At 45.9% G+C, this 57,671-nt stretch carries 42 protein-coding genes (2 of these 42 running past the window's edge); 19 read left to right on the plus strand and 23 right to left on the minus strand.

Annotation, left to right across the window (positions count from 1 at the left end):
- Window positions 1-334, plus strand: the 3' portion of a protein-coding gene (locus tag R7M72_RS14370; protein WP_005375519.1) for a GNAT family N-acetyltransferase. The gene continues 89 nt to the left of window position 1, outside the view; the window shows 334 of its 423 coding nt (coding positions 90-423); its start codon lies off the left edge, out of view; its stop codon occupies window positions 332-334.
- A 98-nt stretch (window positions 335-432) separates the two neighbouring features.
- Here R7M72_RS14370 and R7M72_RS14375 read toward each other — a convergent pair whose 3' ends face one another.
- The gene (locus tag R7M72_RS14375) at window positions 433-2,127 is read right to left on the minus strand and encodes a phospho-sugar mutase (protein ID WP_017635860.1); all 1,695 of its coding nucleotides are present in this window, start codon (window positions 2,125-2,127) and stop codon (window positions 433-435) included.
- 330 nt (window positions 2,128-2,457) lie between these two features.
- Between R7M72_RS14375 and coxB the strand changes: the two genes are divergently transcribed.
- Genes coxB through R7M72_RS14395 form a run of 4 tightly spaced genes read left to right on the plus strand, consistent with a single transcriptional unit; the run spans window position 2,458 to window position 6,745 of the window.
- Window positions 2,458-3,621 (plus strand): cytochrome c oxidase subunit II, encoded by a 1,164-nt coding sequence (gene coxB / locus R7M72_RS14380; RefSeq protein WP_005385208.1) that lies wholly within the window; start codon window positions 2,458-2,460, stop codon window positions 3,619-3,621.
- The gene (ctaD, locus tag R7M72_RS14385) at window positions 3,618-5,249 is read left to right on the plus strand and encodes a cytochrome c oxidase subunit I (RefSeq protein ID WP_017635862.1); all 1,632 of its coding nucleotides are present in this window, start codon (window positions 3,618-3,620) and stop codon (window positions 5,247-5,249) included. The genes coxB and ctaD overlap by 4 nt, the downstream gene beginning before the upstream one ends.
- 20 nt (window positions 5,250-5,269) lie before the next feature.
- Window positions 5,270-5,809: a cytochrome c oxidase assembly protein gene (locus R7M72_RS14390; RefSeq protein ID WP_017821600.1), complete on the plus strand. Its 540-nt coding sequence runs from the start codon at window positions 5,270-5,272 to the stop codon at window positions 5,807-5,809.
- A 51-nt stretch (window positions 5,810-5,860) separates the two neighbouring features.
- Complete coding sequence (locus R7M72_RS14395) at window positions 5,861-6,745, plus strand: cytochrome c oxidase subunit 3 (RefSeq protein ID WP_005385214.1); 885 nt, start codon at window positions 5,861-5,863, stop codon at window positions 6,743-6,745.
- A gap of 24 nt (window positions 6,746-6,769) precedes the next feature.
- On the opposite strand, the gene R7M72_RS14400 is transcribed toward R7M72_RS14395, so the two are convergent.
- Window positions 6,770-7,006: a DUF2909 domain-containing protein gene (locus R7M72_RS14400; RefSeq protein WP_005375504.1), complete on the minus strand. Its 237-nt coding sequence runs from the start codon at window positions 7,004-7,006 to the stop codon at window positions 6,770-6,772.
- Here R7M72_RS14400 and R7M72_RS14405 point away from each other — a divergent pair.
- Genes R7M72_RS14405 through cyoE form a run of 4 tightly spaced genes read left to right on the plus strand, consistent with a single transcriptional unit; the run spans window position 7,005 to window position 10,245 of the window.
- Window positions 7,005-7,796, plus strand: a complete 792-nt coding sequence (locus tag R7M72_RS14405; RefSeq protein ID WP_031777208.1) for an SURF1 family protein — start codon at window positions 7,005-7,007, stop codon at window positions 7,794-7,796. The genes R7M72_RS14400 and R7M72_RS14405 overlap by 2 nt on opposite strands.
- The gene (locus tag R7M72_RS14410) at window positions 7,786-8,322 is read left to right on the plus strand and encodes a hypothetical protein (protein ID WP_017635864.1); all 537 of its coding nucleotides are present in this window, start codon (window positions 7,786-7,788) and stop codon (window positions 8,320-8,322) included. Before R7M72_RS14405 ends, R7M72_RS14410 begins: the two co-directional genes overlap by 11 nt.
- Window positions 8,323-8,333: 11 nt before the next feature.
- A complete protein-coding gene (locus tag R7M72_RS14415) occupies window positions 8,334-9,353 on the plus strand; it encodes a COX15/CtaA family protein (RefSeq protein ID WP_033906821.1) in 1,020 nt (339 codons plus the stop codon).
- Window positions 9,346-10,245, plus strand: a complete 900-nt coding sequence (gene cyoE / locus R7M72_RS14420) for a heme o synthase (RefSeq protein WP_005385222.1) — start codon at window positions 9,346-9,348, stop codon at window positions 10,243-10,245. The genes R7M72_RS14415 and cyoE overlap by 8 nt, the downstream gene beginning before the upstream one ends.
- An 82-nt stretch (window positions 10,246-10,327) precedes the next feature.
- On the opposite strand, the gene R7M72_RS14425 is transcribed toward cyoE, so the two are convergent.
- Both R7M72_RS14425 and R7M72_RS14430 read right to left on the minus strand, forming a co-directional pair.
- Window positions 10,328-10,801: an FKBP-type peptidyl-prolyl cis-trans isomerase gene (locus tag R7M72_RS14425; protein WP_005375638.1), complete on the minus strand. Its 474-nt coding sequence runs from the start codon at window positions 10,799-10,801 to the stop codon at window positions 10,328-10,330.
- A gap of 13 nt (window positions 10,802-10,814) precedes the next feature.
- Complete coding sequence (locus tag R7M72_RS14430) at window positions 10,815-11,447, minus strand: thiol:disulfide interchange protein DsbA/DsbL (protein ID WP_042521488.1); 633 nt, start codon at window positions 11,445-11,447, stop codon at window positions 10,815-10,817.
- A gap of 282 nt (window positions 11,448-11,729) precedes the next feature.
- On the opposite strand from R7M72_RS14430, the gene R7M72_RS14435 reads away from it, so the two are divergent.
- Window positions 11,730-12,356 carry an OmpA family protein gene (locus tag R7M72_RS14435; RefSeq protein ID WP_053308082.1) on the plus strand — a complete coding sequence of 209 codons (627 nt, stop codon included), beginning with the start codon at window positions 11,730-11,732 and terminating at the stop codon, window positions 12,354-12,356.
- Between the two features lie 191 nt (window positions 12,357-12,547).
- Here the strand turns inward: R7M72_RS14435 and R7M72_RS14440 are convergent, their stop codons facing one another.
- The 4 genes from R7M72_RS14440 to R7M72_RS14455 form a co-directional block, all read right to left on the minus strand.
- Entirely contained in the window at window positions 12,548-12,907 is a 360-nt protein-coding gene (locus tag R7M72_RS14440; RefSeq protein WP_042521486.1) for a glutaredoxin family protein, read from the minus strand.
- A 111-nt stretch (window positions 12,908-13,018) separates the two neighbouring features.
- A complete protein-coding gene (locus R7M72_RS14445) occupies window positions 13,019-13,561 on the minus strand; it encodes a hypothetical protein (protein ID WP_042521484.1) in 543 nt (180 codons plus the stop codon).
- Window positions 13,548-14,093: a YaeQ family protein gene (locus R7M72_RS14450; protein ID WP_005375627.1), complete on the minus strand. Its 546-nt coding sequence runs from the start codon at window positions 14,091-14,093 to the stop codon at window positions 13,548-13,550. The genes R7M72_RS14445 and R7M72_RS14450 overlap by 14 nt, the downstream gene beginning before the upstream one ends.
- An 89-nt stretch (window positions 14,094-14,182) precedes the next feature.
- On the minus strand, window positions 14,183-14,392 hold the full coding sequence (locus R7M72_RS14455) for a cold-shock protein (protein WP_005375625.1): 210 nt from the start codon (window positions 14,390-14,392) through the stop codon (window positions 14,183-14,185).
- 365 nt (window positions 14,393-14,757) lie between these two features.
- On the opposite strand from R7M72_RS14455, the gene R7M72_RS14460 reads away from it, so the two are divergent.
- The 3 genes from R7M72_RS14460 (at window position 14,758) to R7M72_RS14470 (ending at window position 17,951) form a co-directional block, all read left to right on the plus strand.
- Window positions 14,758-15,045 (plus strand): alternative ribosome-rescue factor A, encoded by a 288-nt coding sequence (locus R7M72_RS14460; RefSeq protein ID WP_031781276.1) that lies wholly within the window; start codon window positions 14,758-14,760, stop codon window positions 15,043-15,045.
- Between the two features lie 239 nt (window positions 15,046-15,284).
- Entirely contained in the window at window positions 15,285-16,727 is a 1,443-nt protein-coding gene (locus R7M72_RS14465; RefSeq protein ID WP_053307838.1) for a diguanylate cyclase domain-containing protein, read from the plus strand.
- Between the two features lie 333 nt (window positions 16,728-17,060).
- Window positions 17,061-17,951 carry an RNA polymerase sigma factor RpoD/SigA gene (locus R7M72_RS14470; protein WP_017635872.1) on the plus strand — a complete coding sequence of 297 codons (891 nt, stop codon included), beginning with the start codon at window positions 17,061-17,063 and terminating at the stop codon, window positions 17,949-17,951.
- Between the two features lie 26 nt (window positions 17,952-17,977).
- Here R7M72_RS14470 and R7M72_RS14475 read toward each other — a convergent pair whose 3' ends face one another.
- The 7 genes from R7M72_RS14475 to R7M72_RS14505 form a co-directional block, all read right to left on the minus strand.
- Entirely contained in the window at window positions 17,978-18,352 is a 375-nt protein-coding gene (locus R7M72_RS14475; RefSeq protein ID WP_025768457.1) for a hypothetical protein, read from the minus strand.
- 105 nt (window positions 18,353-18,457) lie between these two features.
- Entirely contained in the window at window positions 18,458-20,596 is a 2,139-nt protein-coding gene (locus R7M72_RS14480) for an ATP-binding cassette domain-containing protein (protein ID WP_053307837.1), read from the minus strand.
- Window positions 20,593-22,179, minus strand: a complete 1,587-nt coding sequence (locus tag R7M72_RS14485) for an ATP-binding cassette domain-containing protein (RefSeq protein ID WP_053307836.1) — start codon at window positions 22,177-22,179, stop codon at window positions 20,593-20,595. Before R7M72_RS14485 ends, R7M72_RS14480 begins: the two co-directional genes overlap by 4 nt.
- Window positions 22,169-23,593, minus strand: a complete 1,425-nt coding sequence (locus R7M72_RS14490) for a TolC family protein (RefSeq protein ID WP_053307835.1) — start codon at window positions 23,591-23,593, stop codon at window positions 22,169-22,171. Before R7M72_RS14490 ends, R7M72_RS14485 begins: the two co-directional genes overlap by 11 nt.
- The gene (locus tag R7M72_RS14495) at window positions 23,568-25,799 is read right to left on the minus strand and encodes a response regulator (protein WP_053307834.1); all 2,232 of its coding nucleotides are present in this window, start codon (window positions 25,797-25,799) and stop codon (window positions 23,568-23,570) included. Before R7M72_RS14495 ends, R7M72_RS14490 begins: the two co-directional genes overlap by 26 nt.
- Window positions 25,800-25,802: 3 nt before the next feature.
- Window positions 25,803-27,152 (minus strand): HlyD family type I secretion periplasmic adaptor subunit, encoded by a 1,350-nt coding sequence (locus tag R7M72_RS14500; protein WP_318056232.1) that lies wholly within the window; start codon window positions 27,150-27,152, stop codon window positions 25,803-25,805.
- 9 nt (window positions 27,153-27,161) lie between these two features.
- Window positions 27,162-27,530 carry a hypothetical protein gene (locus tag R7M72_RS14505; protein WP_025998718.1) on the minus strand — a complete coding sequence of 123 codons (369 nt, stop codon included), beginning with the start codon at window positions 27,528-27,530 and terminating at the stop codon, window positions 27,162-27,164.
- A 182-nt stretch (window positions 27,531-27,712) separates the two neighbouring features.
- On the opposite strand from R7M72_RS14505, the gene R7M72_RS14510 reads away from it, so the two are divergent.
- The 4 genes from R7M72_RS14510 (at window position 27,713) to R7M72_RS14525 (ending at window position 48,088) form a co-directional block, all read left to right on the plus strand.
- The gene (locus R7M72_RS14510; protein WP_318056233.1) at window positions 27,713-44,665 is read left to right on the plus strand and encodes a tandem-95 repeat protein; all 16,953 of its coding nucleotides are present in this window, start codon (window positions 27,713-27,715) and stop codon (window positions 44,663-44,665) included.
- A 167-nt stretch (window positions 44,666-44,832) separates the two neighbouring features.
- Window positions 44,833-45,186 carry a hypothetical protein gene (locus R7M72_RS14515; RefSeq protein ID WP_005375589.1) on the plus strand — a complete coding sequence of 118 codons (354 nt, stop codon included), beginning with the start codon at window positions 44,833-44,835 and terminating at the stop codon, window positions 45,184-45,186.
- A gap of 121 nt (window positions 45,187-45,307) precedes the next feature.
- Entirely contained in the window at window positions 45,308-47,308 is a 2,001-nt protein-coding gene (locus tag R7M72_RS14520; protein ID WP_318056234.1) for a methyl-accepting chemotaxis protein, read from the plus strand.
- A 300-nt stretch (window positions 47,309-47,608) separates the two neighbouring features.
- Window positions 47,609-48,088 (plus strand): Dps family protein, encoded by a 480-nt coding sequence (locus tag R7M72_RS14525; RefSeq protein ID WP_005388254.1) that lies wholly within the window; start codon window positions 47,609-47,611, stop codon window positions 48,086-48,088.
- 108 nt (window positions 48,089-48,196) lie between these two features.
- Here R7M72_RS14525 and R7M72_RS14530 read toward each other — a convergent pair whose 3' ends face one another.
- From R7M72_RS14530 to R7M72_RS14550, 5 genes are all read right to left on the minus strand, one after another.
- Window positions 48,197-48,811 (minus strand): HAD family hydrolase, encoded by a 615-nt coding sequence (locus tag R7M72_RS14530; protein ID WP_005388252.1) that lies wholly within the window; start codon window positions 48,809-48,811, stop codon window positions 48,197-48,199.
- 142 nt (window positions 48,812-48,953) lie between these two features.
- Window positions 48,954-50,030, minus strand: coding sequence for a PQQ-dependent sugar dehydrogenase (locus R7M72_RS14535; protein WP_017634377.1), 1,077 nt, complete (start codon window positions 50,028-50,030; stop codon window positions 48,954-48,956).
- A 149-nt stretch (window positions 50,031-50,179) separates the two neighbouring features.
- Entirely contained in the window at window positions 50,180-51,328 is a 1,149-nt protein-coding gene (yiaY, locus tag R7M72_RS14540; protein WP_315957219.1) for an L-threonine dehydrogenase, read from the minus strand.
- 333 nt (window positions 51,329-51,661) lie between these two features.
- Window positions 51,662-52,312: an isoprenoid biosynthesis glyoxalase ElbB gene (gene elbB, locus R7M72_RS14545; RefSeq protein WP_017634378.1), complete on the minus strand. Its 651-nt coding sequence runs from the start codon at window positions 52,310-52,312 to the stop codon at window positions 51,662-51,664.
- Between the two features lie 12 nt (window positions 52,313-52,324).
- Window positions 52,325-52,474 (minus strand): hypothetical protein, encoded by a 150-nt coding sequence (locus tag R7M72_RS14550; RefSeq protein ID WP_017634379.1) that lies wholly within the window; start codon window positions 52,472-52,474, stop codon window positions 52,325-52,327.
- Between the two features lie 120 nt (window positions 52,475-52,594).
- Between R7M72_RS14550 and yddG the strand changes: the two genes are divergently transcribed.
- A complete protein-coding gene (gene yddG / locus R7M72_RS14555; protein ID WP_005389394.1) occupies window positions 52,595-53,497 on the plus strand; it encodes an aromatic amino acid DMT transporter YddG in 903 nt (300 codons plus the stop codon).
- A 151-nt stretch (window positions 53,498-53,648) separates the two neighbouring features.
- Here the strand turns inward: yddG and R7M72_RS14560 are convergent, their stop codons facing one another.
- Both R7M72_RS14560 and R7M72_RS14565 read right to left on the minus strand, forming a co-directional pair.
- Window positions 53,649-54,542 (minus strand): cation diffusion facilitator family transporter, encoded by an 894-nt coding sequence (locus R7M72_RS14560; protein WP_054577127.1) that lies wholly within the window; start codon window positions 54,540-54,542, stop codon window positions 53,649-53,651.
- 176 nt (window positions 54,543-54,718) lie between these two features.
- Entirely contained in the window at window positions 54,719-55,597 is an 879-nt protein-coding gene (locus tag R7M72_RS14565) for a LysR family transcriptional regulator (RefSeq protein ID WP_005375568.1), read from the minus strand.
- Window positions 55,598-55,768: 171 nt separating this feature from the next.
- Between R7M72_RS14565 and R7M72_RS14570 the strand changes: the two genes are divergently transcribed.
- Entirely contained in the window at window positions 55,769-56,344 is a 576-nt protein-coding gene (locus R7M72_RS14570) for a class I SAM-dependent methyltransferase (RefSeq protein ID WP_315957217.1), read from the plus strand.
- A gap of 148 nt (window positions 56,345-56,492) precedes the next feature.
- Here R7M72_RS14570 and R7M72_RS14575 read toward each other — a convergent pair whose 3' ends face one another.
- Window positions 56,493-57,671, minus strand: the 3' portion of a protein-coding gene (locus tag R7M72_RS14575) for an acetoacetate--CoA ligase (protein WP_270007140.1). The gene runs 795 nt beyond the window's last position; only the last 1,179 of its 1,974 coding nucleotides appear in the window; its start codon lies beyond the right edge, outside the window; its stop codon occupies window positions 56,493-56,495.

The following is a 57,671-nucleotide window of genomic DNA, read 5'->3' on the forward strand; positions in this document are numbered from 1 at the left end:
TGAAGGGGAAGTGCATGCTGTAGGCTGTTTCGCAAAAGATGAGAATGGCAAGATCATGGGTGGCTTGACTGGCGAAATGTTTAAAAATACGGTGTTTGTTGAGTTTTTGTGGGTAGACGCTGAAAGTCGAACCTCTGGTCTCGGTAGCCAATTAATGTCGATGCTAGAACAAAAAGTAAAGCCTCATGGGGTTACCCATGTTTATTTGGATACCTACAGCTTTCAAGCTCTTGAGTTCTATCTCAAATTGGGTTTTGAGAAAGTGGGGCAGTACTCAGGCTATCCTGCAGAGGGCATCCACAAGTACTTTCTACAAAAGGAAATTGTAGGCTAGGGAAAGCACGGGTTAGCTTGACTTGTTCTAGTGAAAATCAAAAAAGAGGCGCGAATTTGCGCCTCTTGTTGTATCAAATATCTATGTTTCTCTTTGACTTACAAACTTTGCTGGTGCGCGTCGATAAGTTCGTTCATCTTCGCTTCTGCTGCTTGCTGTGCTTGTTCATAGCTCATATCCGCAGGGAAGAGGTTGATGACTTCGTAGTAACATTTTAGTTTTGGCTCAGTACCAGAAGGACGAACAATCACGCGTGATTGATCTTCTAGGTGATAAATCAATACGTCACTTGCTGGTAAGTCAATGGATTCTTCAGAGCCGTCGTCAAACATGCGAACCGATGTTTTAAGATCTTCGGTTACTGCAACTTTTTTACCAGCAATCTCTGTTGGTGGATTGGCTCGGAGTTTGTCGCCGATTGGTGGAGAGTTCGGGTCGAGAGCGATGCTGCGTTGTGCGTTGAAGTAGAAACCGTGCTCGCGGTACAGCTCTTCCAGTTTATCCCACAGTGTTTTGCCTTGCGCTTTAAGCTTGCCTGTTAGCTGTGAAAACGCGACGATTGCAGATAAACCATCTTTATCCCACACCTTGTTACCCACGGTATAACCGAGCGCTTCCTCATAAGCAAACAAGAATGGGTTGGTTTCTGTCTCTTGTTCCATGGCAACGTTAGTAAGCCATTTAAAGCCAGTTAATGTTTGATAGTATTGTGCGCCATGTGCCTTAGCGATGCTGCTCAGCATTCTTGAGGATACGATGGTGTTGCCAACCAAAGCGTTAGGTTGCTGTTCCAGCAAGTAATCGCCAAACAGTGAACCCACTTGGTCGCCGGTTAACATCTGATACTCGCCATCTGGGCGTTTAACTGCCACGGCAAAACGGTCTGCATCTGGATCGTTCGCGCAAGCGATATCGGCATCTACGGACTTACCTAACGCCATCACCATATCCATTGCACCGGCTTCTTCAGGGTTTGGGAAGTTGACGGTTGGGAAGCTTCCATCAGGTTCGCGCTGTTCCTTAACACTTGCCACTTTTTGGAAGCCTGCGTCGGCAAGTAGCGTTTCCGCCATATTCGCGCCAACGCCATGCATTGCGGTGTAAGCAATAGATATATCGGTATTGTTGTCAGGAGTAAGCAGCGCGTTTTCATTCATTGTCTTACGGTAAGTTTGGTAGTAGTCGTCTTCCAACCAAACTAACAAACCGTGCTGTTTTGCATCATCGAGAGACATTAAAGGTAATGGCTTCGTTGTTGCGTCATCAATTTTCGCTGCGATTCCAGAGTCGTGCGGAGGAATAATCTGTGCGCCATTCTCCCAATATACTTTAAAGCCATTGTATTCTGGTGGATTGTGACTGGCAGTAACAACAACAGCGGCCGCTGCATTCAATGTACGGACACCAAACGCGACAATTGGGGTTGCTGCAACGTCATACGTTAGGTAAACCTTGATACCAAGGGCCGTCAGTACGGATGCGGTATCATGCGCGAATTGTTTTGAATCGGGACGACCGTCGTAGCCAATAACGACACCACGACTCGCGGCATCTTTGACTTTCTCAAGCAAATAGTTCCCTAAACCAGTGGCGGTCTCTTGAATCACCAAGCGGTTCATTCGGTTTGGACCTGCGCCCACTTTGCCACGTAAGCCTGCAGTACCAAAGGCAAGGCGTGAGCCAAAGCGATCAGTAAGTTCTTGTTCATTGTTCGTATCGACGAGGTGTTGTAGCTCTTCACGAGTCTTAGGATCAGGGTCTCGTTCTAGCCATTGCGTAATTAGTGCTGTCATATCAGTCATTCCTTAGTAGGGGGAGCCTACTTTCTTGGACACTTCGTTTGGTAAGTATCTCAATGTTTTCTTTTAAATCAATGTAAATGGTTCTCAATTACATTTCAAAGAGGGCAATCGATAAACCGAATTAATTTTTCTTATCCGAACAAAATTTAATCATATTTAATTTCTTGAAGAACCTTGGAACTATAACTAGCCTTTTAACATAAATATAACAAACCGTGTCGAAATCGTAGTTTTTGTGATTTTTCGTAAAGTTGTTCGATATTTGCATCGGGACGCAAGGAAGCTCGCGTAGGCGTAGCGGCTGAGCAGAGGAGAGATCTTTTGAAAAGATTAACGACTACTCTAGCCTTATCACTGAATGTGATTTTAATCACATTTTCCTCTTTTGGTTGGTCAAAGGAAAATGACTACAACATGACAAAAGGGGTCACAGAGATAAGTGGGCAAGTGTATGAATTACATATGCTGATTTTCTATATCTGCTGTGTAATTGCTTTGATTGTTTTTGGTGTGATGTTCTATTCCATCTTCCGTCATCGCAAGTCAAAAGGAGCAGTTGCCGCACATTTCCATGAAAGCACAAAAGTGGAAATTATTTGGACGGTCATACCCATCATCATTCTTGTCGCTATGGCGATTCCCGCAACAAAAACTCTAGTAGCAATGGAAGACACAAGCCAATCGGATATCACGGTCAAGATCACAGGCTCGCAATGGAAATGGCATTACAGCTATTTTGGCGAAGATGTTGAGTTTTTTAGTTTGCTTGCCACCAGCCAAAAACAAATTGATGGAATCGAAGCTAAAGGCGCACATTACTTACTGGAAGTAGACAACCCTTTGGTGTTGCCTGTGAATCGCAAAGTGCGTTTTTTGATGACTTCTGATGATGTCATTCACTCTTGGTGGGTACCGGACTTTGCCGTCAAGAAAGACACCATTCCAGGTTTTATTAATGAAGCATGGACAAGAATTGATGAGCCAGGCGTATATCGCGGTCAGTGTGCGGAGCTATGTGGTCGTGCACACGGATTTATGCCAGTGGTGGTGCATGCGATGGAAGAAGAGAAGTTCGATGAATGGCTAGCGAGTAAGAAGGAAGAACTCGCACTTCAAAAAGCGGCGGCACAAGAAGCGCTCTCTCAAGACTTATCTATGGATGAATTGATGTCGCAAGGCGAGTCTATATACACGGCGCGCTGCGCTGTCTGTCATCAGGCAAATGGTGAGGGGATTCCGGGTGCATTTCCCGCGATTAAAGGCAGTCCTATTGCAACCGGAGATGTTACAGAGCACATAGATATTATTGTCAACGGTCGCCCGGGCACCGCAATGCAGGCTTTTTCTAATCAGTTAAGTGACAAAGAAATTGGCGCGGTTATCACATATCAACGAAATGCATGGGGCAACGATACTGGCGATACAGTGCAAGCATCCGATGTGAATGCCTTTAAGGCACAAGGCAGTGCTAAGGAGGAAATATGAGTAAGCCAATAGATAAGGCAGTGAAGTCTGTGCCAGCAGAAGCCAGTGCGAACAGTACCATTGCGATTGATGATGGTCACGAGCATCATGCCCCCCAGGGCATCACTCGTTGGTTGTATTCTACAAGTCATAAAGACATAGGCACCCTCTACCTTTGGTTTAGCTTTGCGATGTTTCTAACAGGTGGTGCGATGGCTATGATCATTCGTGCCGAACTGTTCCAGCCAGGGCTACAGCTAGTCGATCCGCAGTTTTTTAATCAAATGACCACGGTACACGGTTTAGTAATGGTATTTGGTGCGGTGATGCCAGCATTTACGGGTCTTGCTAACTGGATGATCCCGATGATGATCGGCGCTCCAGATATGGCGCTACCGCGCATGAACAACTTGAGCTTTTGGATCTTACCTTTTGCATTTCTCATCTTGTTGAGCTCGTTGTTTTTACCTGGCGGCGGTCCTGATTTTGGTTGGACGTTTTATGCTCCGCTGTCCACGACTTATGGCCCGGATAGCACTGCGCTGTTTGTATTCTCTGTTCATATCATGGGTATCAGCTCCATTATGGGCGCGATCAACGTTATCGTGACGATCGTAAATATGCGAGCTCCGGGAATGACTTGGTTCAAGTTACCAATGTTTGTTTGGACTTGGTTAATTACCGCTTTCTTGTTGATCGCGGTTATGCCGGTATTAGCGGGTGCGGTGACCATGGTTCTTACTGACAAATATTTCGGGACTAGCTTCTTTGACGCAGCTGGTGGTGGTGACCCGGTAATGTTCCAACACATCTTTTGGTTCTTTGGTCACCCAGAAGTGTACATCATGATTTTACCGTCGTTTGGAATCATCTCCGCCATTCTGCCTGCTTTCAGTGGTAAGAAGCTGTTTGGTTATCATTCGATGGTTTACGCGACGTGCAGCATTGCATTGTTATCTTTCCTTGTGTGGGCGCACCACATGTTTACCACGGGGATGCCAGTTTTTGCTGAGCTCTTCTTCATGTATTGCACTATGCTGATTGCGGTACCAACGGGGGTTAAAGTCTTTAACTGGGTTGCCACCATGTGGCGTGGAGCCCTGACATTTGAAACGCCAATGTTGTTTGCCATTGCCTTTATTGTGCTGTTTACCATTGGTGGCTTCTCGGGACTGATGTTGGCGATTGTGCCGGCGGATTTCCAATATCATGACACTTACTTCGTGGTTGCCCATTTCCATTATGTGTTGGTATCTGGTGCGGTATTCTCGATCATGGCAGCGGCATACTACTGGCTACCTAAGTGGACGGGCAATATGTACGACCACAAGCTGAGTTTATGGCATTTCTGGTGCTCAATTATTTCCGTCAATGTCCTGTTTTTCCCAATGCACTTCCTAGGCTTAGCAGGCATGCCAAGGCGCATACCGGATTACGCCATTCAGTTTGCTGATGTTAATCAAATAGTATCAATTGGTGGGTTTGCATTTGGGTTGTCACAACTGATCTTCTTATGGTTGGTGATCAAGTGTATTCGTGGCGGGGAAAAGGCTTCTGCAAAACCGTGGGAACGTGCGGAGGGCTTAGAGTGGACAGTGCCAAGCCCTGCGCCACATCATACGTTTACTACACCGCCTAAGATTGACTAGCAAAGAGTGGGGTGAGTGACATGAAACCGAATCCATCAAACAAGAAGCTCACAGTGAAGTTGCTTTTGGCGACCCTGTTAATGTTTGGCTTCGGCTATGCACTGGTCCCACTTTATGACGTGATGTGCGACGCATTGGGAATCAATGGAAAGACAAGTGAAGTGGCCGCTATTCAACCGACAGGTATGCAGCCGGACATGAGCCGAACTATTCGCGTGGAGTTTATGGCGCATGTAAGCCCAGATATGCCTTGGGAGTTTAGACCCAAAGTGATTTCGATGGATGTTCACCCAGGTGAAGTTGTGCAAACTGAATACCTTGCATTTAATGAAAGCGGGCAGAAGTTGGTGGGGCAAGCCGTTCCTTCTGTTTCTCCCGGGACTGGAGCTGCTTACTTCAATAAGATTGAGTGTTTTTGTTTTAACCAGCAGCCTCTGGATGGTAAACAGCAAGCTCAAATGCCGTTGATTTTTTATATCGAACCGGACTTGCCTGAGTCTATACACACGTTAACGCTGTCTTACACACTCTATAAACTTCCCCCTCCTACAGGCTCTTAGCCACTCAGGGAGAGAGATACAGACCAAGGTTGGTCAGTAAGGAGAGAAATTATGAGTAACAAGCCAGGAACATATTATGTTCCCGCTCAAAGTAGCTGGCCGATCATCGGTGCATTTGCTCTGTTTTTGGTTGCTGTTGGCGCGGGCATGACCGTCCAGGGGACACAAAGTGACGGTGCAGTGGGAACCATTGGTGGCATTGTGCTAGCGGTGGGCTTCTTGTTCTTGCTTTACATGTTGGCTGGTTGGTTTAGTAATGTGATTACTGAATCACTGAGTGGAAAATACAGCTCGCAAATTACTCGTTCTTTTCGCCAAGGAATGAGCTGGTTTATCTTTTCTGAAGTGATGTTTTTTGGTGCCTTTTTTGGTGCCTTGTTCTACGCCAGAATGATTTCTGTGCCTTGGTTAGGTGGGGCAGATAATAACTTCATGACTAACGAAGTCCTGTGGCCAACCTTCGAAGCGATGTGGCCACTCACACTGACACCGGGAGGAGAAACAACACAAGCTATGCCGTGGCAGGGCATACCCCTTACCAATACTATCTTGCTGCTATTGTCGTCTATTACGCTACATATGGCGCATATAAGCCTTGAACAAGACAAAAGAACGGCACTGATTGTTTGGTTAGAGATAACCATCGTACTTGCTGGCTTTTTTCTATATTACCAAGCGGTTGAGTATGTTCATGCTTATCAAGACATAGGGCTCACGTTGCAGTCCGGTATTTACGGTAACACGTTCTTCATGTTGACGGGGTTCCACGGTTTACACGTTTGTCTTGGGACTATCTTCTTGATCGTGCTGCTGTTCAGAATCGCTAAAGATCACTTTTCGCCAAAGAACCATTTTGCCTTTCAAGCCGGCAGCTGGTATTGGCATTTCGTGGATGTGGTTTGGTTATGTCTGTTTGTGTTTGTTTACGTACTTTAGGCGCAGTGTGAACTCTTGGTTCGACTAATAAGGGCGAGGGTTTGGTGCTAGCCAACCCGAGCTGAGCGCAATAAGCAAAAGGACGACCACCAAAGCGGAGAACATGACTCGACGGCCTAAGTAATGACTCATGGGTTTGTCTCTTTTTTCAGGATTATCTGGGTCTTCACGAACCATTTCGATAAGCGCTTTTGCGAGGTTGAAGATAATGAAAAGCAGCAAAAGGACAAGCGTCAGTTTGAATAGAAATACGGTGGACATGGCACCTCCGGTTTCATCATTGTTGTTATCAAGACAATTATGGCTATCGAAACGGTTTTGGGTTGCAGTTGGTTTAACTGTGGTTGTGTTTTCTCTTTTGGTCAAACTGGGTTTTTGGCAGTTTGAGAGAGGGCAAGAAAAACAAGCATTGGAACAAGCCATTCTCGCGCGTGCGGATAGTGCGTACCAAGCACTAAGCGTCGTTCTTGAAGACAACGACTGGCGAGAGGAAAGTATCCTCGGGAAAAAAGTGGAAGTTAATGTTGTTCCTCAGGCGTTTCCCGTAATTTTGTTAGACAACCAAACGCATCAAGGCAGTGTGGGATATTTAGCATTTCAGATTGTATTGACGAGCGATGAGCCTAGTACCTATGCGTTATTGGAGCTTGGTTTTGTCGAGGGAAGAGCAGATCGCTCAATGTTACCAACGGTCACCAAACTCGATAATTCGATTTTCATCACAGGACGCCTGTACCGAAAATCTACTAATCCACTGAGCTCAGAGTTAATGCCGGAAGTTGGCGATGTTATTCGCGTGCAAAACCTAAACATCGCGCAATTGAATCAGCTACTGAATATTGAACTTATGCCCGCAGTCTTGCAGCCAGACAATTTAACTCGTTGGCCCTATGACTTTCCTTGGAATCCATTACCACTCAATAGTGCCAAACATTTTGGCTATTCGATTCAATGGTTTTCGATGGCAGGTGTTTTCTTAATACTGACTTTAATTGTTTTTGTTCGTTGGCAAAAAAAGTTGCGTCACATGGAGGTGAAGCATGACATCTAAAGTAACCAAAGGACGACTAATGTTGATTGCGCTGGTTTGTACGTTCGCGCTTCCCGCTGTCATTGCAAAAGTCATTCTCACACAAGGGTGGTATCAAAGCGGAGTGACCAATAGAGGCGAGTTAGTCGAACCATACACGACGTTAGAGCAGCTTGGTCAAGAGTCACCTCTCAAAGACCATGGTTGGCAACTCGCTTATGTATTGCCTAACGAATGCACTGAACAGTGTAAACAGCAGCTTTACCTGCTTCAGCAAAGTCATGTTGCTTTAGGTAAGTATCAAGAGCGAGTAGTGCCAGTCGTTTGGCAGACTGAGCATTCAGATCCCATGGAAGTATCGATGTTAGCGATGCAAATGAATGAATTGGTTACCGCAAAAGTGAAACCTGGGCAAATGTTGATCGTTGATCCTCTTGGGCAACTGGTGATGTCTTACTCGCCGAAACCAAATGAGGACTTAGTCCTATTGAATAAAGGTATGTTGGCGGACTTACGCAAGCTCTTAAAACTGTCACGAGTCGGTTAGAGGAAGTGCATATGAAATTAATTCAGTTGGTTAGATTCAGTTTGCTGCTAACTCTCGTGGTGATCATGTTAGGGGCATATACTCGCCTTTCAGATGCAGGGTTAGGTTGCCCGGATTGGCCTGGTTGTTATGGGCACTTTTCTGTGCCGCATCAAGAAGAAGACGTCATACGTGCTAACCTGAACTTCCCCGAGCGGGCAGTAGAGCATGAGAAAGCATGGCTTGAGATGATTCATCGCTATTTTGCAGGAACGTTAGGTTTAGTCATTTTTGCGATGGCAGCGATATCAATAAGGTCTGAGCGTGTAAATTCAACCATTCCGATGTTGCTCAGCGTATTGGTGATTGGGCAGGCACTTTTGGGAATGTGGACAGTTACTCTTAAATTAATGCCCGTCATCGTGATGCTTCACTTGCTCGGTGGTTTTGTTTTATTGGCGTTACAGGCGATTTTTTACTGCCAATTAAAAGCGCAAAACAATCTCTATTTCTCTCCATCTTCTAGCTCTCTGAGAGGCTTTTCATTGTTGGTTTTTCTGGTTGTTTTGGTGCAAGTGCTCCTTGGAGGATGGACTTCGTCAAATTATGCTGCGCTGATGTGTACCACACTGCCGATTTGTGAGGGAGACTGGATGAGCCATCTCTCATGGAAAGAAGCGTTTTCTTTCTGGCAAACTGGATTCGAGAATTATGAATTTGGTGTCTTGGAGTATCCGGCAAGAATGACTATACACGTCACTCATCGTATAGGCGCTATTGTTACCGCCACCGTGGTATTGGCTTATAGTATTGGGCTTATGAGGCAAGATTCTCATCATTCACAGAGAATCGGAGGGTGGTTGTTATTCACTCTGGTGTGCCAAATTATGCTGGGTGTAAGCAACGTAGTATTTCAACTTCCTATCTATGTCGCGGTGGCGCACAACCTCGGTGCCGCTGTTATGTTGAGTCTCGTTTGTGTTAGCCAGTTTTACTTGTGGCAGGGTAAAACGGCTTGGAATTACACCGCGAAAGGAGTTCGCTATGAGTAAAGAAATCGCGCTGTCGTTAAATGGGCGAAAGCGACTAAGTTCCGTTTATTTGAAGTTAACGAAACCTAAAGTGGTGGCGTTAATGTTGGTGACGGCAGTAGTAGGGATGAGCTTAGCCCCAGTTGATGATTTCCCCTGGTTGCAGGCGGTAGTTGGCCTAACGGGGATTGGTCTGATGGCCGGGTCTGCGGCAGCGTTTAATCATCTAATTGACCGCCGAATTGATGCGAGAATGGCACGTACACATAAACGACCATTGCCATCGGGTGAGACTAAACCATCATCGGTGATAGCCTTCGCTACAGTTTTAGGTGTCTTAGGGTTTGTACTTCTCTATGCGATGGTCAACCCGCTGACGGCATGGTTGACTTTGATGAGTTTGCTCGGCTATGCGATGGTATACACAATGTACCTCAAACGTGCTACGCCCCAAAATATCGTCATTGCAGGGATTGCCGGTGCGATGCCGCCTCTTCTCGGTTGGACTGCTGTAACAGGGCAATTACATGCGAATGCTTGGCTGCTCGTGATGATCATTTTTATCTGGACGCCACCACATTTTTGGGCTCTGGCTATTCATCGTGTCGAGGATTACCGCAAGGTAGATATTCCCATGCTGCCAGTGACACACGGCATTGAGTACACCAAAACTTCTATTCTGTTGTATACGGTGCTATTGACTTTGGTTTGTGTCCTACCGGTTTTGGTTGGTATGGTCGGCGTGGTGTATCTTTTTGCCTCGCTACTCCTCAATGCTGGCTTTATGTACCATGCATGGAAGCTAAAATATGCACCAGAGCCAAATACCGCGATGGAGACGTTTAAATTCTCTATCTATCATCTTTTGGCGTTGTTCATTGCATTGCTTTCGGATCACTATATTGGTTTTTAACCTCTCTTAAAACAGAAAACGCCGCGTGGTTCGCGGCGTTTTTGGTTTTGATACTTTGGCTTTAAGACAAAGCTTTCTAGATTTATTGAATTTCTAGCAGTTCAACATCAAAGATCAAAACACTTGCTGGTGGAATTGGGCCAGAGCCACTCTTACCATAGCCAAGCGTGCTTGGTACGAAAAGGCGGATTTTCTCACCTTCTACCATGTATTGTAGACCTTCTTGCCAGCCTTTAATGACTTGGTTAAGGCCAAATGAAATCGGCTCACCACGATTAACAGAGCTATCGAATACCGTGCCATCAATCAAGGTGCCGTGGTAGTGTACTTTTACTTTACTTGTTGCCGTTGGGTGAACCTCACCTTCGCCTTTTTCAAGAACCATGTATTGAAGGCCACTTTCTGTTGTGATGACGCCTTCTTTTTTCGCATTTTCTAGTAAGAATGCTTGGCCTTTGGCAAAGTTTTCATCTGCTACTTTATGGTTTGTCCAAGTACGGTAAATGAAAAAGCCCGCCAAAATAAAAATAATAAGAGGAAACAAAAATTTAGACACGTAATCTCCTTGTCTATTTAGGTTGTTTTAGCAAAAAGTTGATGGTTTCTGCCATGGCTTCAACGCTGTCATGACCACCAGTAATCACTTGATATTTTCCGTTTACGATAAAGGCTGGAACGGAGTTAATTTGGCCTCGCGTGGTGATCGCTTCTGCCTTAGTGATGTACTCAAACAGCGCTTTTTGCTGTGCTTCATCTAAATGGTAAGGGCTGATAAGGTTGCGAGACTCAAAGGCTTTCTCAACAGCGATTTGGCGTTCCTCAGCCGTTGCATCGGCACCCATTTGCACAGCAGTAAAAAGATCTGCCATAAACGCTTTATCTGGTGTTGATTCAAGCTGCATTACGGCAGTATAGAAGATGATGGCGCTCACTTGTGCACTTTCATTGAACGTTACATGCATTTTTTCAACGCTTTGATCGGTCAATGATTCAATTTGAGGGACAAACTCTTCCATTGAGCGGCAGTGGCCACAAGTTAAAGAGAATGCTTCAGTCAGGGGAGCTAAATCATATTCTTCAAGGGATACTGGCAAAACTTCGTATTGTTTGCCTTGCTGAGGCTGACTCTTGCCGCTATCGCATGCCGACAAAGCCATTACGGCAACAACAACAGCAAAGCCTTTCGATATGGTTTTTAACATAGTAGTGCTCTAAATGAGAAATTTGCGTTAGTTTATCGGTTAACGATAGTGACTAAAACCATTAAATAACAATAAAGTGAGACCATTGGTAACAGACTTTGCCTGACGTATGGGCTGTAAGGGTAGGGTATTTTAGTGTTGCTTTTTATTTGAGAGATGATTTTGCATTGACTCCAGTGGCATGAACGCTGCATAGACAAACCAATCGGTGGACAAAAGCGCTAAAGATTCGGCGTGTTTTGTCGACACAATGAACAAGAGTTTTTCTACGTTGGTAATGGTATGAAGCATTGGTTATTAATTGTTTGTGGCATTCTGGCCGGGTGCAGTAGCCTCGATCAAGATATGGTCCCAGGTGGGAACATTTTAGATACAGCTCCTAAATCAAACACTGAGCTGAGACACCCAGAATGGGGATACCCGAGCGTATCCAATGTGGCTTCTTCCCCTCGTTCATATCAAACGGCGAGGGCGTCAGTAAAAAAGTCGCAAAACGTGACCTCTCTGGAAATGTTCCTGAGCAGGCATAACATTCCTCACGAGACGCTCAGTGGTGGTCACCTGATGATACGTTTGAAAGAGCAAGTGCATTTTCAAACGGGCTCTGCACGGTTATCTGCTCAATCTCAAGACTGGATTCGAAACATTGGTCACTATCTGGCTGGAAGAACTGATGTTGATGTCGTGATTGATGGTCATGCGGATAGCACGGGAGCTGAAAGCTTCAATGACACGCTATCTGAAAAGCGAGCTCGTGAAGTAGAAAAACAACTATTGGCGACGAGTATTCCACGTCAACGAGTGTTTTCTAGAGGCTTCGGAGAGTATGTACCGAAGTGCAGCAATGCGACAGCGAGTGGTAAAGCTTGCAATCGGCGCGTAGAGCTAACATTGATCGTGGATGAATAACGCAGACGTTAGGCGGTAATCTTCGTTGTGTTGTTCTCGCATACCCGTTATTTGCTTAGTGGAGTTTAAGTTCGGAGTTGAGTAAGAAGACTGAATAAGGAAAGCTCGCACGGCAACATTTAGCTAGAAAAAATAGAAAAGAGGCACCGTTAGGTGCCTCTTTTACATCCGCCAATGTTCATAGGGGGAACTTAGGCAAATTCTTTTTCAACGTAAGCGACGATGTCAGATGACTCGTATAACCACTGTGTCTCGCCATCTTTTTCGATACGAAGACAAGGGACTTTAACTCGCCCACCACCTTGCTCTAGTTCAGCTCGATGAGTCGGGTTATTTTTTGCATCACGTAGCTCAATGTTCACCGATTGACGCTTCATTGCACGGCGGACCTTTACGCAAAAAGGGCAGGCTTCAAATTGGTAAAGTGCGTATTGTTTCGCTTTTTCATCAATACGTTGCTGTTCTTCTGCGGTGCGCTTAATACCACGAGGTGAGAACACCACGTTCAGCAATAAGATAACCTTGCCTAAAATCCAACGGATAAACTTCATAATGATCCCTTGATGTTCATTGGGTAATTGTCCTTTAAGAATGCAATCATGATGCTTGTTGCACTGAGCGTGAAGTCTATCAGTTGTTTGAAATGGATAAAACCATGTATTTTATATGGAAAATAGACGTTTAAACCAACCCCAAAAGCCACTTGCTGAAGCCGGACGGGCCTCTTTACCTTGATAAAAACTTTGCATGAGTTCGGTTCTGAATGCATCAACGTCCATGCGTTTCATGACAAGCTCGTGCTGCAATGTATTTTGAGTCTGCTCGGCATGATCGTGCGCCAAGCTGAAATCCATATTTAAATAGCCTTGCGTGTATAACCAAAGGTGGGTGACTAAGATTAGGTCTTCAGCAGATTGGTTAGTAAACTTATCCGCGTGCTCATTACCCAAGGAGTCAGTCAGAACTTGCTGCATACGCTGGGTAGAGTGAGCATGTTGCTCGTAGTTAGCACTTGCTTCAATATGTGATTTGGTCAAAAGGCCAAGCAGGTGAAGAGTAGGTGCTGTTGTGGGTTTGTTCTCACAAACTTTTGTAAATAGTTGTGACTGTTCTTTTAACCAACGTCGCTTTGCTGCTTTATGTTCTTTAACAAAGGGGATTTCTTCAAATCCCATCTCTTGACTCAGTTCACTAAGAGACGTCATGGTTTTTTAGTTCCTTCACCGTTACTTCGATATGTTGATCATTGATATCAACAAAAATTGAGCTGCCAGTAATCATAACAGAAAGGCTAGTACCTCGGTCAAGGTGCTGACAAATCAAGTCGATAGCGTCATAGTCAAAGCTCTCTACGTTGACGGGAAGCATTGAGAACTTTCCTGACATTTTGTCCCACCAGACAGCCGCTTTGGTGTTATAAGTGTAAACTTTTACATGCTTTGCGAGGCGAGAAGCTTTCTTAATTCTGTCTGGTTCTGGTTCGCCAATTTCAATCCAGTGAGTAATGCTTTGATCATCGCCAACATGCCATAAATCAGGCTCTTCAATCGTAGAGAGTCCTTTTGTAAACTCTAGATTGCTTTGAGCATTTAAACAGTAAGCTAGAATGCGAGCCAACATTCGTTGCGGCTTTTCAGAAGGGTGAAGGGCGATAGTTAGATTTTTAGAATCGTAATAGTCATTATTCATATCGGAAATGGCGATACGAAATTTGTAAATGGTTGGTTTAAGAGCCATAGATTTATATCGTTTTGTTGGCAAAATAAGTTTTAGGCAAAAAAATAGCCAGCTTTAAAAGCTGGCTATCGTATCAAATTCTTTAAGAATTAAAGTACTTTGATTTGCTCTGCTTGAGGGCCTTTTTGACCTTGAGAGATAACAAATTCTACTTTCTGGCCTTCAACTAGAGTACGGAAGCCGTCACCAGTGATTGCAGAGAAGTGAGCAAATACGTCAGGACCGTTTTCTTGTTGAATGAAACCGAAGCCTTTAGTTTCGTTGAACCACTTAACTGTGCCAGTAGCTGTGTTAGACATGTCTATTTCCTAAATATCTAAATAATGTAATCTTTCGCCTCAACGGCGCTTATAGCGTGGAAAAATAAATTGCTATTGCGTACCACAGGACGACGGGTTACAAGTAATCCAACGAAATGTGAAAACAAAGAACTTTCTTTCTAGCCGTGTTTGAGTCTAGGTTAATTCCACGAAGAGTCAACATATATTAGTGCTTTATGGACAAATATTTGTATTTAGTCACTATTTAACCAGCATGTTTTTGATTAAATTTCAAATAAATGACGGTGATGTGAAGTTTTTTAGCATAAAATTCAACTAAATCTATAAATTTGACTTATTTATATAATTATTGTCCAATCTGGTTCGACCATTAAGGAGGATTTATGGCAAAGCGTAAAATCAGTCCTCAACCGAGTGGCTCACAACATGAGACCGACTTCGGCAGAGGTGAAATCAAAGACAACGCGTTAAAAGCGGTTGTTACCAGTCAGCTGTTCCAAACACGAGTCGTTAAAGCGAAAAAAGGTAAAGGTAGCTTCAGCCGTAAAATGAAGCATAAAGGCAAAGAGCCCTATTCAAAGTTCTCCCCAAGGTGGATTTTGAATAGGGCTTTTTTATTGGTACTAGGTGTTTGCAAAACTGATGATATTCAATTTTTTAGTACCAGATAAGTTTTCCTAATTTATCATGTACTGCTTCAACTGCTTCAACTGCTTCAACTGCTTCAACTGCTTCAACTGCTTCAACTGCTTCAGCGAACCAAGCGTTGAAAGTACCAATTAAGTACTAAAACTTACTAAGTTAGATTCATATCAATAAGCGTCACTTCCTGTCTTATGCAACTCTACTATATCTTTAGTCTAATCAAACAGCCGAGATTATGGTTTAAAAAGACTGGTGAGAAGTAGGTATGTCATCGACGAGTTATGGTACTTATGGTTGCAAATGTAAAAAAGCGTGTGCTTCTTTATTACTAGTGTGGCTGTCCATTTGTCCGATGGCGCATGCGCACAAATCAGAGTCTCATTCTTTAATTGTTGCTAACTCCAAAGCGTGGAAGCCGTTCTCTTACCTTAGCCCAGATGGTGAACCTAAAGGTATTTTAATCGACTTTTGGAAAGAGTACGCGGCGAACAACCAAATCGACGTTCAGTTTCTCCTTTTGGATTGGGATGCTTCTTTGCAAGCCGTAAAAGAGGGTAAGGCTGACTTTCACGGAGGACTTGTCTACTCGCCCGAAAGAGCGAAGTATATGGACTTTGGCGCAGTCATAATGCCTATCCAAACCAAATTGTACGTAAATAAAGATGTACTTTCGGTTGATATCAGGAGTGTTTTAACTGGCGAAATGACGATGCCAATTGGCGTTGTTAAAGGAAGTTACGAGTCTGAGTTTGTTCAGACGAATTACCCGAATGCACCTATCGCAGAATACATTAACAATGATTCGATGATACAAGCCGCCGTCGATAAAAAGGTGCTGTACTTCGTTGCAGACCTGCAAGTTGCTAACTTTTATATGGCAACCACGCCGGGAGCGGGTATGTTTGTCCCGACAATTAGCTTATATAGTAAAGATCTTCGGATTGCAGCAGGAATGCACAGTGCAACTTCCATTTTAGAGGTATCACGAGCGTTTGAAAAAGTCATCGATACGGATCGTGAGCGGATCCTCGCCCGTTGGAGTGTGGTGAAAACGGTTTATCCACTTTATCTTTTCCCTATTGCTATTTTCATTATGGCGGTCGCAACGCTTTATCATATTTTTGCCCTCAAACGTATGGTTGCTCTTCGGACAAGGCAATTAACGATTGCCAATCAGCAATTGCTGGAGATGACGTTGACGGATTCTCTCACAAAGCTATACAACCGTAGACACCTGATTGAGCAATTGGCGCTACTGAATCATTTGAAGCGAAACTTAACGGTGATGGTGTTTGATATTGATGATTTTAAATCAATCAATGATCGATATGGCCACCTTGCTGGAGACCGAGCAATAGTTGCCATCGCAGAAGCCGCTAAGTCGATGACTGATGACCGAATGACATTGGCGAGAATTGGAGGAGAAGAGTTCGCACTCGTTACGTCGTCTCTGTCAGAGCGAGAAGCGCTCAATTTTGCCAATATGCTTTGTAAAGCCGTTTACGATCAGCCTGTTATACTGGGCGGACAAGCAATTCATTTGAGTATCAGTTTGGGCTGTGCTTACTATCCTGAGTTTACCCACATCGTGAGCTTGCAAGATGCTGACGAGTTGATGTATCAAGGTAAGTCTGAAGGAAAGAATCGTGCAGTTTTCCAAGTTATAACAGACTGTCAGCTTCAACCTGCGCTTCGTCAAGTGAATTAGATCTCGCTAATTCAACTGATACTTCAAACCATCCTCAAGCCTCAAAGTTTTAGTCAGAGTAAGGTGGTAAGCGTTGACGATCACGTTGCGTTGTTTTCTTTGAGGCCAATTTGCGTACAAATACTATCACTTTCATATATATAAACCCCCGCTTGCTCACGTTTTTATCATAGAAGCAGTAATTGTTTTAAAGTGATAAGTGATTTCTTGGTAAAGATCAGAACCCCTGTCTACACTCAGTGTAAAGTAATTAATATAAAGCATGATGCATACAGTGTTGTACAAAAACAATTAAAGAAGATAAGAAATAAGTTGGCTTGAGAAGGACGGGGAATGAACAACGAATGCTTTGCTAGGTTCCGAGCTGTCACGGATGAACTGTCAATGAAAGAATCGTTGTCAGTTGGGAAAGACCCTTATGCTCACTATCTCAAAGATATTGTGGGCATTGATTTGTTGTCTCGTGAAGAGGAGTTGCATTACGCCAAACTTAATCGAGCTGGTGATGAAGAAGCGCGCGAAATGTTGATTGAGTCTAATCTTCGACTTGTTGTGAAAATCGCAAAAGGCTACCTCAAACGGCCAGGCAATAACTTTACTCTGCTCGATTTAATAGAAGAAGGTAATATTGGTTTGATAAAAGCGGTCGATAAGTTCGATCCTGAGCCAGGCTACCGTTTTTCTACTTATGCGGTATGGTGGATTCGCGAGAATATAGAAGCGGCATTAATGAACAATGGCCGCACGGTACGTTTACCTGCTCATGTGTGCAAAGAGATAAATAGCCTGGCTTTAAAAAAGCTCGATGCGTCAAAAAGTGAGAGCAAGGAGTTGTCTATTTCTGAACTCTCACGCTGCTCAGGGGTGAAAGCAGAGCGTATAGATGAACTTGTTGCGCTTAGTGGCTTTATTGATGTATCGACCACTGCGGACCTACATCGCGTTCCATTTGTTCTTGAACTGTGTGAAAGTGAGTATACGCCAGATCCACAACAAGACTGTGAAAATCAGTGCTTTACTCAAGCTATTGAAAATATTATTAAAACCTTGCCAACTAAGTTGCAGAAAGTCTTAATCCATCGATTCGGATTATTTGACCAGAGAGTGAAAACCTTGTCGGAAATAGGCCTGTTGTTAAACGTGTCTAACGAGCGTGTTCGTCAGATGCAGATAGAGGCGGTTGAACGCGTGCAGAAACGTCTCCGATTCGATGGTTGGGTTTAAGATTTTTAGCCCCTTATCCTAGCCGATTAATTTACTGGCTTGCTACTCTGTTCTTCCGTAAGTAACAGCAGCTCAAGCTGTGCTTTAGCTGCTGCCTCCAATCTCCATACACTCAATAATCGGTTAAGTGCTGCGCGATAAGCACGACTTTTGAGTAAAAAAGCGAGCGTACTTGTGTAGTTGTTTACGACTTGCGCTTGTGTCTCGACTAATGCGGTTTTGTTTTCGATGTCGATGTGTTGAAGGTTAAAGTCAGGAAGAAACGCACACTCATACCATACCTCTACAATTTCACGAATTTCGAGTTCTTCTTCAGGCACGTCGAAGTCTTGTAACTGGTAGTTTTCTGGTATCGTTGATAAATAAACCACATCCAATTTGTCTGCAACAAATGTATACATCGGATTCCTTAGTGTACGCGCTTACAGAGTAAATAGTCTCATCGTTTACATTTTTGTCAATGACCGTGCTCAAGTATGAATGATGAACCACACCACATTCCGAACTTAACTTAGACTTTTTAAGTACTTATCGGTTAACCCGAAATATTTCAGGTTGCCATCTGGCTCCAAGACTAAGCTCATGTTGGATGTAGAGATCATGCCCGGATCATTCGTTGAGAAAATAACGGTCTTATTTAGTAGTTTGTCGCTGAATAACCGCTTGAAGTAGTGCGAGTTTTCTTGCTCAGCACCATTAAATGGCTCGTCAATGATAATCAAAGATTGTTCGCAGTTACCTAGCCCTAATGCGAGCCGCAGTCTTTGTTGAATACCATTTGGTAAACTTTTACAGATATCAACGCTCAATTGAGTGTCCAGGCCTTGTGGCAACCATGTATCGAGCTCAAAGAAACTCACCATTTCACGCATTTTTTCTGTTGGGATTAACCCATTATGCAAGATGAAGTTAGTCTCCAAGGAGCCTTCAAAAATATGCAGGTTAAACGGGATGTAGTTAATCGAGGTTCGATAGCGGTAACTGTTGAATTGTTTGATGTTATAACCGTCCACCGAAACTGAGCCTTGATAGCGTTCCTCTAGCCCAGCGATAATAGAAATGAGCGTCGTTTTACCGCAACCTGTTGGTCCACAAATCACAACTTTTGCGCCCGGTGGAATTTTAAAACCAAGATTAGTTAAGCCTGTTGCCGCACCACTATAACGATGGCTCACACCAGAGCCGACGATACTACCTTGAAAGAGGCGAATAGGGGGGCTTTTCTCTAACGTTAGCTTATCGTCATTCATCGCCATAAGGTTGTTGATTTGCGCAGAAGACGCCTTAATGGATTGGAACTTAGAAATAGAGTTGTAGATGCCCATAATAGGCCCCAACGCCTTCCAGACTAAAATTACGGTAGCAAGCATTGCACCTGCATCGGAGGTGCCGTCCATCACGCCGATAACGGCCGCGACGATACTTGCGGTACCAATAACCTGAATCAAACTCCCGCCTGCTGCCTGAACCCTGCTATTAGTCACTGAAACATGTTCTGCATCGCTGGTGCTTTGTAAATGCGATGCGCTAAAGCGGGACTGGATAACACGCAATAATGGCAAGCCTTGGATGGTTTTTATACCACGAAGAATCTCATTCCATTGGTAAGAAACCATGGCGTTGGCGCGAGAGCTCTTGGACGTGGCTTGCGAGTAGATGTAACGAGAATAAACACAGAACACCAACATTAGAATCAACCCCGCCATAACGACTAGCGCTGCGGTACCAGACATAAGAGCAATGGCAATAATGAATACGATAACAAACGGCATGTCGAAGTAGCTTAATGTTGACTCTGCGGTTACCAAACGGCGGAAAGTGTCGATGTCCTTCAATCGTGCTAACTGAGAAGAGACACCAGCGGTAGATGTCATCGAATAAGGAAGCCACAACAGTTTGGATATTACGTTTTGAGAAATATGCACCGCCAAATCCTTTCCTGATGTGGCGATGATGTTGACCCGCATTTTCTTGAAAAAGTATTCCGAGAACCCAACAATCACAGCAAATAACGTGAGCCAATAAAGCGTGGCTTGCGAGCTAGAGGTTAAGGCGAAGTTGTACACACTCATAATAAAAAAGGGCTGGAGTGCGCCGAGAATGCTGACCACGAAGCTGAGAATAATCAGGCTTTTGAGTTCATTGTTGTAGCGATAAAACGCGTATTTAATCCAGTTACTGCGGTCTTGAGATTCAGGTGGCGGTTCTCGGAATAAGCGGGAGTATTCGCTGATCGAGACCAACAAGCACGGCTTCTTGCAGAGCGGGTATTCAATGGTGTTGTTATTTGTGTAATCAAACAGGATCAGTTTGCCGTCTTTAGTGCCCAAGAAAATCGCAGTGAGGTTTTCTATCTCGATAAAACAAGGATGAGGATGCCCCTCGATGTGCTCCAACGTTTTTAGTTTGGTGACGTCACAACGGTAACCAAGGCGTTCAATCGTAGCGATAAAACTGTCGCTGTCTTTTGGTTTAGGGATAAAAGCATCGCTGAGGATAGAAGGTGTGCCTTCCCATTCAAGCGCTATGAGGGTGTAAGCTAAACCACGAATCAAAGGTGACTCATTGTATCGCTCGTCATAACTGCGAGCCTCAAAGTCCAACAAGCGCTGAGGGACATTATTAAAATCAACCAAAATACTCATTGGTCACCTCCGGTAAGTTTGACGCGTTTGAGGCGATGATTGAGTTTGTCCATCTTGTTGCTGACGATGATGAGGATTTTGTCGTTGGCGCGATAGGCGGTGCTGGTCAAAACCAATCGAGCAAAGTCGTCATCATAAACACAGTCGATGTCGTCGAAGATCAACACACGTTTGTTCGCGAGTAAGGCACGCACTAACAACAAGGCATAAGCGACTTGGCGCGAGAATGGGTTGCGTAAATGTCCTTTAAGCTCGGTGTAAAAACCAGCGGGAAGGGCATCGATTTGTGCCTTGATGTTCATGGTTTCGCAAAGCGCAAATGCCGTGTTATTTAAGCTTGGGCGGAAACAAGTCAAGTTGTCGATGATGGTGCCTTCGACGAACGAGCTGGTTTTGTCGACCATCAGCACGCTATTACGCCAGACGTTGTAATTGACGTCATCGAGCGGTGTCTCGTTGATTTGGATATCGAGCTTGCTGTCGGTTTTTTGCCGCGTAATGCAATTGGCAAGATGGGTTTTGCCTGCTCCGCTTTTCCCCGTCAGCAAGTAAGCGTGACCGCGTTCAAACTCGATGCGTTGCTTTTCCGAATACTTCACCGAGATGCGCTCGACTTCTGTCGTGTCATTTTGTTGTTCTACAGATGCAGCAAGTTCAAGCAGCTCGGCGATACGTTGAATATGAAGCTTGTTCAACTCCCATCGACTCACCGTGCGCATTACTTGCTGGTATGGCGCGAAGTAGCGGTTGGTAAGCATGATGATGGCAGCCATGATGCCTTGGCTAGATTGCATGTTGATAACTGCCGTTGCCAAAACTACCACCACACAAGCAATGGAGAGCTGTTGTATGAGCGACAAGATAAGGCTGAAGTTCGATTCGATTTGCTCGTATTTGATGTTCTCGACTTCACGCTCTTCCACCATTTGTGTCATGAGGCTCTCAACGCGATATTCCATATTGCGCGCTTTGATATCGAGTGGGCTAGAGATGATCTCGATGATTTTAGAAGTAGTTAAGCCTTCGATGTCGGATTTGTTTTCTAAGCTGTTGATTTTTTGCTTGGAAAGACTGAGTGCGAACACCGCCAAAATGATGGAGGCGAGCAAGATAGTCACTCCCGCCCAAATGTTGATCAGACCGATAATCAGAATGGTCAGTATGCTGACGGCAAGGTTGATCAATGCCCGTACAGATTCTCCGCCAAAGAAGGATTTAATCTCTGGAATGGTCGCAATACGCTCTAGGTATTCACCGGGTTCTAGACGACGAAACTTCGATATCTCAGCCAAACAGATGGATTGAAACACCTTGTTGGTTAAGTTGGTTTCGAATTGCTTCATGATCACCGACGAAATCTTCTCTTCCTGATTCTTTAAGTGATAGTCGAGGAAGATAGTGATCAAGATAATGGCAAACAGAAGAAACAGCGTGTCTTTGGCTTGGTTAGGTAAAACTCGGTCAAAAATAATCAGTATCGAAAAGGGCAGCACTAAACCAAACAGCGTCGAGATGACCGTCGAGAAAGTCAGGTAACACTTGTCAGCAAAGTTAATCTTCTGGGAAAAATGCTCAGTTTGCATTGCGACCTCCTTTCTTAATCGATGGTTTGGAGAGAAGGTGTTTTGGAACTAAGTCTTGATTGCTTCTGCCTTCGATATCGCTCATTAACTGCATGATGCTTTCGATGGATTGCACCGACAGCATGCCTTTGATTTGCTCAAGATTGATCGATTCAATGATGTAGTCATAACGCGCGCTCTCGTAATCACGTAGCGCGCTGAACAGTTTACTTTCCGCTGCCAGTAAGTCGGTAATGGTTCGCGTACCAAGCTGGTAGGCGCGCTGAATGCCTTTGTAGGAGGCGTAGTTTGCACGAATGATGTTCTCGTAACTGCTAATAGCTCGGGAGAAGTCGTTAATGTTGAGTACCGAGGTGTTAACGCTATTGCGCGTCGTGAACAACGAATCTTGGTACAGCAGCTCGGTTCGCTCGATGGCAGTCGACGATTTTTGATAACCGTAGTAATCCGAACCGCCGGAGAAAATCGGCACATTCAAGTTCAAACCGACGCTAGTGGAGTTACTGTCCCCTGTTGCGGTTGGGTCGGTTCGGTCATAGTTGTTCGCATCGTCGTAACGGTAACTGGCAGAGAGCGATACGGTCGGCACAAAGTTTGAACCGCTTTCTTTCAAGCCTCTTCGGCTGCGTTCTACGGTTTTCTTCGCGACTAATAAGTCGTTATTGAGCTTCAAAGCTTGTTCAAGGATCTCACGTTGTTCGGATTCGCTGATTTCCGCCAAGGGCACGCTTTCGTAGATGTCCTGCGATGGGGTGACTGGATATTGAACTTGAATCTCTAAGCCGTTCAAAATCACGCGTCGATCTTTCTCTAAGGTTCTTAAGCGGTTGGCAATGCCTTCTTTCTGAGCAATTACCTCATACAACTCGCTCGCCGCAGTGTTGCCAAGTTCCACGTTGCGACGCATTTGGCGCTCACGTGTTTCAGACGATTTAAGTTCTACTTGGGTGGCTTTGATTTGCGCGTTGTTTTTGAGGTATTCGAAATATTGCGTCGCGATTTCAGAAATGGTGCTCTGGATTTTGTTCTCGTGTTTGATTTCTTCAATGTTGAAATCAAGTTTCGCGGTGCCGTATTTGAAGATGTCGCCAAGGTTAAACACTGATTGAGATAAAGACACGCTGTAGCTGTTTGAGTTGTAGCTAGAACGCGTATCCGGTGTTCCCGTTAATATGGTCTCGTTTTCATTCCATGTGGTATCAGCAGCACCGTTTAAAGAGGGTAGGAACTTAGAGCGGCTAATGTCGATGTTGTATTCGTTTTCTTCCACGCCTTTGTCACTAGCGCGCAGAGATAAGTTGTTTTCCAAGCCGAGTTTGACCGCCTCAAGCAAGGTGGTCGCCATTGCCGAAGGAGCATTGCTCAATGTAAGCGCTGCCAATACGCAGCTAGTTAAGTTTCTGTACCGCCACATACTTGTTGATCACCTTGATGATTTCGTCGTTTTTATAAGGTTTGCTGATCACGTAATCCATTCCAGCTTCGATACAAGCTTGGTGTTCATTACTGCTGGTCAATGCTGTCGCACCTATGATGGTGCAGGGGTTTTGTCCGTTCTCTTGTTCGTATTGTCGAATGCGTTTGGTTGCTTCAATACCGCCCATGCCTGGCATGATGCAGTCCATAAAAATGATATCCGAGCGCTGATTCATGAAGTGCTGAACGGCGTCTGCGCCATCGCCAACGGTATCGGCTTCGTATTCTTGCTTGCTCAAAATACGTTTGAGTAGAATCTGTTGAACACGGTCATCCTCAACAATCAGGAATGAGCTGTTCTCCATCTGATCTTCTGAGGCTTCCGCTTCCATGATTGCTAAAAGATTGGGGATGAACTCATACGGAATCGCAGGAGAGTTCAGAATCTTGTCGACAAAGGTATGGCTCTCTTGTGCTTGCTGAGTGCTAGTGACTGAAAGCAGCAACTTCGTGTTCGGGTGATTGCGCAGTTGCGATTTCACCGTTTTGCTCAGTGAGGGCAGCTTGTTTGGCTCGAACGTGTCGGTCAGCATGATGGCGTCGTATTCGCCAAAGGTTTTTGCAGTAGAGAAGAGCTCGTTCGGTGTGCGAATTGGCGTAATCTCTAAGCCCAAGTTGACGAGCATTTTGTTCATCACATCAATGCGCAGCTGAGAGTTGGCACACAGTAATAGGCGCTTATTGTCGAAGCGAGTTTTCTCGGTGTGGAAGCTCTTGGCTTTCAAATCGAGCTGAATTTGAAAACGTTCCTGATTGCCCGATTGATACCAATGGCTCTCGTAATAGCCGTAATCTTTCAGTACGCTTTTCGCCAAATCGTCTTTGGTTGCAGTGTGCTGTTTATGGTCGCTCCAGTGTAGAGTATTGAGCTTGGCAAACGGCACATCCAGTGTGGTTAAGAAGTTTAGATTGATGGTCAGGCGAGTGTTTTCAATGTCTGACGCCGCGCCCGATTCAATGGTGACAAACAGTTTCTTATCGGCTTTGAGTTGGATGGCATTCGATAGCTGTAGGAACAACACCCAGAATAAGCTGGTGGACTGTCCTTCAACACGATTTGGTAGGTTATCCGAGATAAAGCAGTCTAGTTCACCTTCATTCCGCTGTACTTTTGAACTGATGTGAATCATCAATTCAGACAGCACATTAAGCAGTGAAAACTCTTTCGATTTGCTCTCGGTCCCTTGTGAAATGAGTCGGTTGTAGTTCTCTGCCAATTCAGACAGGGTATTGGCAGCCGAGGTTATATCTTGCGCCATCAACACGCCGCTCTCATCGGTCTCTTGTACAAGATATTGCACACCGCCGTTAATGGTGTTGGTGATGCCTCGAATCTCGTAACCAATAAGAGCATAGAGCTGTTTGTAGAGATCGTTATTGCGTTTTTGCTCTTCGAGTTTGCTGAAAATCAGTTTTAAGTGAGAGTAGATCTGACGCTGCTTCGGATTGATGCTCACTTCATTCAGCAACTCTTCTAACCTTTGTAAATCCAGTTGTTTGAGCTCTTGATAAAGCCCATCGAATTCTTGGTCAATGTCTCGCTCATTCGAACTGGATTTTTTCAGTTTTAGGATTGCCACTAAATTCGATAGAACGGCGATACCAACCAACACAACAACGACCATAAACAACCAAATGAAGAACTCGTTTTTCTCCATCATTAGGTCGCTCGCGTGGTTGTTAAACATGGTGCGATAGTTGTCGTCCATTTGTAGGTAGTTATTGGTGAGCGAGAGATACAGTGCCAACACATCGTCACGCGTTTTTGAGCTGTCCGAGAAGCGATTAATCGCCAGTTCAAGCTGCGTATATTCGGTCGCGCCTACCAAGCTAAACTCGGTTTTGTTGAGTGACGCGAGAGACTTAAACTGGTCAATTTCGTCTTTCAGAACCTCAAAATCAAGCTCTGTTGTACTGCAATAACGTGCGCTTAAACAGCGTTGAAGCGTTTGAATATCAAACTCGATAGTTTGGTTGAGCTGTTGAGCTTGAACCAAAAGAGGCGCGTTTTGCACTTTCTCGACTGAATCCACTTTTTCCCAAGAGATATACAAATAAAAGGCGAGGGCAGCCAGCATCAAGCTGAAAGCAATGCTTAGGCGCATAACAGGAACGGAAATATTGTAAGAAGGTTTGCTACTCATCCATCACCTCTCATCGAATGCGTCTTCGATAGCCGACATAACCGGCTTCGCTGCGTATTCGATCACCCGGCGTGAACCTGTTTTCACGTCTGCGGTAAACTCCATATAAGGGGACAGCTTGTATTGTGTGCCTCCGCGCTCTAGATAGTTTTGACTGATTTGGATTTCCGCGAGATAGAATTCAGCGTCTTCTTCTTCATAAGAAGAACGGCTGATCGATGCAATTCGACCTTCCAAAAATCCGTATTTGGCAAAGTTGTAGGTATCCATCTTCACTTTGACCGCTTGTCCGATTTCTACAAAGCCCATGTCTTTACGCGGGATCTTCGCCTCTCCGTGAAGGGCGTTATTGATCGGTGCAATGTCCGCGATGCTTTCACCTGGCGGTATCACAGCGGAGCGGAAGTTGAAGTGCACTTTATCTACTACACCGTCAATAGGGGCGTAAACCACGAGGCGATCCACTTTATCTGAGTGTTGAGGACGTAATATACGTTTCAACTTTAAGTCCTTGTTTCCTTGAATGATTTGTGCTTGATACTCGGCATTACGATTCTCCACCAAGTCTCGGTACTGCTTCTCTAGTTTGTCGAGTTGGAAGCGCTCATTCATGACCGACTCATCAAGGTTTTCTATCTCACGCACCATGTTTGACTCTTGAACCTGCATATTCAGAACATCGACGTAAGACGCCATTTCCTCTTTGTACAAGGTGTTCTTAATATTGAGCTGCTTGCGTATCAAGGAGAGCTGGTTCTCGGAGCTTTTACGGCGCTTGAGCATTGAATCAATAAGCGAATTCTTATGTTGGATATCGTGAGTGATCAACTCTTCATTGGAACGGTTTTTAGAAAATTCTTGCTGCCAGGTATTCATGTTGACTTGCACTAATTCTGGGTAGTTTTCGATGTAGGCAGAAAAATCGGGTTCCACCATATCGCGCAGGCTTTCGTAACGAATCTTGTCTAGCTCTAGCTGAATGATCTCTGTGTTTACCGTATCGAGTTGAGTGTTTCTATCCAGAGAGCGAAGGCGTGCAATAGGCTGACCTTCGTAAACTACTTCGCCTTTGCGCACTAGCATTTCTTCTAGAATACCGCCTTCAAGGTGTTGCACTTTTTCGATGTCAGATTCGAGCAATAGCTCACCGCGCACCGACACCACAATGTCGATACGAGCCTGAGATGCCACGGCGATAGCCACCATGGAAAGCAAAAAGATAACCAGCAAGGTTTTGTGTACGCTGGTCATTGCACTGGCTAGCACGATTGTATCGTCTGTTGTTACCTTCGAAGCTTCGTTGTTCGAAACGAGCGCCTTTTTGAGGTGATGTTCTATTTGCTTATTACTCATGAGCCACCCCTACGATTCACTACCTGTGCGGCTATCGATTGAATTTTCGATTTTTAACAGCTGGCTAATTTGTTTGTTTACGTTGTTAAGCTCGGTTTTAACGTCCTCGATCAATTCATTAGGAGCAGGGAAATGGTGTTTGTTTAAGTGTTCAATCTTTGCCAATTTTGGTGGTAAGTCGTCATCACATAACAAGACGAGAATGGTCTTTAGTCTTTTTGAATAACATCTGAGTGCTTCAAAACGGTTTTGTTTATGCAGCATCTCAATATCAATCCCTGCGTCACTGAAATCTTGGTAAAAATCGCCTAATAGCAATTGCAGCCCTTTATGGCTGTTGTCGACTGAGCGCAACAGATTTGTCATATTTATCATTATCCCACCGCACTAATTGCTTTAATGACAACAAGTAAGGATCTTTATACTGGGTTTTCAAATTTTTTTGTTTTTATGGAACTCGAAAGGTATGAAAAAAGTTGTATAAAAAAGTTGGTTTCTAAAAATGGTGTCCTTTACTGCCTCTAAATACGATCAGTTAGCTAAAAGCAACGGAGGCTGTAATGGCAGGCGACACTAATCAAGAAAAAGACAATGAAAAGCTTAACGATGCGGTAGAGCAAACAGAAACGAAGGATACGGGGACAAAAGAAGAAAAACAGCAGTCGACCGTCTCTTCGACTGTAGCGACCGGTGCTGAAAGTGCAGATGCTGTTGATGAAGCCAATCGTGCGATGGAAGAAAATCCTAGTGGCGCGGGTACGGAAGAAGAAGCAGTGAGCTCGGGTGGCGCAGTTCAAGAAGAGGATACTGAAAGTAGCAGCGACTCTGACGCTACACAATCCAATGTTGTTGATAGTGTAGCTTCTAGCGGAGAATCAGGTGACCAGGCTCTGGGCAGCGGTGGTTCGGATTCTGGGGCGGGTGCCCAAGCGGTCGGTGGTGGTGATGCCTCTGGCTCTGAAGGTGGTTCGGACGCAGAAGGAAATGAAGCGCAAGGACAAGCGGTACAAACTTCATCTGCGCCAAGTGCTTCTTCAGACTCTGAAGGTTCTCAAGGTGGTGACGAGCTAGATTCAGAAACCACTGAAGAGAGCTTCGCGGTGGATGTACAAGACACCAGCGAAGAAACCACGACGCAAGTAGAAGACGATTTCGACTCCGAAACTACGAGCGAGACGTTCCAAATTAAAGTCGAAGGTGAAAATGACGCGCCAGAAGTAGGGCAAGATCTGGCATACATCATGGATGAAGATGGCACTATTACCTTCACTCAAGAACAACTTCTCGGGTACGCGAGTGATGTTGATGGCGATGATCTTGCCGCATTTAACGTGCAAGTGGGTGCTAATGCATCCGTTGTGGATAATGGTGATGGCACTTATACCGTCACACCTGAAGCTGATTTTAATGGTGAACTCGACTTAACGTTTGATATCAGTGATGGTCAAGAAACCATTTCTAGTTCGATTGATTTAACTGTTCGTCCAATCAATGACGCACCAGTGCCTGAAGATAAAACCTTTGAGATTGAAGAGGATGGCACTCTGATCTTCACCGATGCTGACCTGCTTGTTGGCGCAACGGATATTGAAGGCGATAACCTCACAGTTGAAGGTGTAAGTTACGATGGTGGCGACGGCATCCTGACCGATAACGGTAATGGGACTTACACTTTCGCGCCAAATGAAAACTTCAATGGCGATGTGAACTTCAGCTTTGATGTGTCCGACGGTACAGATACGGTTTCTGCCAACATTGATGTAAGCGTCACACCAGTCGATGACGCACCAGTATCTGGCAATCTTGCTTACTCAGTGGATGAAGATGGCTCGATTCGTTTGAGCCAAGAGCAGTTGTTGTCGCAAGCTTCCGATGTGGAAGGCGATGCACTGACGGCGTCTAACCTTTCGGTAGATGGCAATGCGACGGTGACTCAAAATGACGATGGTAGCTTCACCATCACGCCGGACGCAGATTTCAACGGTGATATCGACATCAGCTTCGATATTTCCGATGGCACGAACACCGTTCAAGCAACCGCTGATCTAACCGTTAACCCAATAAACGATTTGCCGGTTCCTCAAGACCAGCAGTTCAGCGTGGAAGAAGATGGCACGCTGATCTTTACGGACGCAGACCTGCTTACTGGCGCAACGGATATTGAAGGCGATAACCTAACAGTTGAAGGTGTGAGCTACGACGGTAGCGATGGCATCCTGACCGACAACGGCAATGGGACTTACACTTTTGCGCCAAATGAAAATTTCAATGGTGATGTGAACTTCAGCTTTGATGTATCCGATGGCACAGATACGGTTTCTGCCAACATTGATGTAAGCGTCACACCAGTCGATGATGCGCCAGTGTCTGGCAATCTTGCTTACTCGGTGGACGAAGATGGCTCGATTCGTTTGAGCCAAGAGCAGTTGTTGTCGCAAGCTTCCGATGTGGAAGGCGATGCACTGACGGCTTCTAACCTTTCGGTAAATGGCAACGCGACGGTGACTCAAAATGACGATGGTAGCTTCACCATCACGCCGGACGCAGATTTCAACGGTGATATCGACATTAGCTTTGATATCTCAGATGGCACGAATACCGTTCAAGCAACCGCTGACCTAACCGTTAATCCAATCAACGATCTGCCTGTTCCTCAAGATCAACAATTCAGTGTGGAAGAGGACGGCACACTGCAATTTACTGATGCGGATCTGCTTGCAGGTGCTACCGACATTGAAGGCGATGACCTTTCTGTAACGGGAATCAGCTATGAAGGCACCGACGGCGTTCTAACTGACAATGGCGATGGCACGTATAGCTTTGCGCCAAATGAGAACTTCAACGGTGATTTAAACTTCAGCTTCGACGTGTCTGATGGCACAGATACAGTTTCAGCGAATGTAGATGTGAGCGTTACGCCGGTGAATGATCCTCCGGTGGCTGGTTCAACGTCTTACACGGTTCACGAAGATAACTCTATTACCATTTCTGACGCGCAACTGTTGGCAAACTCTTCGGATTTAGAAGGGGATGTCTCGATTGATAGCGTGAGCTACTCTGGCAGCGATGGTGTGTTGCAAATCAATGGAGACGGTACGTACACCTTCTCTCCAAATGAAAACTTTAATGGTGAAGTGACGCTTGATGTTGTCGTCGCTGATGAAGAAGGCTCAACGGATGTCACCACTGCTGGCATTACGGTGCTGGAAGTGAATGATCCACCAGTCGCAGGACCAACTTCTTACACCATTGATGAAGATTCTGTTCTGACCTTTAGTGAGTCGCAAGTGCTGCTGAATGCCTCTGATGTGGAAGGCGACGTAGAGCTTGTTGGTATTAGATACGATGGTCCGGATGGCATTTTCACCGTTAACGATGATGGTACGTGCAGCTTCGCGCCAAACGAGAACTTTAACGGACAAGTTCAACTTGATGTGACCATTCGAGATGAGGATGGGGCAGAAGTTGATACCGTCATCAATGTGAATGTATTGCCAATCAATGATGCGCCAGTATCGGGTGATTTGGCTTACAGCGTTGATGAAGACGGTGCGATTACACTCAGCCAAGAGCAGCTTCTTTCTCAAGCGTCTGATATTGAGGGCGATGACCTGACTGCTAGCGATTTGACTGTCGATGGAAACGCAACCGTTACAGCGAACGATGATGGCAGCTTCACGATTACGCCAGATGCGGACTTTAATGGTGACATTGATATCCAATTCAACATTACGGACGGCACAGACACTATCCAAGCAACGGCGGATCTAACGGTTAATCCGGTTAATGATCTTCCTGTTCCTCAAGACCAGCAGTTTAGTGTTGAAGAAGACGGCACGCTTCAGTTTACTGACGCAGACTTGCTTGCTGGCGCGACCGACATCGATGGCGATAACTTAACGGTTGATGGCATTAGCTACACAGGCAGCGATGGTGTGCTGACTGACCACGGTGATGGTACTTACACCTTTGCACCAAACGAAAACTTCAACGGTGATGTCAGCTTTAGCTTTGGTGTTTCTGACGGCACTGAGACCGTACCAGCAAATGTGGACGTGAGCGTCACTCCAGTCAATGATCCTCCGGTTGCGGGTGCAACGTCTTACATGGTTGATGAAGACAACGCGATTACCATTTCTGACGAGCAGCTTCTGGCTAACTCTTCGGATGTGGAAGGCGCAGTGTCCATCGATAGCGTGACCTATTCAGGCACCGATGGCGTATTCCAAGACAACGGTGACGGCACTTACACCTTCATGCCGAATGAGAACTTCAGCGGTGATATCAGCCTTGATGTGATTGTGGCGGATGAGCAAGGTGCGATTGACGAAACGACCGCAGGCATTACGGTCATTGAAGTGAATGACCCTCCAGTTGCCGGTCCAACGTCTTACTCGATTGATGAAGATTCAGTACTGACATTCAGTGAGTCACAAATTCTTGCCAACGCATCTGATATCGAGGGCGATGTAGAGCTTGTTGGTATCAGCTATGAAGGCTCGGATGGTATCTTTACCGTCAATGGCGATGGTACTTGTAGCTTTGCGCCAAACGAGAACTTCAATGGTCAAGTTCAGTTGGATGTGACCATTCAAGATGAGAATGGGGCAACCGTTGATACGCACATCAATGTCGATGTCTTACCAATCAACGATCCACCAGTATCGGGTGATTTGGCTTACACTATCAACGAAGACAGCTCAATCACGTTAAGCCAAGAGCAGTTGCTTGCCAAAGCGGGCGATATTGATAGCGAGAACCTTGAAGCTATCAATCTATCGACAGATGACAACGCGACGATTCAATACAACGATGATGGCAGCTACACCATCACTCCGGATGAAAACTACGATGGCGACCTAGATCTGACCTTCGATATCATTGATAACGATGGCGGCTCGGTACAAGTTGGTCTGGATATTACGGTTAATCCTGTGAATGACTTGCCACAAGCGCAAGATCAACAGTTCACGGTAGAAGAAGACGGCACCTTGCTGTTCACGGATGCAGACCTATTGGAAGGCGCATCGGATATTGACGGCGATGATCTGTCTATCGAAAATGTTCTCTACACAGGTGCGGACGGCGTGCTTACCGATAATGGTGATGGCACTTACAGCTTCGCGCCGAATGAGAACTTCAACGGTGATGTTCAGTTCACATTCGATGTGTCTGACGGCACAGGTTCAACACCTGCATTTATTAATGTCAGCGTGACACCAGTGAACGATCCACCTGTGGCAGGTTCTACGTCTTACACGGTTCAAGAAGACGGTCAAATCACCATTAGTGACGAGCAATTGTTAGCTAACTCTTCTGATGTGGAAGGCGATGTAGCCTTGGCGAATGTTAGCTACTCTGGTAACGACGGTAGCTTCGTGGACAATGGCGACGGCACATATACCTTCACGCCAAATGAGAACTTTGACGGTAACATTTCTCTCGACGTTACGGTTATCGACCAAGATGGTGCAACGGATACAACAACCGCAGGCATCGATGTTATCGCGGTGAACGACGCACCAGAAACGTCAGGTATTCAAGCTGAGGTGGATGAAGATAACGCCATCACCATCACGCAAGAACAGTTGCTTGCGAATGCGACTGACATTGAAGGTGATGACCTTGTTGCCAGCAATCTACAAACCAATGACCCGGATGCGACGATCGTAGCCAACGATGATGGTTCATTCACGATTACGCATACGGAAAACTTCAATGGTGAGTTGGACTTCACTTACAACATCAGCGATGGCGAAAATGATGTTCTGACCACGTTGGATCTGACCGTTAATCCTGTCAACGATGCGCCAGAAGCGGGCGACGAGGTCTTTATTCAAGCAGAAGAAGACCAAACAGTGGGTGTTTCTCTGCGTGAAGAGCCTGCGTTACGTCTCGACCAAGCCCCTGAAAACGGCATCATCGAAGCGAATCTAAATGACGAATGGGTACAGCTAGAAGTCGGGCAGGAGGTTCCTGCAGATACGGAAGTGCGCTTCATTCCAAATGATGACGCATTGGCAAACGGTACGCACACGAGTCAAATTGGTACCTTTGATGACAACGCTAGCCTCGATGATTGGGGTACTGCTGTTGACCCTTACACACGTGAGTTTGTTGATGGCGATTTGAAAGTTACTGTTCAAAGTAATGATGACCCACTCGGTGCGTGGAATGGTAAAACACACATCGGTCACGGTATTGGCGATACTGACCGCCAAGGCTTGAGCGGTGATGAAAAACTGACTGTGACTGTTGAAGGTCAAGACATCAACGAAATCAGTTTCCACCTAGATGGTCTAGGCGGCTGGTTTATGGAGGAGTCTCGCCACTTTACCGAAGTCGAAATTCGCGCATTCAGCTCTGATGGTGACTTGATCGACTCGATGACTTACCACAAAGAAGATCGTGGTAGTTATGAGACGGATTACACCCTAACGGTGAACGAGCCGGTATCTTACTTTGAGCTAGGTACGATTCAAGGTAACGGTACTTACGTGGTTCAAAACATGACGGTTTCGCAAACTTGTCATGATGAAGCGGTGTTCACATCTATTGGCGTGGACGGCACGGAAATCACGGAAACGGTAGAACTGAATATCCGTGAAGGTGACAGTGAAATCGAACTGACGGCTGATCTGCCAAATGTGACCATTGATACCGAAGGTTCTACGCAGTTTGCCTCTGTGGTTATCACAGAAGAACAGCTTTTAGCACAAGCGAGTGATATCGATAGCGATGTTCTTGATATTCAAAACCTTGAGCTGGTGGGGGATAACGCGGAGCACGCTACGTTAACCGACAACGGCGATGGTACATGGACAGTCACACCAGATGAGAACTTCTACGGTGAGATTGAGCTTGGTTACCAAGTTACAGATGGTGAACTCACTGACGACAACATCATCAACATCAACTTCGAAGCAGTAAACGATGCGCCAATCGTTTCTGGTCCGATTGTGTTGTCGACTGATGAGGATGTGGGCATTACGTTTAGCGCGGACGATCTGCTTGCCAATGCAAGTGATGTGGAAGGCGATGCGCTGTCTATCTCTGATATCTCTTACAGCGGTGATAACGGTGAGCTTGTCGACAATGGCGACGGCACTTACACCTTTATGCCGAATGAAAACTTCAATGGTGAAGTCGACATTGACTACAAAGTCTTCGATGGCACCGATGAAGTCGATACCCATCTAGATCTGACCGTTATTCCTGTCAACGATGTGCCAGTTCCTGGTGCACCGCTGCATACTCAAATGCTAGAAAACGGCACCATCATCATCGAAGCAAAAGACCTGTTATCAGGTGCGACTGATGTGGATGGCGACATTCTGCATATCGAGAATTTGCTGCTTGTTGACCAGTCACAAGGTACGTTGACAGATAACGGCGACAACACCTTTACCTTCGAGCCAACTTCGAACTTCTACGGTGAAGTGAACTTGACCTTCGACATCAGCGATGGTCAAGCAAGTGCACCAAGCACTGCGAAGATCGATGTTGAGATCGTCAACGAAGGTCCAGAGGTCAGCGGTCCGGTTGATGCGGTCGTCGATGAAGATGGCTCAATTACCATCACTCAAGAAGACTTGTTGGCGAACGCGACGGACGTTGATGGTGACAACCTTGAAGCGGTGAACCTGTCGACCAACGATCCTAATGCAACCATCGTTGAGAACGCTGATGGTAGCTTCACGATTACACCGAGCGAAAACTTCTTTGGTGAAATCGAATTTACTTATGACGTAACTGACGCGATCGAAACCGTCGCTGCGGATCTAAACCTCACCGTTAACCCAGTGAACGACCTGCCAGATGTACCTGATTTGTCCTTTACCACAGAAGACGGCGAAGCTATCACGATTACTGAAGCAGAGCTGCTGGCTCAAGCGACGGACATCGAAGGCGATGACTTATCTGTTGTGAACGTGACGAGCTCAAGCGATACGGTTCAAGTGACAGACAATGGCGATGGCACTTACACGTTAACGCCAGAGCAGGGCTTCTTTGGTAATGTTGACCTCACGTTTGATGTGAGTGATGGCACCGATGTGGTGGCGGCAAACATCGACTTGAAAGTTGAGTTCGTCAACGACGCACCAGAAGCAGCGCCAATCGTGGCAGACGTGGACGAGGATGGCTCTATTCTCGTGACACAAGAAATGCTGCTTGAAAATGCCAGCGATCAAGATGGTGATGACCTATACGCAACGGCACTAGAAACCAATGATCCGAATGCCTCTATCGTGGATAACGGCGACGGCACCTTCACGGTGACACCGTCGGAAAACTTCAATGGTGACATTGCATTCACTTATGAAGTGAGTGACGGTGAACTAAGTGTGGCTAATGAAATGACATTGACGGTGAATCCAGTCAATGACATTCCAATTGTTGCGCCTGGCATGTACCAAATTGAAGAGGATGGCAGCATCCTGTTCACGCAAGAAGATCTGCTAAGTGGCGCGATTGATATTGATGGTGATGACCTCACCGTTACCAGCATTAACTACTCGGGTGATGAAGGTACTGTAACGGACAACGGTGACGGTACATTTAGCTTCGTACCAGAAGAGCACTTCAGTGGTGACTTGCAATTCAGCTTTACGGTTTCTGACGGTACGGATGAAGTTGAGCAAGACATTAATGTCCATATCGAAGCCGTGGCAGATGCGCCAGACCTAGTCATCACTGATGGCGACGGTCGAAACGTGGATGACCAAGCGATCTTGGTTGAGCCAGGCGGTATTGTTGAAGTGAACATCGCCGCAGCATTGGTTGACCAAGACTTGTCAGAAACGCTGACTGTGACCGTTGATGGCGTTCCAGAAGGTTCGGTGATCAGCTACGACAACGAAGGGGTACTTAACGATCAAGACAACGGTATCACCAGTTTTAACGATACTGAAATCACGGTTACCTTTGAAGGTGAAACCGCGGGTTACCAAAACGCAGCTGGCTATTACAAAGTTGATGAAGACGGCAATATCACGGGCGTTGAAGTGGTGTACGAAAACGCCTCTCAAGTTGGCGGAGGCGGTGACCTCATTCCGGGACAAGATCAGTTCAGCTTCCAAATCTCGGAAGGGGAAAGCTTCAACCTATTCTTGATTCCTAACGGTCATAACTTCAATGACTTTGCGTCCATGCAAGATGGTCAGTATGAGTTCCGTGCGGCAGATGGCTCTCCTGCGAACATGGATACGGTCGACCCACAACTCGTGTTTGTGGGTGCTGATGGTTCTGAAACCGTGATTCAAAGCCAATTTGGTGATGCAGTCTTCCATGGCGGCACAAGCTCAGAGCTCAACCAAGATGGCATTGAACATACTCGAACTACTGTGAACGAAGACGGTGAACTGGTTTACGGCTTTGAAGATCTCTACGGTGGTGGCGATGCCGATTATAGTGACTTCAACTTCACCATTGATGTTGGTGAAGTGAACAGCCAGATCTACAGCGGTGAAGTAACAGTCGGTCCAGATGGTTCTGTAACGCTTCCAACCACAGCAATTGAACAAGAGCTACAGATTCAATTGCCAGAAGACTTTAACCAACAGCTAGAAATCAATGTAACGGCAACGGCGACAGAGCTATCAAATAATGATTCTGAAACAGTTTCTCAAACCATCTACGTCAATGCAACGGGTGCTCACATTGAACATACGCCTGAAGCATTGCCTGTTTCTGCTGTGGTTGAAGAAGATGGTTCAATCCTAATCACGCAAGAAGATTTGCTCGCTAATGCGCGTGACTTGGATGGAGACCAACTGACAGCACTGAACTTGGCAACGGATGATGAAAACATCACCATCACAGACAATGGTGACGGTACTTACACCTTAACGCCAGATGCGGACTTTAATGGTGACATCACCTTTACGTTCGATGTGTCTGACGGCGATGATGTTGTCTCAACCAACCTTGAGTTATTGGTGTCACCAGTTAACGATGCGCCTGAACCACAAGATCAAGCGTTCACCATTGGTGAAGATGGTGTGCTGACCTTTACTGATGCGGATCTCCTAACAGGCGCTACCGATATTGAAGGGGATGACTTATCTGTTGAGGGCGTCACTTACACAGGCGCGGACGGTGTTCTTACTGACAATGGTGATGGCACATATAGCTTCGCACCAAACGAGAACTTTAATGGCGACGTGAACTTCACTTTCGATGTTTCCGATGGCACGGATACCGTGACGGCGAATATCGACGTAAGCGTGACGCCGGAGAACGATCCACCGGTTGCAGGCAGCACGGCTTACACCGTTCATGAAGACAATTCGATTACCATTAGTAACGAACAGCTGTTGGCTAACTCGTCTGATATAGAAGGCGAAGTGGCGATTGATAGCGTGAGCTACAGCGGTAACGATGGCGTGCTGGAAATCAACGGTGATGGTACGTACACCTTCTCACCAAACGAAAATTTCAGCGGCGAGGTGAGCCTAGATGTTGTCGTTGTCGATGAAGATGGTGCAACGGACTCGACCACTGCAGGCATTACTGTGATTGAGGTAAATGACCCACCAATCGCAGGTCCTACCGCATACACTATCGATGAAGACCAAGTTCTAACCTTCAGTGAATCGCAAGTGCTACTGAATGCTTCGGATGTTGAAGGGGATGTTGAGCTAGTAGGCATCAGCTACGACGGTCCAGATGGCATCTTCTCAGTAAACGGTGATGGTACTTGTAGCTTTGCACCGAATGAAAACTTCAATGGTCAAGTGCAGTTGGATGTGACCATTCGTGATGAAGACGGCGCAGAGGTCGATACTTACATCACAGTCGATGTCTTACCAATCAATGATGCACCAGTTTCGGGTAACTTGGCGTACAGCGTCGACGAAGACAACTCAATCACGTTGAGTCAAGAGCAGCTTCTTGCTCAAGCATCGGATGTAGAAGGCGACGCGCTAACCGCATCTAATCTAATGGTTGACGGTGATGCAAGGGTTACGGCAAACGACGATGGTAGCTTCACTATCACGCCAGATGCGAACTTTAATGGCGACATTGATATCACGTTCGATATCAACGACGGCAGCGACACTATTGTTGCAACAGCGGACCTAACCGTTAACCCAATTAATGATTTGCCGCAGCCAGAAGATCAAGCGTTCACCATTGGTGAAGATGGTGTGTTGACCTTCACTGACCAAGACCTGCTTGATGGTGCAACGGACATTGATGGCGATGACCTATCGGTAGAGGGCGTCACTTACACAGGCGCAGATGGTGTCCTAACTGACAATGGCGATGGTACGTATAGCTTTGCACCGAATGAGAACTTCAATGGGGATGTGAACTTTACCTTCGATGTTTCTGATGGCACGGATACCGTGACCGCGAATATCGATGTGACAGTCACTCCAGAGAACGATCCACCGGTGGCAGGCAGCACGTCTTACACAGTGCATGAAGACAACTCGATCACCATTAGTGACGAGCAGTTACTGGCGAATTCATCTGACGTCGAAGGAGATGTCGCGGTTGATAGCGTTAGCTACAGCGGCACAGATGGTGTGTTCCAAGACAATGGTGACGGTACGTACACCTTCTCGCCAAACGAGAACTTCAATGGCGAAGTGAGCCTAGATGTTGTCGTGGTCGATGAAGATGGTGCGACGGATTCGACTACCGCAGGTATTACAGTACTTGAGGTGAACGATCCACCAATTGCAGGCGCGACCAGCTACTCAGTGAACGAAGACGAAGTCATCACCATTAGCTCTGAGCAGTTATTGGCGAACGCTTCTGACGTTGAAGGTGAAGTTGCGATTGATAGCGTAAGCTACAGCGGCTCTGACGGTATCTTTACTGATAACGGTGACGGCACATTCAGCTTCGCGCCAAACGAAAACTTCAACGGTGATGTCAGCCTAGATGTGGTCGTGACCGATGAAGATGGTGCAACGGTAGCAACCAATGCAAACATCGATGTATTGCCAATCAACGATGCTCCAGTGTCAGGTGATTTGGCTTACAGCGTGGATGAAGATGGTTCTATCACTCTCAGCCAAGAGCAGCTTCTTGCACAAGCGGGCGATGTGGATGGTGATGATCTAACTGCATCTAACCTAGCTGTTGATGGCAATGCGACCGTTGTTGCGAATGACGATGGTAGCTTCACTATCACGCCGGATGCAGACTTCAATGGCGACATTGATCTGAGCTTCGACATTACGGACGGCGATGCGACCATTCAAGCCACTGCCGATCTGACTGTGAACCCAGTGAATGACTTGCCAACGGTTGGTCAGCCACAGTTTGTTACGCAAGAAGACACAAGCTTCACCTTCACCGAAGAGCAACTGCTGCAAAATGCAGGTGATATCGATGGTGATAACCTAACGGTTGAAAACGTTGCTTCTGACAGTGGTACGTTAGTCGATAACGGTGACGGCACGTACACCTTCGCACCAAACGAAAACTTCGATGGCAACGTTAACGTGACGTTTGATGTCAACGATGGCACCGCAACGGTTCCAGCAGAAGCGAACATTGATGTTCAATCTGTGGTTGATATGCCAGAGTTGTCGATTGCTTCGGACTTGGTGATTGCCTCTGATAACTTCGAGTCTGGCTCGAACGGTTGGAACGCGAACACTGAAAGTTCACAAGGTTTCGAAACAGGCGACATGCTGGGTCGTATTGGTGGCACTGGCGGTGATGAAGCGGTCAGCAAAACCTACGAGATCCCAAGTGATGTTAATGAAGTGAATATATCGTTTAGCTTCTACGAAATCGATTCTTGGGATGGCGAGTCGTTCCAAATCTTTGTGGGCGGTGAACAGCTAACCACCTTGGAAAACTCCGCGTTCCGTACTCAAGATGGTACGACAACGCTTTACGACTCAGATGGTAATGAAGTGGGTGAAGTGATCCACGGAGCCTCTCAACGTGAAGGCTTCAGTGGTTGGAATGACCAAGCTCACCAAATCAACCTAACGGTTCCTGTCGAGGATGGTGAATTGCAACTGGGCTTCGGCTCAACCTTGAATCAAGACGTTTGGGATGAATCGTTCGGTATCGACAACATCGAAATCACGGTAGCGGATGCGGATTACCAAATCATTGGTACCGAAGATACACCTGTGCCGCTTGATATCGATGCAGCATTGACCGATACCGATGGCTCAGAAAACCTCGCTATCTTGATTGAAGATGTGCCAGAAGGCAGCGCATTATCAGCGGGTGTTGATAATGGCGACGGCACTTGGTCACTACAACCAGGCGAGCTAGAAGGACTAGAGTTTATCCCTTCTGCGGACTTCAACGGCGATGTGACGCTAACCGTGAATGCAACCTCTACAGATGTTGATACCGGAACCACAGCGACAGCGACGCAAGATGTGACGATTCATATCTCGCCGACCAATGACGCACCAGAAGTGACGGGCGATATCACGGCAGTCACCGCCGAAGACAACAGCATTACGCTAACTCAAGAGCAGTTACTGGAGCACGCTGTTGATATCGATGGCGATGACTTAAGTGCAATCAACCTGAGCACCAATGATGAAAATGCAACGGTTGAAATGAACGAGGATGGCAGTTTCACCATTACTCCGAGCGAGAACTTCTATGGTGACATTGAGTTTAGTTACGATGTCACGGATGGCGAAGAAGTGGTTGCGGCTGGTCTTGACCTAACCGTTACACCAGTCAATGACGCTCCAGAGCCACAAGATCAAGCGTTCACCGTGGGTGAGGACGGTATTCTTACCTTTACAGACGCAGACTTGCTAACAGGCGCGACGGATGTAGAAGGTGACAACCTAACAGTTGAAGGCGTGACTTACACTGGTGCCGATGGTGTCCTAACCGATAACGGTGATGGTACCTACAGCTTTGCTCCAAACGAGAACTTCAATGGTGATGTGAACTTTACCTTCGATGTTTCTGATGGCACGGATACCGTGACCGCAAATATCGACGTAAGCGTGACGCCAGAGAACGATCCACCGGTTGCAGGCAGCACGTCTTACACGGTGCATGAAGACAATTCGATCACCATCAGTAACGAGCAGTTATTGGCTAACTCATCTGACGTCGAAGGCGAAGTCGCGATTGATAGTGTCAGCTACAGCGGCGCAGATGGCGTGTTCCAAGACAATGGTGATGGTACGTACACCTTCTCTCCAAACGAGAACTTCAATGGCGAGGTCAGCCTAGACGTTGTAGTTGTCGATGAAGAGGGTGCGACAGACTCAACCACTGCGGGTATTACCGTTCTTGAGGTGAACGATCCACCAATCGCAGGTGCGACAAGTTACTCTGTCAATGAAGACGAAGTCATTATCTTCACGGAAGAGCAACTGCTAGCGCAATCAAGCGATGTGGAAGGCGACGTGAGCCTAGAAAGCGTCTCTTACAGTGGTAACGACGGCATTCTAACGGCGAATGACGATGGCACTTACAGCTTCGCACCAAATGAAAACTTCAACGGTGGCGTAAGCCTAGACGTAGTCGTCGCTGATGAAGACGGTGCAACTGCGACAACCAACGCGAACATTGATGTATTGCCAGTCAACGATGCTCCGGTATCTGGCGACTTGGCTTACAGCGTCGATGAAGACGGTTCAATCACATTGAGTCAAGAGCAGTTACTGGCTCAAGCGGGTGACGTAGACAGCGATAATCTAGAAGCAGTGAACTTAACCGCGGTAGCCAATGCAACCGTTGTTGAGAACCAAGATGGTAGCTTTACGATTACGCCTGATGCGAACTTCAATGGCGATATCGACCTAAGCTTCGACTTGATTGATAACGATGGTGCGAGCGTGGAAGTGGGCGTCGACCTAACGGTGAACCCAATTAACGATGCGCCGCAATCAACGCCAGTGAATATTGCTGGCACCGAAGATACCACCATTCTTATCACGCAGGACATGTTGCTTGTTAACGCGACAGACATCGATAACACCTACGACGAACTGTCTGCTGTCGACTTAGTGATTGATGAGCAATACGGTGACTTGCTAGACAACGGTGATGGTACTTGGTCATTCACTCCGGCTGAGAACTTCAATGGTGATGTGCCAATGTCGTTCGGCGTCAGCGATGGTGATTTAGTTACGCCGGTTGAAGGCAATCTAAACGTCGAAGCGGTTAACGATGCACCAGAAGCGCCAACCATCCAGATGCAAGGCGAAGAAGATGTGGTCATGGTGATTGACCCAGCTTACATCGCTGATCAAGTTACGGATCTTGATGGTGACGAAATCAGCGTAGAAAGCATCACGGTTCGTGCTCCTGCAAACGCGACATTAACCCAACAACCAGATGGTATGTACCACTTGGTGACCACTCAAGACTTCAATGGTTTGGTGGAACTGGGCTACACCGCGACGGATGGTGAAGAAGTGGTTGAAGGCTCGTTGAATGTGGATGTCATTCCAGTCAACGATGCTCCATTCAATGTGGGTAATGCCTTTATGGCAACCGACGAGGATGGCGCATTCACCTTCGACGCTGGCGACCTGATGAACTTGTTCGGCGATATCGATACTGAAAACCTAGTCGTATCACGCATTATCACCGCAGAAGGTGAAGATGGTGGTGAGGTAACAGACAACGGTGACGGTACTTGGACATTCACACCGACTGGCGATTTTGCAGGGGTTTCTGACTTGCAAGTTGTGGTAAGTGACGGTGAGTTTGAGACGGTTCTTGATGTACCAGTGTTTGTTCGCCCTGTTGCGGATGGCGCGGTCATCACAACCGACCATGATGGTCCGTTAGTCTTCGGTGAGGACGAAACAGGTCACCTAGGCTTGAATGTCGGTCTAATCGACGATTCAGAAACGCTAAGTAACCTAGTGATGACTGGTTTCCCTGTTGGCTTCGAAGTTACGGATGGTGTGAACACCATTACCATCACGGAACCGGGTCAATACATCGACTTGAACGAGTGGGATATCTCAGACCTGCAAATGACGCCTCCGGCTGACTTTAATGGCGAGTTCTTCGTAACCGTGACCGCAACAACGGTGGATTACGGTGACGAGCCAGAAGAGTTCGAAGATGGCATCGATTCAGGTGACTTCGAAACCCTAGCGGGTGAACCCGTTATCCTAACCGCTGATGACCTAATCGGATTGGCAGAAAACGTAGACGCTGATGCGGGTGATGAAGTGAAATTCGTTCACCTAGCTGATCGCAGCCAAGGTGAGATTGTCGATAACGGTGATGGCACATGGACATTCAATCCAGCACCAGGCTTTACTGGTGAAGCGGATATCGCTTATGTGATTGATAAAGACGGTGTGCTTCATGATGAGCAAACAGGTGTGGTCGTGAAAGAAGACGCACCACAAGAGAATGCTTCTCCAGAAATCGACAGCATTTCTACCACAGAAATGGCAGCGGATGGCACCTTGTCGTTCACCAATGATGACATGCTATCGACCTTGAGCGATGCAGAAGGCGACAGCTTGAGCATTGAGTCAGTGAGCCTAATGGAAGGTCAAGGTGTGATAGAGACCGATAACCAAGGTAACTACCAATTCACACCAGCAGAAGGCTACACCGGAGATGTTCAAGTTGGCTTCATTGCAACTGACGGTGAAAACCGCATTGAGAGCTTCTTCAATGTCGACATCCAAGGTGAAGGTGAAACCACAACCAGTGAAGGCTACGCACTGGCTGATGATGGTTCACTAACCCTAACAGAAGCGCAGTTGATTGATGAGCTTGGCATTAGCCCTTCTGCAGAAGTGTTGGATGTCGCCGATGCAAACGATGCTGGTTTCTTTGCGAAATCAGGCGATGAAGAGTGGACATACTGGCCGAACGATGACTTCGATGGCAATTTGGCTATGGATGTTCAGGTCAACGACAATGGTGAAGTATCGACTCAGAATCTGAGCATCCAAGTTGCGGACGATTCAGCGCAAAGCGACGAGCCACAAATCCAAACTGCTCAAGCATCAGCAGAGCAGCAAGTTGGCGAAGCGCAACAGCCTGAAGAACAAGCAGCAAACGGTGCAGACAGTGAAGACGAGAGCACAGCTGATGTGACTGCAGCACCAGGCGATACCATTTCTATCTCGGTTCCAGATGAGGTCAGTGGTAACGAATCGGTGGATTATGCAGAAATGTCCGGTCTACCTGATGGTGCATCAGTAAGCAACGCACTGGATAATGGCGATGGCAGCTTCACATTAAGTGGCAACTTGAACCAACCAGTATCGGTTGACTTACCAGAAGGTTACGAAGGTACGAGCGAAATCCAATTCCAAGGTTACGACGAATTGGGCAGCGCAGTAGAAGGTGCGAGTGGCACAGTTGAAGTTGAAGTCGATGATCAATACACCATGCAAGGTTCTGCTCAAGATCAGCAACCAGACATGGCGGGTATGGAATCTGGCGGCAGCGACTGGACAAGTGCGGGAGGTCAAGATCAAGGTGTCGACTTCACGGATGACTCTGGCAGCTTCGACTCGGATACTCAAACGGGTACTGACCAAGGCAACGATTTCGATCAAAGCTCAATGTAACCAGTCCTAGACAAGGGCAGTGTCATTGCCGCCCGAACCAAAGCCATGCAGAGCCTACTTTGCATGGCTTTTTTGTTGGGCTTCTTTCTATGAGCTGTAGAAAAAAACTTGGAAATTGAAAAAAGTATTCTTATCTAATTAAAGAGTGAATTATAAGGAGGAGCGACATGTACCGTTATGTCAGTTCGCCAAAAGCATCGAAGTACATAGTGCCACCACCACAGCATCGTGAGTTGTCGAGTATCGATGTGCCGGAGTCAGAACTAGAGATGCGTGAAATTCTGAACAATTGGTTTGCCGATGGATTGGCGCCCATCATTCAGAATGAAGACAATTACATTTCTGCTAATGAGCAGCAGCGCTTTGAGCAGCTCAGCCGTACGGTGGGCGTGCTACTGCGTAACAAAGATTACTACTTCGCCACCAAGCGGATTCTTTCGTTGTGGGAGCAAGACTGCTTAGAAACCACTTACGTTAATTATCTGATTTTACGTAGTGAGCGCATACCATACTTCGAATAAGTCCCATTTATTGGCTTGAAATAGTGGTTTACATGGTTTTCTTGGTAACTTTTGATACCCGTATTTAACATTTTTGTAAACATCGTTATATTTAAGGCTCATCGTTGTCAGGAGTTTATGGATGAACCTTACGATATCAGGGAAGTTGCAGCTCAGTTTTGTGCTGCTAGCCGTACTTTTTATGGCATCAGCGGTATTCACGTATCGCAACGTCACCACCGTAGAGCAATATGCCTCTTCGTTACTTAAATCCGATTTACCGACCGTCGACACAAGTCGCGGTATCCAACAGTCCGTTCAAGCGTCGCTGTCTTCTATTCGAGCCTACATGTTGCTAGGTGGCGATGAAGAGGCGAGCGCACGTCTGAGTGAGGACGTGCGCAATATCATGGCATCTACAGACGAGTCGCTTCCAACGTTGCAGGCTTTGATCTCTGAACAGGATTTTCAAGCGATTCAAAGTCAGTGGGATGCGGTAAAAGTTTCTCTAAACAAGCTGATTGAACTTAGCCACAGTGATGAGAACTTACCCGCACACAACCTCTTTATTAACGAAGCGGCACCCATTGCAGAAGTGGCACTTGACCAGCTTCAAAGCTTAATCAATGAAGAGTCGGGAAACCCATTTGGTGGAGATAGAAAGCGTCTGTTTAAAGTCTACGCCGACAGCTATACCTCGCTCGCCAATGCTCTGTCCGCCTTGCGAGATTTCCTGTTGTACGGGCAGCAAGATCACCTAGACAAATACCACGACTTGATTAAGTACCATAATCAGTCTGTAGCGGAAATCGATAGCAAACTCGACAGACTTACCGATAACGACCAATCACTGTGGTCACTGTTTAAAGAAATGCAGCAACTGTACTTTCCTTTAGCAGAGCAGGTGATTGCATTACGTCAGTCACCAGAGTGGAACGAATCAAACTTGCTGATGGCGAACGAACTGTTGCCAGCAGCGGATGCACTAGACCAAAGCTTAGAAACGATCGTATTGGCTCAGCAAAGTCGTGCTGATCAAAGTGGACAGGGTATTAATCAGTCGATCAAGAACGTACTCACCACTATGTTGATTGCAGCGGCATTGGTTTTGTTTGCCGCAGTAGCGATTTCAAAATACATGGGCAACACCATTGGTCGCCGAGTGAAAAACTTATCGGAGCGAGCCAAGACGATCGCTTCAGGAGATGTTTCTCAGCCTCCGTTAACTGTTGTTGGGAAAGATGAATTGGCAGACCTTACCGATTCGATTAACCGCATGAACCAATCGTTAGCGAGCATCGTGGCAGGGGTGAGTGAAAAAGCGCACCAAGTGGATACCAGCATGGGGGCTTTATTGGAATCGGCGCAAGTCACCTCATCGAATGTTGAACAGCAACAGACCAGCATTGTTGAAATGGGAAGCCAATTGGATGAAATCGCTTTAGCCGCGCGTAACACCCTAGATCAAGCCAATCAATCGGTGCAGAAGCTTTCTGACTCAAAAGGCGAGATTGAACAAGGTCGTGATGCTTTAGAGCAAAACAAAGTCACCATGGAAAGCTTGCACGGCAGCATTGAAACCGCGAGCACGCAAGTGACGCAGTTAAGCAAAGAGAGCGAAGCCATTGGTCGGGTTACTGAAGTGATTGAAGGCTTGGCAGAGCAAACCAACTTACTGGCATTGAATGCTGCGATAGAAGCAGCGCGTGCAGGTGATCAAGGACGAGGCTTTGCAGTCGTGGCGGACGAAGTACGCATGTTAGCGACGCGCACTACTCAATCGACGACAGAAATCAATGGCATCATCAATGCGATTCAACGTTCGACCAATTCGGTGGTTGAGGAGATTGAACACAGTCAATCACTGGCGGAGCAGGGCGCTGAGCACATTGAAAAAGCGGTAGCTCGTTTGCTCGTCACTACTGAAAAAATTGGTTCTTTGAATGAACAAATGGCAGAACTTGCGGCAGCGGCAGAGCAGCAATCTCATGCGACCAATTCGATCACTGGATTGATGTCCGATATAACTCAATCAGTGGATGAGGTTTCGAATAACAGCCAACGCGCATCAGAGACATCATTGCAAGTAAAAGAGCAAGTTACCGAGCTGAATCAACAGATGGCAACTTTTAAAACGGCGTAGATAAGATTTACGTCTGTTCATCGACTTTTGAACGTTAACCAAATAGTAAAAAAGCCCCAATCCTTTTTACACAAAAAGGATTGGGGCTTTTTGTTGGATGATACGCCGGTATTCGTCTACTTGCTCATTGGATTTAGCTATTTAAATCATAGCTAAAACCAAATTTTCTTCACCGAGCCGGAGTCGTAATATGACTCCATCGGCAGCAAATACTGCAAAAGAATTTTTAAACTTTATACCAATCCCGGTAAGAGAGTCGTTCGTTACTACGATTGGTATCATCCTTCTAGGAGCAAGATTATGAACAAACAAGTAAGCCTAATTGGTCTAGACAGCGAACAATCAGCACAACTAGCTCAACAGCTAAATCAACTGCTAGCGCATTACCAAGTGTTGTACATGAACTCTCGCGGTTACCACTGGAACATTAAAGGTGCGCAATTCTTCGAACTGCACGTAAAATTTGAAGAGATCTACACTGATCTACAAACAAAAATCGATGAGCTTGCAGAGCGTATTCTAACTTTGGGTCATACGCCAGCGCACGCATTCAGCAACTACTTGGAAGCAAGTGAAATTAAAGAACATCAAAACGCGACTTCTGGTGAGGAGTGTGTACAAGGTCTGGTTCAAGGCTTTAGCGTTCTACTTCTAAAACAGCGTGAGATTCTACAAAACGCGGGTGAAGCAGATGACGAAGGTACAGCGGCATTGATGGGTGACTACATCCGTGAGCAAGAAAAATTAATGTGGATGCTTAACGCTTACCTACAAGGCTAAGCAGCGCATCACCCAAGCAATCCTTGGGAACGCATGAAACAATCGGGAATAAGTCATAAGGGGCACGTTGGTGCCCCTTTTTTTGTTTGCGTATTTTATATGTGTGCTTTATTTGCGTGGTAAGGATTCGAAACGGCTCAATAAATCACTGAGTTCATTAAGCGCCAATGAGGCTGAATCATTGAAGGTTTCTTGATTACCGTGATGAACAAGGCAAGAGGGCATCTGCGCGTTATACGCTGCCTGCAAGTCGTAAAGGTAATCGCCGACATAAAGCACTTCGTCCGGCATCAAACGCCACTCTTTCGCTAATACCTGCAGAGACAAAGGGTCTGGCTTGGGCGGGAAGCATTCACGAGTGATGACTCGTTCCACTGAGATTTGGTTGTGTTCTAGTTTGCGCTGCGTGGCGATTTGACAGTTGCGCGTCACGATAGCGGTTTTGATTTCATTTTGATGCAAGTGGGCGAGCAATTCATGGCAGCCAATCATTGGAGCAGACTGCTCAGCATCAGAAATCTCGTAATCAAATATCACGTTATGAGCGTGCTCTCGATGATGAGGATGCTCAAGTGCGTCGACAAAATCCAATAGATCTTCACTCTGCGGACAACCTAGCTGTTGTCGCAATTCGCCGAAGTTCATATCAGAACTCACCAAGGTGTTGTCTAAATCAAACACCACGGCTTTAATTTTATCGAGCTGTAAAGGGAATGGAATCATAATGACCTCGTACAACTTAACCGAACTATCGTTTTAAAAAACAAAAGGTTATTGTTAAGTTTAGATTCTTCTGCTTAGATTGTACGAAAATAAATCACTAGTACGTCACAAATTAAATAGTCTTAACGATTTTAGTGTTTGATTACCTTTCCTCAAGACGAAAGATTTTGCCGCTGTCGGTAGAAAAATAGATATAGCCATCGGGGCTGATGGTTATATCTCTTACTCGCTCTCCAAGACTCTCCATCAATCTTTTTGATTCGGTGAGCTTGCCATTATCAATAGAAACCACGTTGATGTGCGCCAGTTTTAATGCACCTGCGAGGATTTTCCCGTCCAATTCTGGGTATTTATCGCCTCGGTACAAAATCATGTTACTGGGTGCGATAGAAGGGATGTATACCAGCTTGGGATCTTCCATTCCCGGTAACGACTTAGCTTCCCCAACGTCCAACGGTCCCCAATATTCTTTACCATGAGAGACTTTAGCCCAACCGTAGTTCGCGCCTTTCTTGATTAGATTAATTTCATCGCCGCCGCGTGGTCCATGCTCAATCGACCACAGCTGTTTTGTTGCTTCGTCGTAAAACATACCTTGTGGGTTGCGGTGCCCGTAACTCCATATCTCAGGACGAGCTTGGGAAGGTTTGAATGGGTTGTCTTGCGGAACCGAACCATCAAGGTTAAGGCGCACAATACTGCCAGCATGGGTTTGACTGTCTTGCCCATTATCACGTTCGCCACGGTCACCGATTGAGAAGTAAACTTTATCGTCTACAAATGAAATTCGACTGCCGTAGTGGCGACCCGTGTCGGTGATGGCATCAGCAACAAAGAGATCGTTCCAACCCACAAGTTGATTGTTTTGCAATTGCGCCGTCGCTAACGCCACCGTATTACCTTTGCTCGTACGCTTGCTGTAGGTAAAGAAGAGTTGCGGGTTTTGCTTATCGGCATTCGGTGCGAGCGCAACATCCAATAAGCCGGCTTGTCCACTGGTGTTCACATCGGGAACGTTAAACAGCTTTTGAGGTTTGCCTTTGGTGATATCCAGCAACGAAACCGTACCGTTCTTTTCATTGACGATAACGCGTTGGTTATCTAAGAACTCGATCCCCCAAGGGATCTGAAATCCACTCGCCACTTCGTTGGCGCGGTATTCGGCAGTGTTGGCAGAAAAGGATAAACAAGCGAGTAGGGTAGCAGCAATCGTTCTCATGGTTCCTTCCAATATGAATCGTGTTAATACTTAAAAGCTAACACTAAAAGACTATGTTTGGCAGAGATTCACTTGTATATGAATGTAAAAAATCCCCGATACGAGATCGGGGATTGAATTAAGGCTAGAGAATTGTTTATGTAGCGAGATTACATCGCTTCTTCGAAGATCTTAGAGATTTCTTCGTGAGTTGCTTGTTTAGGGTTAGTGAAACCACAAGCGTCTTTCAGTGCGTTGTCTGCTAGTGTTGGGATGTCTTCTAGTTTCGCACCAAGCTCTTTAATACCTGCTGGGATACCCACATCTTTCGCTAGAGTAACGATAGCGTCGATTGCTGCCGCTGCACCTTCTTCAGCAGACATGCCTTCTACGTTTACGCCCATTGCTTTTGCTACGTCACGTAGACGCTCAGGACATACTTGCGCGTTGTAACGCTGTACGTGAGGTAGAAGAATCGCGTTACAAACACCGTGTGGAAGGTCGTAGAAACCACCTAGCTGGTGTGCCATTGCGTGTACGTAACCTAGAGAAGCGTTGTTGAACGCCATACCCGCCATGAACTGTGCGTATGCCATTTGTTCACGAGCTTCTAGATCTTCACCGTTTTTCACTGCTGTGCGTAGGTAAGCTTGGATAAGCTCAATCGCTTTGATTGCTACTGCATCAGTGATTGGTGTTGCCGCGATAGATACGTAAGCTTCAATCGCGTGAGTTAGGGCATCCATACCTGTTGCCGCAGTTAGCGAAGCAGGTTTAGCGAGCATTAGCTCTGGATCGTTTACCGAGATAAGCGGTGTTGTGTGCTTATCAACGATAGCCATCTTAATGTGACGCTCTTCGTCAGTGATGATGCAGAAACGCGTCATTTCAGATGCAGTACCCGCCGTCGTGTTGATCGCGATAAGTGGCATCATTGGTTTTGCAGATTGGTCTACGCCTTCGTAATCTGCGATTTTGCCGCCGTTAGAAGCAACAAGCGCGATACCTTTCGCACAGTCGTGTGGTGAACCGCCGCCTAGAGAGATAACGAAGTCACATTCGTTATCAGTAAGAAGTGCTAAGCCGTCGTTAACGTTGCTGATAGTTGGATTTGGTTGAGTGCCATCAAACACAACGGTTGCTACATCGCGCTCAGTGAGAAGGTCTTGAACTTGTTTGACTACACCGATTTGGTTAAGGATCTTATCCGTAACGATCAAACCTTTTTTAAAGCCTTGAGATTGGATGCTGTCTGCTGCGCCTTTCAAACAACCAGCGCCCATTAGGTTTACCGTAGGGATAAAAAATGCACTTGTCATATTGGATAGCTCCGTCGTTATTTTTAATAATCTTTCTTAATTTGCCATTTACTGTCGCACATTCGTTTCCAGATTGAAGTTGATCTAAAGCAAGTTTACCCACTTAGAGGTACTTGCAAGAGAAAAACTGTGACAGTGATCTTGTTGCACTGCGTATAAGTGCAACACTGATATAAAGTAGAACAAATATGAAACTATGGACGAAAACGATTGGCAGAAATTGACTTCTGACGCGGATATATCTCTAAATTCGACTAAAGTATAAAAAATCCCCATTAATAACTTAATTATCAATGGGGATAGGGAAGTGTTTTATAAGCTAACTACTAATAATTAAGCTATTTTAATCAGTTTTGATACTAACTTTTCGATACCTGAAGCCGCTTGAGAGATATTCTCTGCCAACATGTAAGCAGGGGTTGAAAGTACGAGGTGTTTTTCATCAAAAACGATGTCTTCGACAGGGCACGTGGTGTGTTCACCGCCCATTTGATTAAATGCTATTGAGACTGCCTCATCGTTGCCTACCGTTCCTTTCACGCCTTGCTCATAAATCATCGGAATAATGACAGGAGAAATACACAGATAGCCAGCTGGTTTTTTCGCATTAGCAAACGCGCGACAAGCTTGAGCTACGTGTGTGTTAATGGAGCACTCCGCACCCGAAACAGCGAAGTCGGTTAAGTTTTTCGCGGCACCAAACCCACCTGGAAGCAGTAGGGCATCGTATTCATCGACGTTAAGTTTGGCGACATCGTCAATATTTCCGCGTGCAATACGAGCTGATTCGATCAATACGTTACGTGTTTCATCCATTTCGTCACCAGTTAGGTGATTGATGACGTGGAGTTGGTCAATGTTAGGTGCAAAGCAGTGCCAAGTTGCACCTGCCTTCTCGATGGCGTAGAGCGCCAACACTGCTTCGTGGATCTCAGAACCGTCGTAAACGCCTGAACCACTTAAAATGACTGCGACTTTTTTCATGTTTGGATTCCTTTACTCTGAACGTTCCTTAGATTGCTCTTCGCTATCTAGACCATGCGTTTCCGAATGTGTTTTAACGTTTTCACTCTCGTTGTCATCTTCATCATAGTAGCGCACAACAAAGGGTGTAAGCATAACACTAGAGGGCAGAAAATGTTTCATATCGACTCCAACGGCTTAATAGAATGATTTTTATACTGATTTTTATAAAACAGTACGTTGAACCTGATCATTTTTGAGTTAAGCTGACGTTTCCTTTGGCATTCGTGAGTGGTAGGTCACATGAAATCAGTGCAATTTCGTTTCACACTTTATGGTTGTATCGCGATTCTCTCTTGGAGTTGTCTGCTTGGCATCGCGAGGTTGGTTACGGAGAGTTTAGGTCCTGTAGGCGGGGCAGCCATGTTGTACTCTCTTAGCTCTGTTTTCCTTCTTATCGTGGTCGGTATTCCAAAGTTGTCTTACTTTTCTCCCAAGTATCTTGCGCTTGGTGGTGCGATGTTCGTCTGTTATGAAATATTTCTCGCTCTATCTTTGGGATATTCCAACTCGCGCGCGCAGGCAATTGAGGTGTCGATTGTCAATTACCTTTGGCCCGCACTGACGGTTTTATTTGCGGTCCTTGGCAGCAATAAAAAAACAAACTGGTTGCTTTATCCCGCAGTTACGCTGGCGTTTGTTGGGGTTGCTTGGACTGTGAGCGGTGAGAATGGCTTATCCATAACTCAGATCATGTCCAATGTTAGTAGTAACCCTCTGGTGTATTTTATGGCTTTCGCTGGCGCGGTTATATGGGCTTTTTATTGCAACTTAACCCAAAGGCAGCAATCTAAACATAATGCGATTACCCTGTTTTTTATTGCAACAGCTGTTTCGCTTTGGGTCAAATACGCGTTTACGGATGAGCCACCAATGACATTCAGTTGGGAAGCGATGGGGTACTTAGTGGCCTCTGCGGCTTTAATGGCTGGTGGTTATGGTTTATGGAATATCGCGATCGTTGGCGGCAATATGGTTTTTCTCGCCACCTTGTCTTACTTCACACCCATTTTTTCCGCTTTATTTTCTTCCATTATTCTTGGCGTAACTCTGAGCCATAGCTTTTGGCAGGGCGTTGTGATGGTAACGGTGGGTTCGCTGATGTGTTGGTTAGTCACCAAAGAGAAGCGCGAAGCTGCTGGGTAAGTTACCAACGAGATCGGAGAATTTAAGTGAGCAACGAACAGATCTCCCTTGCGAGCTGTATTCGAAAACGAAGCAACTAAATCGAAAAAATTAAAAAAGCTCCCGAGATTGGGAGCTTTTTATTGAGTTTTAACGGCTCTTTGGTGGCGCTCTAATAAGCGACGTTCAAGTGTAGTTGAAGCTTGAATCTGTGCTTCGACAGTCGCTTGATAAGCTGCTTACGAGTGTGCTCTAGTGTATCAAGCTCCAATGTGTCGTCATCAATATGTACGTCCACATTTACTCGTAGCTCTTGGCCAACCTTCGTTACGCCAGCCAGTTTCAATTGATGCTCAGTTACTTTTTCAATCTCAAGAACATCTTTGCCAACGCTCTGACACAGCTCTTTGCTTGGTGCCATCATTAGTAGTTCACGTAAGGCACCTACTAGCATATCGAACGGTACTTTGAGGAAGTAAAAGCCCATTAAAACCATCATCATGGGGTCGGCATATACCGCATACTCAGAGAATGGCGTTAGTGAAACAGCCCAAGCCGAGATAAATCCTACGGTCACCGCCACACTTAGCAGAGTATCCATTTGCCACTGTTTTTTCTCCGCTTCAATCAAGCCTGATGAGAAGCGGCGGCTGCGTTTCGCCATAAACCACCAAGCGTAACCACAGCCGATAACATTCACAACGCCGAATAAGGTCGCAATAGAAGCATCGACCTCACGACCTCCAGACATCAATGCTGATATCGCAGAGTAGAGAGAGAAGCTTACAACCACTAAAATGACGGCTGCTTTTATCGCAATAACGATTGGTTCTAAGACCGCTTTTCCAAATGGGAATACAGATTTTGAAGGCTTGTTAATATAGTAAGAAGCGGCCAGTGACAATAAAGTTAACAGTAAGCTGACCAAAGAGTAAACACCGTCAAACACGATGACAATTGAGCCTACAAGCAAGCCAAGTACCATACCACCAGCAGCGAACCCAGATGCCAAAAGGGCTGAAATGGTTAGAATACGGTTTTCGTTTTTGCTTGTCCTGTCACACATAAAAGATGCCTTTGAATTTTAATACCTTACTATTCTTCGCTCATAAGGTAATTTAGGCAACCACAAAGTGACCAGTAACTAATCTAAAAAATTGCGTTTTTATTTATATTCCTATAAAACAATGGCTTACTGTGATTTCTTGGTGTCAGTAAAATTGACGCTCACTGATAAAATGTTTAGAAGTCAAATAAATACTCGCTCAATTTATCTGCTAACCACGTCATTGCTGGATGCTCAGTATGGCCGTTAGGTGAAAACATACAGTAGTCTTCTTGCGTCAAGCCGTATGTGTGTTTGATAACGGCGAGCTTCTGCTGACGAAGGTAATGGCGGATTAATGGTTCAGGAAGCACGCCCCAAGCGTCTTCTTCTAAGATGGTGTTCAGCATGTAGTCAAAACTCGAAAAACCAATATATCGAGTCGAGAAAGGTTGCAGTTCAGGGTTGTCTTTCTCATTTAGGTACACCATTAGTGCTTGCATCTGACTACGTAGATCTTCGTCTGAGACACGGCGCATCTTACTTAGGCGGTGTTCTACACTGCATACTGACATCATACGTATCTTACCTAAAGGGTTATATACGATACGAGGATCGTCTACTCGCTCATAATCAACGCCGAAAGCAAAATCTACTTGGTGGGTACTGACCAAGTTGGCTAAGTCGCCACTGGATGCCAAGATTAAGTTGAAGGTTGTTGAAGGAAAGCGGTTATTCAATGTATGAGATAATTCTTGCCAGAGATCATCAGGTAAGGAGTCGTCACGTGCTACCCAAACTTCCGCGTTAAACCCTTCCGAGATTTGAGCGCAGGTCTTTCTGACCCGTTGTGCGATGATAAGTAGGTGTTCGCAATCTTTGTAAATGGCTTTCCCAGCTTCAGAGAGGGTGAGCTGGTTGCCAGTTCGGTTAAACAATTCAACGTCGAGATCTTTCTCTAATGCCTTAATCGACATACTGAGTTTGGTGCGATTGCAGTCGAGTTGCCTTGCCGCTTCAGAAACAGAACCACACTCAGCGATGGTGCAGAAGGCTTCTACTTGAGTTAAGTTCATGATTTGACACAACCAATAAATGAATTCAAATAATTTGGGTATTATGCAGATGCGCTCCCAAAGCCATGAAAGATTATCGAAAAAAACGCGAATCCGCCAGATAAGTCTATGGTCTTTTAACGGTTTTGCGGTAATCTATGTGGGTTACAAAAAGTGAACATGGAGGCCACGATGGCACAAGATTGGGACGGCTTAGCAAAAAACTGGGAATCAAATCCAGCAACAGAGCAATTTGCGCAGTCGGTGTTTGAGCAGTTACAACAGCTAACTCAGCTTGATGGCATTAAAGTACTAGATTTTGGATGCGGAACAGGGCAGTTAAGTCAACGATTGTCACCGATGGTTAAAGACATCGTAGCATTAGACGCATCGGAAGCCATGATTGAGGAACTCGATAAAAAAGAGCTCGTCAACGTAGAACCTGTGGTAGATGCATTATCTCGCGGCTTGGTCGCTCAGCATCCGGCCTTTCGTGGACAGTTCGACTTGGTGGTTGCATCATCAGTTTTAGCGTTTGTGGAAGACTTAGACGCGTCATTAACGATCTCGCATTCTCTACTTAACCACGGCGGCTATTTTGTTCATTTTGATTGGATTGCAGAATGTGAACAAGACGGTTTTACCCTTGCGAAGTCTGAGCGTGCACTGAAAGAAGCGGGTTTTACTGAAGTTGAATCGCAACACGTTTTTGACATTACATCTGATGGTAAAACAATGTCGGTATTAATGGGGCTTGGTCGTCACTAATACCGCTGAATAAAGAACAAAAAATGACAAAAGCGAGCTAACAAGCTCGCTTTTTTCTTATCTGCTGAGGATATATGTAACTTCACTTGCTCTAAACAAGCGTCGTGGTGCAGGCAAGGACATACTCGAACAACTTAGTCTTCGGAGGTTATTTTGAGACGACTATCCTGCGTATCTCCTCCAGCACTTCAGGGTTGGCTATTGCGCCTAAATTTTCGACGCTTCGGTTGTTAACGACTTGCTTAACGGCTAACTCGACCAGCTTTCCTGAGCGTGTCTTAGGTATATCGCTTATTGCGTAAATTGCACTAGGTACATGCCTTGGAGAACATGCAGACTTTAGCTGTGCTTTGATGGAAGCGATCATCTCGTCATTGAGCTCTACCCCTTTGACTAATTGGACAAACAGCCATATTTGTTCGTTGCGATCGACTTCTTTTCCTACTGCGATCGAATCTAGAATACCGTCTATACAGTTCACTTGCTGATAGATTTCGGCCGTGCCGATTCTTACGCCACCAGGATTCAACGTGGTATCACTTCGACCATAAAATACGTATCCCCCAACGCGGGTCTGTTCAACATCATCGCCGTGGTGCCAAATATTGTCGAATTTATCCCAGTAAGCACGATGATATCTCTCACCGGTGTCGTTCCAAAAGCCAGCAGGGAAGTTGGGTAATGAATTGGCACAAACCAACTCACCGCGCGCTCCCATTACGCTATTACCTTGTGGGTTAAAGACTCGGACATCGACCCCTAACCCTGCTGATTGGCACTCTCCCCGATAAACGGGAGAAATAGGGTTGCCTAATACAAAGCAGCCACAAATGTCTGTTCCGCCAGAAATCGAGGCGAGGTGTACATCTTCTTTAATGTGCTGATAGACATAATCAAACTGTTCTGGATACAGAACAGAGCCAGTCGAACAAATGGTTTTCAGACTTGAAAATGCATCACTTTTCTGCGGAGAAAAAGATGCTTTTTCCAGCGCCTCTAGGTATTTTGCTGAGGTTCCAAATAGCGTCACTTCGGCTTGTTCTGCGAGGTCCCAGAGCACATTATGAGTGGGGTAAACAGGGCTACCATCAAAAATCACCAAACATGCACCGCTCGCGAGTGAAGAAACGTGCCAGTTCCACATCATCCAGCCGCAGGTTGTGTAGTAAAACACTCGGTCGTTCGGTTGAATATCGCAATGCAGTTGATGCTCTTTCAAGTGATTAAGCACCGTTCCGCCGACGGAATGAACGATGCATTTCGGTTTGCCTGTTGTGCCTGAAGAATAGAGCACAAATAGCGGATCGTTAAAATTCACACGAGTAAA

Source organism: Vibrio sp. YT-18, from assembly GCF_033337345.1.
Taxonomy (GTDB): domain Bacteria; phylum Pseudomonadota; class Gammaproteobacteria; order Enterobacterales; family Vibrionaceae; genus Vibrio; species Vibrio alginolyticus.

Bases quoted from the DNA above. Each gene is read 5' to 3' on its own strand.
- R7M72_RS14375 (WP_017635860.1), bottom strand. From the start codon at position 2,127: ATGACAGCACTAATTACGCAATGGCTAGAACGAGACCCTGATCCTAAG.
- ctaD (WP_017635862.1), top strand. From the start codon at position 3,618: ATGAGTAAGCCAATAGATAAGGCAGTGAAGTCTGTGCCAGCAGAAGCC.
- R7M72_RS14390 (WP_017821600.1), top strand. From the start codon at position 5,270: ATGAAACCGAATCCATCAAACAAGAAGCTCACAGTGAAGTTGCTTTTG.
- R7M72_RS14395 (WP_005385214.1), top strand. From the start codon at position 5,861: ATGAGTAACAAGCCAGGAACATATTATGTTCCCGCTCAAAGTAGCTGG.
- R7M72_RS14405 (WP_031777208.1), top strand. From the start codon at position 7,005: ATGGCACCTCCGGTTTCATCATTGTTGTTATCAAGACAATTATGGCTA.
- R7M72_RS14400 (WP_005375504.1), bottom strand. From the start codon at position 7,006: ATGTCCACCGTATTTCTATTCAAACTGACGCTTGTCCTTTTGCTGCTT.
- R7M72_RS14410 (WP_017635864.1), top strand. From the start codon at position 7,786: ATGACATCTAAAGTAACCAAAGGACGACTAATGTTGATTGCGCTGGTT.
- R7M72_RS14415 (WP_033906821.1), top strand. From the start codon at position 8,334: ATGAAATTAATTCAGTTGGTTAGATTCAGTTTGCTGCTAACTCTCGTG.
- cyoE (WP_005385222.1), top strand. From the start codon at position 9,346: ATGAGTAAAGAAATCGCGCTGTCGTTAAATGGGCGAAAGCGACTAAGT.
- R7M72_RS14430 (WP_042521488.1), bottom strand. From the start codon at position 11,447: ATGTTAAAAACCATATCGAAAGGCTTTGCTGTTGTTGTTGCCGTAATG.
- R7M72_RS14435 (WP_053308082.1), top strand. From the start codon at position 11,730: ATGAAGCATTGGTTATTAATTGTTTGTGGCATTCTGGCCGGGTGCAGT.
- R7M72_RS14440 (WP_042521486.1), bottom strand. From the start codon at position 12,907: ATGAAGTTTATCCGTTGGATTTTAGGCAAGGTTATCTTATTGCTGAAC.
- R7M72_RS14445 (WP_042521484.1), bottom strand. From the start codon at position 13,561: ATGACGTCTCTTAGTGAACTGAGTCAAGAGATGGGATTTGAAGAAATC.
- R7M72_RS14450 (WP_005375627.1), bottom strand. From the start codon at position 14,093: ATGGCTCTTAAACCAACCATTTACAAATTTCGTATCGCCATTTCCGAT.
- R7M72_RS14455 (WP_005375625.1), bottom strand. From the start codon at position 14,392: ATGTCTAACACAGCTACTGGCACAGTTAAGTGGTTCAACGAAACTAAA.
- R7M72_RS14460 (WP_031781276.1), top strand. From the start codon at position 14,758: ATGGCAAAGCGTAAAATCAGTCCTCAACCGAGTGGCTCACAACATGAG.
- R7M72_RS14465 (WP_053307838.1), top strand. From the start codon at position 15,285: ATGTCATCGACGAGTTATGGTACTTATGGTTGCAAATGTAAAAAAGCG.
- R7M72_RS14470 (WP_017635872.1), top strand. From the start codon at position 17,061: ATGAACAACGAATGCTTTGCTAGGTTCCGAGCTGTCACGGATGAACTG.
- R7M72_RS14475 (WP_025768457.1), bottom strand. From the start codon at position 18,352: ATGTATACATTTGTTGCAGACAAATTGGATGTGGTTTATTTATCAACG.
- R7M72_RS14480 (WP_053307837.1), bottom strand. From the start codon at position 20,596: ATGAGTATTTTGGTTGATTTTAATAATGTCCCTCAGCGCTTGTTGGAC.
- R7M72_RS14485 (WP_053307836.1), bottom strand. From the start codon at position 22,179: ATGCAAACTGAGCATTTTTCCCAGAAGATTAACTTTGCTGACAAGTGT.
- R7M72_RS14490 (WP_053307835.1), bottom strand. From the start codon at position 23,593: ATGTGGCGGTACAGAAACTTAACTAGCTGCGTATTGGCAGCGCTTACA.
- R7M72_RS14495 (WP_053307834.1), bottom strand. From the start codon at position 25,799: ATGAGTAGCAAACCTTCTTACAATATTTCCGTTCCTGTTATGCGCCTA.
- R7M72_RS14500 (WP_318056232.1), bottom strand. From the start codon at position 27,152: ATGAGTAATAAGCAAATAGAACATCACCTCAAAAAGGCGCTCGTTTCG.
- R7M72_RS14510 (WP_318056233.1), top strand. From the start codon at position 27,713: ATGGCAGGCGACACTAATCAAGAAAAAGACAATGAAAAGCTTAACGAT.
- R7M72_RS14515 (WP_005375589.1), top strand. From the start codon at position 44,833: ATGTACCGTTATGTCAGTTCGCCAAAAGCATCGAAGTACATAGTGCCA.
- R7M72_RS14520 (WP_318056234.1), top strand. From the start codon at position 45,308: ATGAACCTTACGATATCAGGGAAGTTGCAGCTCAGTTTTGTGCTGCTA.
- R7M72_RS14525 (WP_005388254.1), top strand. From the start codon at position 47,609: ATGAACAAACAAGTAAGCCTAATTGGTCTAGACAGCGAACAATCAGCA.
- R7M72_RS14530 (WP_005388252.1), bottom strand. From the start codon at position 48,811: ATGATTCCATTCCCTTTACAGCTCGATAAAATTAAAGCCGTGGTGTTT.
- R7M72_RS14535 (WP_017634377.1), bottom strand. From the start codon at position 50,030: ATGAGAACGATTGCTGCTACCCTACTCGCTTGTTTATCCTTTTCTGCC.
- yiaY (WP_315957219.1), bottom strand. From the start codon at position 51,328: ATGACAAGTGCATTTTTTATCCCTACGGTAAACCTAATGGGCGCTGGT.
- elbB (WP_017634378.1), bottom strand. From the start codon at position 52,312: ATGAAAAAAGTCGCAGTCATTTTAAGTGGTTCAGGCGTTTACGACGGT.
- R7M72_RS14550 (WP_017634379.1), bottom strand. From the start codon at position 52,474: ATGAAACATTTTCTGCCCTCTAGTGTTATGCTTACACCCTTTGTTGTG.
- yddG (WP_005389394.1), top strand. From the start codon at position 52,595: ATGAAATCAGTGCAATTTCGTTTCACACTTTATGGTTGTATCGCGATT.
- R7M72_RS14560 (WP_054577127.1), bottom strand. From the start codon at position 54,542: ATGTGTGACAGGACAAGCAAAAACGAAAACCGTATTCTAACCATTTCA.
- R7M72_RS14565 (WP_005375568.1), bottom strand. From the start codon at position 55,597: ATGAACTTAACTCAAGTAGAAGCCTTCTGCACCATCGCTGAGTGTGGT.
- R7M72_RS14570 (WP_315957217.1), top strand. From the start codon at position 55,769: ATGGCACAAGATTGGGACGGCTTAGCAAAAAACTGGGAATCAAATCCA.